The organism is Bradyrhizobium semiaridum (genome assembly GCF_020329505.1).
In the GTDB taxonomy this organism is placed as follows: Bacteria; Pseudomonadota; Alphaproteobacteria; order Rhizobiales; family Xanthobacteraceae; genus Bradyrhizobium; species Bradyrhizobium semiaridum.
Genome location: NZ_JAGKJJ010000002.1, coordinates 452,671 through 507,132, shown reverse-complemented (window position 1 = coordinate 507,132; position 54,462 = coordinate 452,671). Strand labels below are relative to the sequence as shown.

Genomic DNA, 54,462 nt, shown 5'->3' with positions numbered 1-54,462 from the left:
GCTCGCCTCCGGCCTGTCCGCCGACGACCGCATCATCACCGCCCCGCCGGACGGCCGGCCGTCCGGCGGGGCGGTGATGATGCGGTCGTCGGCGGACAGGCCGGAGGCGAGCTCGATGTCCTTGCCGAGATCGCGGCTGATCTTCACCGTCTTGAACAGCACCTTGTCGTCGGGCGTCACGGTGGCGACGCGCAGGCCGTTGCTGTTGAAGATCAGCGCGCTGGCGGGAATGCTGAGCGGCGTCGAGTCGCGCTGCAAATTCAGCTTCACGCTGGCATAGCTGCCCGGCATCAGCTCGCCGGAGGAGTTGTCGAGCCCGAGTTGCATCCGCGTGGTGCCCGAGGAAACGTCGACCGCCTGCGAGGAGGCTTCCACCGTCGCCTCGAACGTGCGGTTCGGGTAGTCCGGCAGCGCCAGCGTGGCCTTGGCCCCGATCTTGATCGCCGGCACGTAGTTCTGCGGCACGTTGACATAGACGCGCAGCTTCTTGATGTCTGAGATCGTGAACATCGCCGGTCCCGCGGTGCCGCCGGCATTGATCAGCGCGCCGACGTCGGTGTCGCGCGAGGTCACCACGCCGTCGAACGGCGCCGTGATCTTCTTGTAGCCGGCGAGCGCTTCGAGACGCTCGACATTGGCCTGGCCGGCCTTGACCGCGCCGTTCTTGTTGGAGAGGTCGGCGGTGCGCTCGTCGATTTCCTGCGCCGAGACGAAGTTCGAGGCCACCAACGTCTTGCGCCGGTTCAGCGTCGCTTCAGAGAGTTTTGCGCTGGCCTGGGCGCTGGCGAGATCGGCGCGTGCCTGCAGCAACTGCTGATCGAGGTCAGGTGCCTCGATCTCGGCGATCACCTGGCCGGCCTTGACCCGGGCGCCGATATCGACGTCCCACGTCTTCAGGTAGCCGGACACCCGGGCGAAGATCGGGGCGCGGGAGTAGGCCTCGAGGCGGCCCGGCAGGTCGATGGTCGGGCTGAGCGCCCGGGCGCTCGGCAGCGCCACGGCGACGCTCGGAATGGCCTGGTCGTCGGTCCATTCCTTCAGCCTGGTGCCTTGCTCTTCGCGGGCGCGGATGCCCGTGCCGACGATCAAGCCTGCGCCGATCAAAGCCACCACGCCGAAGATGCCCAATTTCCGGCGCGAAACCGGGGGGCGCTGCTCAGTGGGCGGCATGCGGAATCTCCGATGAGGCGGCGGCTTTGGCGCCTTGTTTCTTGTGTACCATACTGAATACCACGGGAACAAACATCAGGGTCGCGAAGGTGGCGAAGATCAGGCCGCCGATCACGGCGCGGCCGAGCGGCGCGTTCTGTTCGCCGCCCTCACCCAGCCCCAGCGCCATCGGCGCCATGCCGATGATCATGGCGAGCGCGGTCATCAGCACCGGACGGAACCGGACGAAACCGGCCTCCAACGCCGCCGCGACGGGATCGCCGAGCTCCTCATAGCGCTCGCGGGCGAAGCTGATCACCAGCACGCTGTTGGCGGTCGCGACGCCCATGCACATGATCGCGCCGGTCAACGCCGGCACCGACAGCGTGGTTTCCGTCGTGAACAGCATCCAGACGATGCCGGCGAGCGCGGCCGGCAATGCGGTGATGATCACGAACGGGTCCGACCAGGACTGGAAGTTCACCACGATCAGGAAGTAGATCAGAACGACGGCGCCGAGCAGGCCGAACAGCAGGCCGGTGAAGGCCGAGTTCATGGTCTGCACCTGGCCGAGCAGCACCACCGAAGAACCCTTCGGCACCTCCTTGGCGGTATCCGCGATCAGCTTGCGCACGTCGGTGGCGACGCCGCCGAGGTCGCGGCCTTGGGTCGTGGCGTAGATCTGCACCAGCGACTGGATGTCGTATTGCGACACCACCGCGCTCGAGGTCGAGCGCTTGATGTCGGCGATGCCGCCGAGGATCGGCGCCTGGGTGTTGCCGGTCGCGGTGATCGGCAGGGTCTGCAGCGCGCTCAGCGAGTCGATCTGGTATTGCGGCGTCTGCATCACGATCGAATAGGACACGCCGTTGTCGGGATTGAGATAGTAGGTCGGCGCGACCTGCGAAGAGCCGGCGAGGTTGACCACCAACGAATTGGTGACGTCGCGCTCGGTTAGCCCGACATATTGCGCGCGGGTCCGGTCGACATCGATGTTGAAGGTCGGGTTGTTCGGCGACTGCTGGATGCGCGCGTCGGCGATGCCGGGGATGCGCTTGATCTTGGCCAGCAGCTTGTTGGCATAGGCGAAGTTGGCCTCGAGATTGGCGCCGCGGATCTGCAAATCGATCGGCGCCGGCGCGCCGAAATTGAGGATCTGGCTGACGATGTCGGCCGGCAGGAACGCGAAGCTGACCCCCGGGAACAGCCTCGGCAGCTGCTCACGCAGCGTGCGCACATGCTCTTCGGTCGGCTTGTGGTCTTCCTTCAGGCGGATCTGGATGTCGCCGTCCTGCGGGCCGATCACGCCGGTGTTGTTGTAGGTCATGTTGATGCCGGAGATCGGCATGCCGATGTTGTCGGTCATGGTCTCGATCTCGCCCGGGATCAGCTTGCGGATCGCCTTCTGGACGTCGGCGAGCTGGTTGGCGGTCTCCTCGACGCGGGTGCCGACCTGGGTGCGGACATGGATCAGGATGTTGCCGGCGTCGACCGATGGGAAGAAATTGCGGCCGAGGAACGGCACCAGCAAGAACGAGGCGGCAACGACCGCCAGGAAGCAGCTGACGAACACCGCGCGGTGACCGAGCGCCAGCGCCAGCAGGCCGCGATAGCCGCCGCGGATGCGCTCGAACCGCGCCTCGAAGCCGCGCTGGAACCAGACCAATGGGTTGCGCGACTTCGGCGGTGCGCCCTCGTGGTGCACATGCGGCTGCAACAAGTAATTCGCCATCGTCGGCACGAGGGTGCGCGACAGGATGAACGACCAGATCATCGCGAACATCACCGCTTCGGCCATCGGCACGAACAGGAAGCGCGCGACGCCGGTGAGGAAGAACATCGGCACGAACACGATGCAGATGCAGAGCAGCGAAACGAAGGCCGGCGTCACGATCTGGTTGGCGCCGTCCAGGATCGACTGCTCGACCGGCTTGCCCTGCTCCAGATGGTAGTTGATGTTCTCGATCGTCACCGTGGCGTCGTCGACCAGGATACCGACCGCGAGCGCGAGGCCGCCGAGCGTCATGATGTTCAGCGTCTCGCCGATCAGCGACAGCATGATGATGGCGCCGAGCACCGACAGCGGGATCGACACCGCGATGATCACGGTCGAGCGCCAGCTGCCGAGGAACAGCAGGATCATCACGCTGGTGAGCAGCGCGGCGATCACGCCCTCGAAGGCGACGCCGGTGATCGCGCCGCGGACGAACACCGACTGGTCGCCGATGAAGCCGATCTTCAGCGCGTCCGGCATCTGGTCCTTGACCTCGACCACCTTCTGCTTGATGCCGGAGATGATATCGAGCGTCGAGGTGGCGCCAGCCTTCAGCACCATCATCAGCACCGAGCGGTTGCCGTCGACATGGACGATGTTGGTCTGCGGCGGGTTGCCGTCGCGCACGCTGGCGACGTCGCGCACATAGACCATCGCGCCGTTGACCTGTTTGATCGGCAGGTCGCCGAGTTCCTCGAGCCGCAGCGGCGAGTTGTTGAGGTTGATGGTGTATTCGAAACTGCCGATCTTCTGGGTGCCGACCGGCGTGATCAGGTTCTGCGCGGCGAGCGCATTGGCGACGTCCTGCCCGGACAGGCCGCGCGCCTGCAACGAGGTCGGGTTGAGGTCGATCTGGACCTGGCGCTGCTTGCCGCCGAATGGATAGGGGATCGCGGCGCCGGGCACCGTGACCAGCGGCGTGCGCAGCTGGTTGATGCCGATATCGGCGAGGTTCTGCTCGGTCAGCCCGTCGCCGGACAAAGCGACCTGGATGATCGGCACGGTGGACGCGCTGTAATTCAGGATCAGCGGCGGCGTGGCGCCGGGCGGCATCTGCTTGAGCAGGGTCTGCGAGATCGCGGTGACCTGCGCGTTGGCGGTGCGGATGTCGACGCCGGGCTGGAAGAAGATCTTGATGATGCCGACGCCGTTATAGGAATTGGCGACGATGTGCTCGATGTCGTTGACCGTCGTGGTCAGCGCGCGCTGGAACGGCGTCGTGATACGCCCGCTCATCTGGTCCGGCGGCAGGCCCGTGTACTGCCAGACCACGCCGATCACGGGGATGCGGATATCGGGAAAGATGTCGGTCGGCGTGCGCAGCGCCGCCAAGGGTCCGATAATCAGGAGGAGCAGCGCGAGCACGACGAAAGTATATGGCCGGCTCAGCGCGATACGGACCAATGCGATCATAAAAGCGGCGTTCCCGAAATAAGCCTGCCCAGGCAAAGCAATCGGCGTTCCAAAAGGCCGATCCGCTCAGCGCCGATTTACCTGATGCAGCGCAAAACGCCAACCCACGCAGGCCCAATGGCCTTCACTTCCTTGGCATAGTCCGTGAGGCCGCCGGCATTCGGCCGATTCATGCGGCCCCGGGGAGCCCCGGAGCCGAGACACTCCCTGCTCTCAGAACCCACGGATTCGCGACATTCGTTGCCTGCATCGACTGGCGCAATGCAGGTCTGCGTGGAGAGCCGATGCAGGTTGCCGCGCGAGCGGGCCGGTTGCCCGCGCAACGACCGGCCGGGGTCGCCGGCTCAGGCCGCACGCACCGCGTCGAGGAACTTGCCGACCTCGAGCTTGAGGCGGTTGCTGTCGCCGGAGAGCGACTGCGCCGCCGAGAGCACCTGGCTCGAGGCCGAGCCGGTCTCGGTCGCACCGTGCTGCACGTCGACGATATTGGCCGAGACCTGCTGGGTGCCCTGCGCGGCCTGCTGCACGTTGCGAGAAATCTCCTGCGTCGCCGCGCCCTGCTCTTCGACCGCGGCGGCGATGGTCGAGGAGATCTCCGACAGCCGTTCGATTGTCGAGGAAATCTCCTTGATCGCGCCGACCGATTCCTGCGTCGCGGCCTGGATGCCGGCAATCTGCTGGCCGATCTCGCCGGTCGCCTTCGCGGTCTGCTCGGCGAGCGCCTTCACTTCCGACGCGACCACCGCAAAGCCGCGGCCGGCCTCCCCGGCGCGCGCCGCCTCGATAGTGGCGTTGAGCGCGAGCAGGTTGGTCTGGCCGGCGATGGTATTAATCAACTCGACGACGTCGCCGATGCGCGCGGCAGCCTTCGACAGCTCGCTGACCCGATCGTTGGTGGTGCGAGCCTGGCCGACGGCATCGCTCGCCATCCGCGCCGATTCCTGCACCTGCCGGCTAATCTCGGTCACCGACGACGACAGCTCCTCGGTCGCCGAAGCCACCGACTGGACGTTCGTCGACGCCTCCTCCGAGGCGGCGGAGACCGAGGTGGTCAGCTCCTGCGACCGCCGCGCGGTCGACGACAAAGTGCCGGCCGCGGCCTCGAGCTGCGTCGAGGCCGACGATACGGTCTGCACGATCTCGCCGATCATGTGCTCGAAATTGCGGGTGATGGCGTCGACCCGGCGGCCACGCTCGATCTTGGCCTCGGCATCGGCGGCCGCCGCCTCGTCGGCGGCCTTCTTGGCGATCAGCGCCTCCTTGAACACCTGAAGCGTATCGGCCATGGCGCCGATCTCGGTCTTCTCTCCCTGGTGCGGCACCACCGCCGCGAGATCGCCGCGGCCCAGCGCCTGCATCGGCATCACGATCGAGGCGATGCCGGCGGAGACGTCGCGGACCAGATAGAAGCTGATGCCGGCACCGACGATCACCGCGATACCGAGGATCGCGGTAAGCATCATGACGGCGGAGGAATAATTGTCCGCAGCATCCTGACCGGCCTTGTCGGCGCCGGCCTTGTTGAGCTCGATGTCCTTGCGCAGGATCTCGTCCGCGTCGAGCCCGATCTTGTTCACCGTCTTGGCATTCAGCTCATGGGCTTCATGCGGGATCTTGCCGGCTTCCTTGCGCGACAGCTCCATCACCTGTTCGGTGCCCTTCTTGTAACGGGTCCAGGCATCGACCCATTGATTGTAGAGCGCGCGCTCCTCAGGCGACGTGATCATCGGTTCATAGGCGGCGCGGATCTTGGTGTTGGCTTCGACCACCATCGCAAGGGTCTTCTCCTGCGCCAACTTCTCCTCCAGCGTCTCGACCAGCATGTGTTCGCGGATCACGTTGCGGTAGGTGATGACGCCGGCGCGCAGATCGCCGAGCGCGCGCACGCTCGGCAGCCAGCTGGTCGTGATGTCGACCGTGCTGGCATTGATCGCCCGCATGTTCTTGACGGCAAGCAGGCCCATGCCCGTCATCGCGACAAGCAGCAGCGCAACCACGGCAATGATCTTGGCGCGGATCGAGAATTTGGCGAGCATGTGACTTCCATGATGTCGGGCTGACGAGGCCCACGCGAATCGGATTGGCAGCGCTTCGTGCGCTGCAGCATCAAAGCCAGCGCGCCCCCTTCGGTACGGTTAATTTGTTTCCCCGTTCAACTACGGAGGCGTTCGCCGTCGCTGCGCCCCGCGGCGCAACGAACGCGTCAGCGCATCAAGGCGAGCGCGTCGGAGAAAAATTCCGGGCCGCCGAAATTGCCCGATTTCAGGGCAAGCAGCATCTCGCCGTCCTTGGCGCCGACGGCGCGCAGAACCGGCACGCCGGCCGCGATTTCCGCGCCGACAAGGAAGCCGGGAATGCCGAGCCGATCGACCACGGCGCCTGACGTTTCACCACCGGCGACCACCAGCCTGCGCACGCCTGCCCGCACCAGGCCTTCCGCGATGTCGGCCATCGACTGCTCGATGGCATGTCCGGCTGCATCGCGGCCATGCCGGGATTGCAGAGCTGCGACCTCGTCCGGCGTCGAGCTGCTCGCGATCAGGATTGGACCGTCGCCGATCCGATCCCTGGCCCAGGCGAGCGCGCGCTGCGCCTCGTCCTTGCCGGCCACGACCCGCTCGGGATCGAGGTGCAGGACCGGCATGACCTTCTCGGCATTGGCGATCTGCTGCAGGGTAGCCTGCGAACAGCTGCCGGCGAGGCACGCGGCCGGTCCGCCGACCGCGGCCATTGCATCGAGGGTATCCGGTTTGGTGCTGCCGGCGGCGACCAGCGCGCGCGCGAGGCCGAGCCCGATGCCGGAGGCGCCGACCGACACACGGTGATCCAGCGCGACCTGGCCGATGGTCTCGAGGTCGCGGTCGAACACCGCGTCGACGACAGCCGCGCCGATGCCCTTGGCGGCGAGATCCTTGAGCCTCGCCCGGACCGCATCCGCGCCGCGGCTGAGCGTCGCGAGATCGACCAGCCCCACCTTGGTCTTGCTCTGGCGCGCCAGCACGCGGACCAGATTGGAATCATGCATCGGATTGAGCGGATGGTCCTTCAGCGGGCTCTCGTTCAGCGGCACGGAGCCGACGAACAGATTGCCCTGGTAGACGGTGCGGCCGTTCTCCGGGAACGCCGGTGTCACCAGCACGATGCTGTCGCCGGAATCGGCGCGCAGCGCGTCCATCACCGGGCCGATATTGCCTTTGTCGGTGGAATCGAAGGTCGAGCAGATCTTGAACAGGACATGTCGCGCGCCGCGGCCGCGCAGCCATTTGTCGGCGTCGCGCGAGCGCGTCACTGCGAGCCCTGCCTCGATCGAGCGGCTCTTCAAAGAGACGACGACGGCGTCGACCTCGGGCAGCGCGAGATCGTCGGCGGGCACGCCGATGGTCTGCACGGTGCGCAGGCCGGCGCGGGTCAGCGTATTGGCGAGGTCGGAGGCGCCGGTATAGTCGTCGGCGATGCAGCCCAGGGACAGTTTCGCTGACATCACGGCTTCACTCCGGCATAGCGCTTGAACCAGGCAAGACCGTCCGTGGTCTTGCCGCGCGGATTGTATTCGCAGCCGACGAAGCCGCCATAGCCGAGCCGGTCGAGCTCATCGAACAGGAACGGATAGTTCAGCTCCTCGCCGTCGGGCTCGTTGCGCGAGGGGATCGAGGCGATCTGGATGTGGCCGATGATCGGCATCATCTCGCGCAGCCGCATGGTGACGTCGCCGTGGATGATCTGGCAGTGATAGATGTCGAACTGCAGTTTCAAGTTCGCAATCTTCAGCTCGTCGATCAGGTCGCGGGCGAAGATGAAGTCGTTGAGGAAGTAGCCGGGCACGTTGCGCGGGTTGATCGGCTCGATCACGACGTCGAGGCCGTGCGGCCCGAAGAACTCGGCGGCATATGCGACCGACTTGCGGAACGCCGCGACCGCCCTGGCATCGCTGCGGTCGGCAATCCCGGCCATCAGATGCACCCGCTTGACGCCGGTCGCCTGCGCATAGGGCAGCGCGGTCGTCAGGCTCGCCTGCAGATCGGCGAAGCGATCGGGCAGCGCGGCAAAGCCCTTCTCGCCGGCGTTCCAGTCGCCCGGCGGCAGGTTGAACAGCGCCTGCGTCAGCCCGGCACTTTTCAGCCGCTTGCCGACCTCCTCGGCCGGATGATCGTAGGGGAACAGGAATTCCACCGCGGTGAAGCCGGCCTTGGCGGCGGCCTCGAAGCGGTCGAGGAACGGCACCTCGTTGAACATCATGGTGAGGTTGGCGGCAAAGCGGGGCATATGATCCTCTTATTTCTTCTCGCCGGGAAGCTTGGTGCCGGTGACCTGCGCGTACATCCGGGCCACCGAGGCATCGTCGTCGCGGCCCATGCCGGCGGCGGACGTCATCAAAAACATCTGCAGCGCGGCGGCCGAGACCGGCACCGGGAAGCGGGCGCTACGCGCCATGTCCTGGATGATGCCGAGGTCCTTCACAAAGATCTCGACCGCGCTGCGCGGCGCGTAGTCGCCGTCGAGCACATGCGGGATGCGGTTCTCGAACATCCAGGAATTACCGGCGGAGGCTGTGATCACCTCATAGACCTTCCTGATGTCGAGGCCCTGCTTGGCGGCGAAGGCAATCGCCTCCGAGGCGGCGGCGATATGCACGCCGGCGAGCAGCTGGTTGATCATCTTGAAGGCGGCTCCCTGCCCCGCGGCATCGCCGAGCTCGTAGAGCTTTGCCGCCATCGCATCCAGCGCCGGCCGCGCTCTTGCAAAGGCCGCTGCGCTGCCGGAGGCGAGGATGGTGAGCTCGCCCTGCGCCGCGCGTTGCGCACCGCCGGAAATCGGGGCGTCGAGATAATGCCGGCCGGTCGCCTCGAGCTGTTTTGCCAGACGCCGCGCGATCTCGGGGTCCATGGTCGCGGACGAGATGAACACCGCGTCCGCGGCCAGCGTCTCGGCGACGCCGTCCTTGCCGAACAGGATGGCCTCGGTCTGCGCGGCATTGACGACGACGCTGACGACGATGCCGACATCCTTGGCCGCCTCGGCCGGCGTCTTGGCGCCCTTGCCGCCGTCGGCGACGAAGCGGGCGACCGCATCGGCCGACACGTCGCAGCCGGTGACGTCGAAGCCGGCACGCTTCAGCGAGGTCGCCATGCCGTATCCCATCGAGCCGAGCCCGACGACGGCAACGCGCGGTTTGGCGGAACTGGACATGCGGCGATCCCTCGCTTTTTAGCTGGTTTGATGCTTGCCTATCACGGCTTGGCCGCGCTGCCAAAGCATGAGACAACGCGCAAAACGGATAGCGTCACGAGCGAGACCAGATGAGCGAAACAAAGCTTCGTGAGGACATCTGCCGCTTCGGCCGCTCGCTGTTCGAGCGCGGGCTGACGCCGGGCTCCTCGGGCAATATCAGCGTCCGGCTCGATGACGGCGGCTGGCTGGTGACGCCGACCAATGCCTCGCTCGGTTTCCTCGATCCCGGCAAGCTGTCGCGGCTCGACGCCAGCGGCCGGCTCGTCTCCGGCGATGCCCCGACCAAGGAAGTACCGCTGCACACCGCGCTGTACCAGACACGCAGCGCTGCCCGCGCCGTCGTGCACCTGCACTCGACCCATTCGGTCGCGCTCTCGATGCTGCCCGAGATCGATCCGCGCGCCGCGCTGCCGCCGCTGACGGCCTATTACGTGATGAAATGCGCACCGACCGCGCTGGTGCCCTATTATCGTCCCGGCGATCCTGCGGTGGCGGATGCGATCAAGGGACTGGCCGGGAAATATTCATCGGTGCTGCTCGCCAATCACGGACCCGTGGTCTCCGGCGACACGCTGGAAGCGGCGGTGTTCGCGACCGAGGAACTGGAGGAGACCGCAAAGCTCTATCTGCTGCTGCGCGGCCTCAACCCGCGATACCTGTCGCCCGAACAGGTGGCTGACCTGACCAAGACGTTCGGGCTCGTACTGCCGGATCACACTCGCTAGCTAGAGCAGACAATAGCCATGCGGAGGACAGTCATGATGCGGTTCACGGGATTGGCATTCGTGGTTCTCGTCGGCGGCCTGGCCGGATCGGTCGCACGGGCCGAGCAGTCTTTGCAGGACCTGCTCGCGATCCAGCTTCGTGCCCAGGGCTATGCCTGCGACAAGCCGCTCAAGGCCGAACGGAACGACAAGCTCTCCAAGCCGGACAACGAGGCCTGGACGCTGACCTGCAGCAACGCGACCTACCGCGTCAGCCGCGTGCCGGATCTCGCCGCCAAGGTCGAGGAGATCAAGCCGGAGAGCCAGGAAAAGAAGTGACGAGGTGGCCACACACTTGCGATGACGACGGTGGGTGGGACAAAACCTCGCACCCTCTCAGGATGCCGGAGGAGTGTGTGCAGGCGCTTGCCCGGCTACAGCCCCAGATACGCCTTGCGCACGTCCGGATTGCCGCTGATCTCGGCCGCGGTCCCCTGCATCAGCACGCGGCCGGTCTGCAGGATGTAGGCGCGGTCGGCGATCTCGAGGCACTCGGCCATGCGCTGCTCGACGATCAGCACGGTCATGCCGGCGTCGCGGATGCGCTTCACCGCCTGGAAGATCTCGTCGACCAGTTTCGGCATGATGCCCTGCGACGGCTCGTCTAGCATCAACAGACGCGGCCGGGTCATCAAGGCGCGGCCGATCGCCAGCATCTGCTGCTCGCCGCCCGACAGCGTCTCGGCGCGCTGGTCGAGCCGCTCGTTGAGCCGCGGGAACAGCTGGAAGACGAGGTCGAGCGGCTCGTCGCGGCTGGCCTCGCGGCGGTAGAGATAGCTGCCGAGGCGGAGGTTGTCGCGCACCGAAAGCCGCGGAAACAGCCGGCGGTTCTCCGGCACGTAGGCGATGCCGCCCGCGGTGATGACATGCTGCGGCTGGCCGTCGATGCGCTTGCCGTCGAAGGTGACGGTGCCCGAGCGCGGCCGCTCGGCGCCGGCGATCGATTTGAGCAGCGTCGACTTGCCCGCGCCGTTGGCGCCGGCGACGCAGACGATCTCGCCCTTGCTGACGTCGATCGACACCGAGGAGATCGCAACCAGGCCCTGATAGGCGGTGGTGACTTCACGCACCGACAGCATGACGATCCCCGAGATAGGCGGTGATGACTTCCGGGTTGCGGACGACCTCGGCGGGCTTGCCTTCGACCAGCACCTTGCCGAGATTAAGCACGATGGCGCGATCGACCAGCGGCATCACGATCTCCATGACGTGCTCGACCATCAGCACGGTGACGCCGGTGGCGCGCACCTTGCGCACCAGCTCGACGCCGGTCTGCGCCTCGACCGGCGTCAGGCCGGTGAGGACTTCGTCCAGCAACAACAGTTTCGGTTCGGTGGCGAGCGCGCGGGCGACCTCGAGCCGGCGCTTCTCGGACGGCACGAGGTCGCTGGCAAGCACCTCGGCGCGCGCGGCGAGACCGCAGAACTCCAGCACCTCGTAGGCCTTCTGCCGCGCGATGCGCATCTTGGTGTTGCGGATCAAGGCGCCGACGATGACGTTGTCGATCACGGTCATGGTCTCGAAGCTCTTGACCACCTGGAAGGTGCGTCCGACGCCGCGCTGGCAGCGCTCGGCCGCCGGCAGCCTTGTGACATCCTCGCCGTCGAAGATGATCGACCCTTGAGTCGGCGGCAGCACGCCCGCGATCAGGTTGAACAGCGTCGACTTGCCGGCGCCGTTCGGGCCGATCAGGCCGACGATCTCGCCGCGCCCGACCGAGATCGAGACGTCGCTGTTGGCGACGAGGCCGCCGAAGCGCTGCCAGACGCCGCGGGTTTCCAAAAGAGCCGTCATCGCGCGGCCCCCTTGCGCAGCGAGAACACGCTGACCAGACCGCGCGGCAGCGCCAGCGAGATCGCGACGATCAGCGCGCCGTAGACGATCAGGTCGACGCCGCGGCCGGAGCCGCCGACGAACGAACGCGTCAGCTCGGTGAGCGGGATCAGGATCACGGCGCCGAGCACCGGGCCCCACAGCGTGCCGATGCCGCCCAGCACCGCGGGCAATGCCATCAGCAGCGAGAACTGGAAGCCCATCACGCTTTCGGGGTCGATATAGGAGACGAACTGCGCATAGAAGCTGCCGCCGACCGCAACCAGGAAGGCCGAGACCGCGGCCGCGCCCATCTTGGAATTGAACACGACGACGCCGAGGCTTTCGGCCGCGTCGGGATTGTCCTTCACCGCTCGCCACCAGTAGCCCCATTTGGAATCCTCCAGCCACCAGGTGACGAACCAGGCGATGCAGGCCAGCGCCAGCGCGAAATAGAAATACGGCAGCTTGGAGCGCGTGAACTGGAATTTCAGCCAGCTGTCGCCGCGCATGGGGATGTCGATGCCGAGCGCGGCGCCGGCCCAGTCCCAGTTCTGGATCAGCAGCAACGCGATCTCGGCGATCACGATGGTCGCGATCACGAAGTAATGGCCGCGCAGGCGGAAGCAGGGATAGCCGAGCGCCATCGCGATCAGCGCGGAGATCGCCCCGCCCGCCAGCATGCCGAACCACGGCAGCACGCCGAATTTGGTGAACAGCAGCGCCGTCGTGTAGGCGCCGAGCCCGAAGTAGAGCGCGTGGCCGAGCGAGATCTGGCCGCAATAGCCTGATAGTATGTTCCAGCTCTGCGACAGCGCCGCGTACATCAGGGTCAGCACCATGATGTTCTGGACGTAGACGTCCTTGACGAACAGCGGCGCCAGCGCGGCGAGCGCGGCAAGGCAAAGAGCGACGATCAGGTCACGCCTGCGGCGTTGGGCGAAGTGGGTATCCATCACATCGATCCGAACAGGCCGCGGGGGCGGATGAAGACGACCAGCAAATAGACGGCGTAGATGCCGACCGATTTCAGCGACGGCGGCAGGATCAGCGCGGTGGTCGCCTCGACGAGGCCGACGATGATGCCGCCGGCAAAGGCCCCGAACACGCTACCGAAGCCGCCGAGCGCCACGGTGACGTAGGCGATCAGCGCAAACGACGCGCCGACATCGGGATAGATGTAGAAGAAGATCGCCATGATGGCGCCGGCGAGCCCGACCAGCGCCGCACCAAGGCCCCAGCCGAGCGCGAACACCCGGTTCTTGTCGATGCCGACCAGCGCCACCGCGCCGGCGTCCTCGCGCGTCGCCTCCAGCGCACGGCCGAAATCGGTGCGGTTGATGAAGAAGTAGAGCGCGACGAAGGCCGCGATCGACAGCATGGCGCCGATCAGCTGCGGCTCCGGCAGATAGATGCCGGCGATCGACACCGTCTTCCCGCCGAGCCAGGACTGCGGGATGCTGCGGTAGTCGGGCGTGAAGAAGTACTGCGCGAGGCCGCGCATCACGATGGCGAGGCCGAAGGTCGAGAAGATCTGCACCATGCCGGCATTGGCCTTGGCGCGCATGGCGAAGCGGACGATCAATAGGTAAACGACCGCCCCGAACACGAACAGTGCCGCGGCGACCAAGGGCGCCGACAGCAAGGGGTCGATCGCGAAGAACGCGAACAGGAAGAAGGTCACATACATCGCGATCATCAGGAACTCGCCGTGGGCGAAGTTCACGACGTCCATCAGGCCGAAGATCAAGGCGAGCCCGGCAGCGATCAGTCCGTAGAGCAGCCCCATCAAGAGGCCACTCGCCAGACTTTGAATAATGGTCTCGGCTGTCACCGTTGACGCTCCATGTCTCGACCGTTGTCGCTATCCCCCGGCATTGCGAGGAGCGAAGCGACGAAGCAATCCATTCTTCCTTTGCATGGAAAGGTGGATTGCTTCGCTTCGCTCGCAATGACGGAACATGCGAGACTCTGAATGATGTCTTCGGCTGTCACCGCCGTATGCCCCTCTGAGCGTCCGACCGATTACTTGTTCATCGGCCAGATCGCCTCGGAGACGGCGGCCTGTTCCGGGAAAATCGTCACGAAGTTCTTCGCGGCGTATTGCAGCAGCACCGGATCGGCGAAGTTGTTCTGCCCCATCTCGTCGAATTTGACGCGCTTCCAGGGCATGATGGTCGCATCGCCCGGCATGTCGGTCGCGACCAGCGCCTCGCGGATCTTGTCGCCCTCGGTCGACTTGGCGCGGTTGATGGCGTCGGCCATCACGATCAGGCCCATGAACTGGCGCGACGAATAGTCGTTGAAGTCCTTGCCGGACTTGGCGCGGTACATTTCGTTGATCAGACCGACCATCGGACGCTTCTGCGCGAGGTCGAGCGAGAAACTGCCGCGCGAGATCACGCCCTCGAGCTTGTCGCCGACCGCATCATAAGTCGCCTTCTCCGAGAAGCCGGCATCCTGCGCCATGATGTTCTTCGGCTTGTAGCCGAGCTCGGCCATGGTCTTGACCAAGAGGATCGCGTCGGTGGTGTAGCTCGACGGCATCAAGACGTCGGCATTGGCGGCCTTGAGCTGCTGCACCTCGGCGGTGAGCGACGGCGAGTTGGCGCGATACTTGATGTCGGCCACGATCTTGTAGCCGCGCTCGCCAGCGAGCTTGGTCTGCGCATTCGCCGAATCGGTGCCGAAGATGGTGTCCTCGTGGAACAGCGCCAGCGTCTCGATCTTCTGACCCTTCTTCTTCATCGCATCGAAGAAGTCGAACATCGCGGTCGAGAACATCTCGTCATGCGGCGAGGCGCGGAAATAGAATTTCAGGCCGCGGCGATGCAGGCTCGGCGAGGAATTGTCGGCCGAGAGGAACGGCACGCCGTAGCGCTCGCAGATCTGGCTGACGGTGACGGCGACCGCGCTCTGATAGGTGCCGATCACGGCGCAGACCTTGTCCTGGGTGATCAGGCGCTCGGCTTCGGCGCGGCCCTTCTGCGGATCGGCCTGGTGGTCGGCGAACACCAGCTTGATCTTGGCGCCGCCGAGGCCGGGCAGGCCCTCGCCCTTGGCGAGCGGCAATGCGAAATCGTAGTTCTTGTTGATGATGTCGGCCGCGGTCTCGAACGCACGCTGCGCGTCGACGCCGATCTGGGCGCTGGCGCCGGACAGTGGATAGATCACGCCGATGGCCACTTCACTGGTCTGCGCGCGTGCGGCCATCGGACCGAGCGCGGCGGCGGCCGTGGCACCCAGCAACACGTTGCGGCGAGAGATCGTCATGCGAAATTCCCCTTGGTCAGTTTGTTTTTATCGATGAAACGCTTGTAGCGCGCAGTAAAGCCCGAATGAATTGCACGAATTGCCTATTCAGAGCACAGCGAGCGCCTTGTTCTTGAGATCGGTGACGAGCATCAGGCCCGGCGAATGCGTGATCGCGAACGGCAGCTTCGCGCTTGCGATCACCGATTGCGGCGTCACCCCGCAGGCCCAGAACACCGGGATCTCGTCATCGGCGACCGGCACCGGATCGCCATAGTCCGGCTTGGCGATGTCCTTGATCCCGATCGAATGCGGATGGCCGAGATGCACCGGCGCGCCGTGCACCGACGGGAAGCGCGAGGTGATCTGCACCGCACGGATCGCATCCGCCGGCTTGAAGGGACGCATCGACACCACCATGGGACCGGCGAACGGCCCGGATGGGCTGCACGCGATGTTGGTGCGGTACATTGGCACACGCAGATTGCGTTCGATGTGACGGATCGGCAGCCCGTCGTCGAGCAGCGCCTCTTCGAACGAGTAGGAGCAGCCGAGCACGAAGGTGACGAGATCGTCGCGCCAGTACTTCATGATGTCGGTCGGCTCGTCCGCCACCTCGCCGTCGCGCCACACGCGGTAGCGCGGCACGTCGGTGCGGATGTCGAGATCGAGGCCGAGCGACGGGATGCTGGGATCACCGACATCGGACATGCCGATGATCGGGCACGGTTTCGGATTGAGCTGGCAGAAGCGGTGGAAAGCGCCGGCGAGCTTTTCCGGCAGGATCGCGAGATTGCCCTGCACGAAGCCGTTGGCGACGCCGGCGGTGGTCGAGGCCACGCCGTTACGGAAGGCGCGGCGCGCTTCGGCACTCGCCGGCACCGGGTCCCCTTGCTGCATTGCCGCAAAAACAGTCATGGGTGGCTCCTGCCCATAATCTCGACAAGGACAAACCAACACCACGCGTGATATAATGTCTAATCGTCCTTTCTAATCAAAATCGATAAATCAGATTTATCGATCGGAAAATGCTTCCAATGACGGACTTCCGTTCGATTGAAACGTTCCTGTGGGTCGTCAAGCTCGGCAGCTTCCGCGGCGCCGCGGCGCGGCTCAACACCACCCAGCCGGCGATCTCGCAGCGCATCGCCCAGCTCGAGCGCGAGATGGGTGTCAAGCTGCTCAACCGCGACCATCGCGTGGCGTCGCCCACGCCGAGCGGCCGGCTGATGATGACCTATGCCGAAAAACTGATCGGATTGCGCTCGGAGATGATGGCCGAGGTCGGCGACCGCTCGGCGATGCGCGGCGCGCTGCGGCTCGGCGTCGCGGAGACGATCGTGCACACCTGGCTGCCGCGTCTCGTGAAAAGCGTCAACGAAGTCTATCCGAATCTGTCGCTGGAGATCGAGGTCGACATCACGCCGAACCTGACCGCGCGGCTGCTGGCGCAGGAGATCGAGCTTGCCTTCGTGCTCGGCCCGGTCTCGGTTTCCGGTGCGCACAACCGCGTGCTCTGCGATTATCCGATCGGCTTTCTGGCCAGCCCCGCGCTCGGGCTTGGCGACGGCCCGGTGGCGCGGCAGGATCTGGCGCGGTTTCCGATCATCACCTTCCCGCGCAAGACCCAGCCTTACGAGACCGTGCGCGCGCTGTTCAATCAGCCTGACCTGCCGCCGATCCGGCTGCATGCCTCGACCTCGCTGGCGACCGTGATCCACATGGCCAATGAAGGGCTCGGCATCGCCGTGATCCCGTCGGCGATCGTCGAGAACGAGCTCGCCGACGGACGCCTGCAACTGCTCGACACCGACCTCAAGCTGCCGCCCCTCACCTTCACCGCAAGCTGGCTCGCCTCCCCCGACGCGGTCGCGATCGAGCGCGTCGCCAATCTCGCGCGCCAGATCGCGCAGGAGAGCGTGACGGTTGACGGCGCGACAGCGGCGCGTCATGAAAATGTGGTCGCGTAACGGGAAGAGCCGCAATGAGCCGAGCCGCCACCAACCTGCAGATCGATTCCGCCCGCCTCTGGGGCACCATCCACGAAACCGCGCAGTTCGGCGCGACACCCAAGGGCGGCGTGCGGCGGCTGACGCTGAGCGCCGAGGACAAGCAGGTGCGCGACTGGTTCCGCAAGGCTTGCGAAGAGGCCGGTCTCGAGGTGCAGGTCGATGCGCTCGGGTCGATGTTCGGCTTGCGCAAAGGGCGCGACATGTCGAAGCCGCCGATCGGCGTCGGCTCGCATCTCGACACCCAGCCGACCGGCGGCAAGTATGACGGCGTGCTCGGCACGCTTGCCGCGCTGGAGATGGTGCGGACCCTGAACGATGCCGGCATCGAGACCGAGCTGCCGATCTGCATCTGCAACTGGACCAACGAGGAAGGCTCGCGCTTCGCGCCGGCGATGATGGCCTCCGCCGCCTATGTCGGCGACTTCACCACCGACGACATCTTGTCGCGCAAGGACGCCGAGGGCGTCACGGTGGCGCAGGCGCTTGATACGATCGGCTATCGCGGCGACGCGCCGGTCGGCCGCCAGAAGTTCACCAGCTTCGTCGAGCTGCATATCGAGCAGGGGCCGATCCTGGAGGCCGAAGGCAAGACCATCGGCGTGGTCGACTCCGGCCAGGGCGTCTTGTGGTACGACGGCAAGATCATCGGCTTCGAGAGCCATGCCGGCTCGACCCCGATGCCGCTGCGGCGCGACGCGCTGGCCACGCTGTCGGAAATCGTGCTGGCGATGGAGAGCATCGCCAGGAAGCACGGCCCGAATGCGGTCGGCACCATCGGCGAGGCCGTGATCGCGGCGCCGTCGCGCAACGTGATTCCCGGCGAGATCGCCTTCACGGTGGATTGCCGCAGCGCCGACGCCGCCATCATGGATGCGCTCGACCGCGACCTGCGCGCGGCGTGCGCCGAGATCGCGGCGCGGCGCAAGGTCGAGGTTCAGCTCGAGCTGGTGTGGCGCAAGGCGCCAACGCATTTCGATCCAAAACTGGTCGATGCGGTCGAGAACGCGGCGACACAGCTCGGCTATTCGCACCGCCGCATCACCTCCGGCGCCGGCCATGACGCCTGCAATCTCAACACCGTGATGCCGGCGGCAATGGTGTTCGTGCCCTGCAAGGACGGCATCAGCCACAACGAGCTGGAGGATGCCACGCAGGCGGACTGCGCCGCCGGCGCCAACGTCCTGATGCACACGGTGCTGGCGCTCGCCGGCGTCGCATCCTGATCGTCTCCGCTCTTCGGATCATGCTCTCCCTTTAATGGAGGTTCTCGTGCGCGCTGTGTTCGTCGACGCCAATGAATCGCTTGCGGTCATCGCGGAGCGCCTGGAGAAGCCCGGCGATCCCACGATGCGGATCAACCGCAATCCGGACATCAAGCCCGAGGACTATCCGGCGGTGCTCGACGGCGCCGAGATCGCGGTGGTCGACCACACCGCCCTGCCGACCGCAATTGCAAAACAGTGCTCCGGACTGAAGCACGTCGTGTTTCTCGGCACCGGCGCGCGCAGCTACATGAACCCCGAGGAGCTCGCCGAGCTCGGCATCTCCGTGCACCTGATCAAGGGCTATGGCGACACCGCCGTGGCGGAATCCGCGATCGCGCTGATGTGGTCGTCGGCGCGGGTGATCGCGCAGATGGACCGCGAGATGCGCGCCGGCAACTGGCTGCGCGAGGACGGCATGCAGCTCACCGGCAAGACGCTCGGCCTGGTCGGCTTCGGCGGCATCGCTGCCGAGGTCGCGCGCATCGCGCTCGGCAGCGGCATGAAGGTGATCGCCTGGAACCGCTCGCCGAAGAGTTTTGCGGGCGTCGAGTTCGTCGACCTCGACGCCGTGCTGGGCAGGAGCGACGTGGTCTCGATCCATCTGCTGCTCAACGACGAGACCCGCGGCATGATCACGCGCGAGAAGATCGCGCAGATGAAGCCGGGCGTGATCCTCGTCAACACCGCGCGCGCGGCGATCGTCGACGAGCAGGCCATGATCGACGCGCTCAACTCCGGCCATATCCGCCACGCCGGCCTCGACGTCTTCAACGTCGAGCCGCTGCCGAAGGATCATCCGCTGACCAGGATCCCGAACGTGACGCTGTCGGCGCATTCCGCCTTCCGCACCCCCGAGGCGAGCGAAAATTTGATTCATGCCGCCTGGGAGCACTGCCGGCGGATCGTGAAGGGATAAGCTTCGCCTCCTCTCACCTCTGCGAAAGGTTCCAGGCATGGTGCGGCAACAGCGCGCGCCAAAGCCATTTACGCGCGCGCTCGTCTGTACTATCATTGATTGTGCGATGTCACATTAGTTTACTTTAAGTTTGATACCTTCATTTCGATAGCTGCGCTCATTTCGGGAGGCCTCCGATGGCTCGCGTGCGCAAGGACGTCTGGCAATTGCCGGCAGGTGACAAGACGCTGTTCTGGTACGGCGAAGCCATCAGGGAATTGCAGACCAGATCGATCACCGACATCACGAGCTGGTGGTCGCTTGCGGCGATGCATGGCATCGACCGGCAGCTCTGGATCGATCTCGGCTATCTCGACGCCAGCGTGACGCTGCCGTTCGATCCCGACGCCCTGGGGTTCTGGAATCAGTGCCAGCACGGCTCCTGGTATTTCCTGCCGTGGCACCGCGCCTATCTCGCGGCATTCGAAGCCATTTTGCTTGATGTGATCGTGAAGAAGGGCGGCCCGGCCGACTGGGCGCTGCCCTACTGGAACTACGATCCGACGAAGCCCGATACGCTGAAATTCCCCACCGCCTTCGCGCCGGAACTGCTCGACGACGGCAGCAAGAATCCGCTCTGGGTCAAGGAGCGCTACGGCCGCCGCGGCAACGGCGTGATCAGCATCCGCGCGTCCGACATTCCGGTCTCCCCGCTCTGGCAGGAGCCGGAATTCTTCAACGAGCCGCAGGACCTGCCGACCTCGTTCGGCGGCACCCGCACGGCCTTCAGTCACGGCGGCAGCGGCGCCGGGCTTCTGGAGCAGCGGCCACATGGTCCCGTCCACGTCCTGGTCGGCGGCACCAAGGAAGGCACCGACCCAGACATCGCCAAGAACAACGGGCTGATGGCGATGTTCGAAACCGCCGGCATCGATCCGATCTTCTGGCTGCATCATTCCAACATCGATCGGCTCTGGGAATCCTGGCTGACAGTGCGCCGGCATCCCTCCGACCCGGCGGATGCCTACAAGAATCCGACCGACACCGACTGGCTGAACGAGCCGGCAGGCCAGTTCGTGATGCCGCGCCCGGACGGCACGACGTTCACGACAACGGCCGCGAAAGTCTTGAATACCAAAGCACCCGAGCTCAATTATGAGTACCAGGACATTTCGGTCCCCGGTCAGCAGCAGGTTCTTGCGGCGCGCCTCGGCAGACTGGGCGTCGCACCGACGGACGCGAACAATCTCGCGGGAGCGATGACCATGGCCGCGCAGAAGAGCACTGAACTCGTCGGCGAAAGCAGCGCCGCGATCCGGCTGGCCGCCACGCCCACCGACGCACGCGTCCAGCTCGACAGCGCCGCCACTGGCAAGCTTTCGGCAAAGCTGTCCTCCATAAGGTCATTGGCTCCGGCCAGCGCGGCGCCGGCACCGGATCGCGTCTATTTGGTGCTGGAGAACGTCACCAGCACCACCGACGCCGGAATGTTCGACGTCTATGTGAACCTTCCGAAGGACGCCAACCCGGCGCAGCATCCGGAAAACCATGCCGGCGTGCTGTCGCTGTTCGGCGCGCGGGCGGCAAGCCAGGCCGGCGGCCCGCATGCCGGCGCCGGGCTGACGCAGACGCTCGACATCACCGATATCGTCGATGCCATGCATCTCAGCGGCCAACTGAATGCGCAGGCGGTCGACGTCAAGTTCGTTCCGCAGACGCCGATCTCGGCGGGCAGCAAGATCGACGTCGGCCGCCTGAGAGTCTACCGCCAGAGCCGGTGACGCCATGTCGCCGCATGTGCCGTTGCCCACGCCGCTCCGACAGGCGTCACCGGTGCTGCTATTTGCCAGCCTGTGCTGCTGGCTGCTGCTCGCCGCCGGCAGCGAAGGATTGCCGTCAGTTGCACTCTGCTCGCCGTCGCCGACCCTCGTGACCGCCGGCGCCGCGTTCTCGACGATCTATGGCCTCAGTGCGACCGCGATGCTGGCAGCCCTGTTCTGGATCCTGATGGTCGCAGCGATGACTGCGCCGCAGCTGGCGCAGCCGATCTCGCAATTGCGGCTGCGCAGTCTGGTGCAGCGGCGTGGCCGTTCGGCCGGCCTGTTCGCGGCGGCCTATCTCCTGGTCTGGATCGCGGTCGGCCCGATCCTGCTGGCCGTGCCGAACGCCATGACGGTGCTGGCCCAAGCCACGGCGCTGCCGGCATTCGTGATCGCGGTCGCGATCGCGGTGCTGTGGCAGGCGGCGCCGCTGCGCCAGGGCATGCTCAACCGCTGCCATCGCGTGCCGAACCTCTCCGCCTTCGGAGCTGCCGCCGATCGCGACTGCATCCGGTTCGGGCTGACGCACGGCCTGTTGTGCACGGCGATCTGCGCGCCGGCGATGCTGCTGCCGCTGACGGCGCCGGCATTCCATCTCCCCCTGATGTTCGCGCTGTCCGTTGCCTTGCAGCTTGAGCGCCTCGCGCCGCCGCGGCCACCGCGGTGGACGTGGCGCATCCTGCCCGGCCAGGCGGTCGTGCCGGTGCTGTTCAGGTGGATCAGATGACGCCGGCAACGCAATGCCCGCTCAGGTAGTGAATTCGCAACGACCGTGAACAGAGGAGATCGCGATGACCGATATCAGCGGCAAGTGGACCTATCGCAGCTTTCACAACGATCCCGCCCCGGTCGGCGACGACGCCGAGAAGGCGCTGCGGCTGATCTTCGCCGAGGCCGAGTTCACATTCGAGATATCGGGGACGGAGCTCAGCGGCATGATCGATTGGGGCAGCGGCGGGCTCGCATTGAAGGGCACCATCCAGCTCGCCACCGCAACGACGCCGCTCGCGGTCCAGATCGTCGGCACCGGCCGGACCAATCTCGGAACCGAAGGCTGGGAATACGACTACAACGCCCAGCTCGCGCATCAGTGGCCCAACGGCATCAACCAGGTGCCGGCGCTGGTCGGATCGGTCATCCGCGCCAAGCCGCACGGCTCCGCACCCGCAGGCTATGTCGCCTCGTTCATCGCGGTGAAGCAGCCGTGATGCGTTGGGATGGCCTCTTCCCTTCTCCCCTTGTGGAGAAGGTGGCTCGGATCGATGCGAGCCGGATGAGGGGTCTGCATCCGCGGAGAGAAACCCCTCACCCGGCTTCGATGCTTCCCGCATCGAAGCCACCCTCTCCCACAAGTGGAGAGGGTAAGACGGATCAATCCACCATTTCCGCGACGGCCTTGCCGCACGCCGTCGTGTCGGCGTTGCCGCCGAGGTCGCGGGTGCGCAGCGTGCGTTCGCCGAGCGTACGCTCGATCGCGCCGACGATGGCGTCCGCAGCCTGCTTCTCGCCGAGATGCTCGAGCATCATCGCGCCGGACCAGATCATGCCGATCGGATTGGCGATGCCCTGGCCGGCGATATCGGGCGCCGAGCCGTGCACCGGCTCGAACACGCTCGGGAAGTTGCCTTCCGGATTGATGTTGCCCGATGGCGCGATGCCGATCGTGCCGGTGCAGGCCGGGCCGAGATCGGAGAGGATGTCGCCGAACAGGTTGGAGCCGACCACGACGTCGAACCAGTCCGGATGCAGCACGAAATTCGCAGTCAGGATGTCGATGTGGTACTTGTCCCACTTCACGCCGGGATACTTCTTCGCCATCGCCTCGACGCGCTCGTCCCAATAGGGCATGGTGATGGAGATGCCGTTCGACTTGGTCGCCGAGGTCAGATGCTTCTTCGGCCGCGACTGCGCGAGGTCGAAGGCGAATTTCAGGATGCGGTCGACGCCGATGCGCGTCATCACCGTCTGCTGCGTCACGAACTCGCGGTCGGTGTCCGGGAACATGCGGCCGCCGACCGAGGAATACTCGCCCTCGGTGTTCTCGCGCACCACCCAGAAATCGATGTCGCCGGGCTTGCGGTTCGCCAGCGGCGACGGCACGCCGGGCATCAGCCGCACCGGCCGCAGATTGACGTACTGGTCGAACTCGCGACGGAACTTGATCAGCGAGCCCCACAGCGAGATGTGATCCGGAATCTTCGCCGGCCAGCCGACCGCGCCGAAATAGATCGCGTCGTGCTTGCCGATCTGTGCCTTCCAGTCCTCCGGCATCATCTCGCCGTGCTTCTCGTAGTAGTCGTAGGAGGCGAAGTCGAAATGATCGAACTGCACGGACACGCCGTGCTTCCTGGCCGCCGCCTCGATCACCCGCAGCCCTTCCGGCATCACTTCCTTGCCGATGCCGTCGCCGGGAATGACCGCAATCCGATACTGCTTCTTCGCGCTAACCATCGAGAACACCCTTGTGATTTGCCCGGCCGGCCAAGCCGCCTATCCTGATCGCCCTGCAATGGACCAAACTTCGCGCCGGCGCAACGCTGCAGTGCAGTGTTGACCGCAGCGCGACCCTGCCCCACCAAATTCGCCGATATCCGCTCCTCATACCAAGCGAGACATCCCATGGATCTGCATCTGCGCGGCAAGCGTGTCCTGATTACCGGCGCCTCCAAGGGCATTGGCGCGGCCGCCGCCGAGGCCTTTGCCGAGGAAGGCGCCCACCTGCTGCTCGCCGCGCGCAACGGCGAACAGCTCAAGGCGCTCGCCGAACGGCTGCGTTCCGCACACCAGGTCGATGCCGCGACCAGCGTGGTCGATCTGCGCAAATCCGACGATCTCGCCCGGCTGGCGAAGGAGGCCGCCGACATCGACATCCTCGTCAACAACGCCGGCGACATCCCCGGCGGCTCGATCGACAAGATCGACGAGGCGACCTGGCGCCATGCCTGGGAGCTGAAGGTGTTCGGCTATATCAACCTGACCCGGCAGATCTACGCCCAGATGAAGGCGCGCGGCGGCGGCGTGATCGTCAACGACATCGGCGCGGCCGGCGAGAAGTTCGACGCCAATTACATCTGCGGCAGCGCCGGCAATGCGGCGCTGATGGCCTTCACCCGCGCGCTCGGCGGCAAGAGCCTCGCCGACAACATCCGCGTCGTCGGCATCAATCCCGGCCCGGTCGGCACCGACCGCCACGTCACGCTGCTGAAGACCCGCGCCAAGCATCAGTTCGGCGACGAGAACCGCTACAAGGAATTCCAGAAGAGCCTGCCGCTCGGCCGCCCCGCCCATGCACGCGAGATCGGCGACCTGATGGCATTCCTGGCGTCGGACCGCGCCGGGTATACGTCGGGCGTGATCTACACGGTGGACGGCGGCATCAGCGCGGGGTGGGGTTAGGTCCCCACTCTCTCCCCGGCATTGCGAGCCGAGCGCAGCAATCCATCCCACCGCGCATGCGGGAAGATGGATTGCTTCCCTTCGCTCGCAATGACGGACGGGATGTATTTTCGCCTGAGCTTCGTAGCCCGGATGAAGCGCAGCGAAATCCGGGGTTCGCCTCACCACGTGCAAGAATCCCGGATTGCGCTTCGCTTCATCCGGGCTACGATTCGCAGCTTCAGACGCTCGTCCTTTCAAACGACTGCCTGATCAGCGTCTCTCTCGGTTTTCGTCGCATTGCCACGACGGCGGAAAATGTTCTACAGCACTTGCAAGCAAAACCAACAGGAGCAACGGCGCATGGCTGATCAAGGCTTGGTACGGGAAACGGCATGCGCCGTCGTCGACAAATTGAAGGCCGGCGACGTCACGCCGCTTGACCTGCTCGATGTGCTGGAAAAGCGCATTGCGGAAGTCGACGGCAAGGTCAATGCCCTGCCCACGCTTTGCTTCGACCGCGCCCGCAGCCATGCCAAGGCCCTGATGCAAAAGCCGGCTGCCGAGCGCGGCCTGCTCGCCGGCCTGCCGGTGCCGATCAAGGATCTCACCAATGTCGCCGGCGTGCTGACGACGCAAGGCTCGCCGATCTACAAGGACAACGTCCCCGCGAAGTCAGACATCCTGGTCGAGCGCCTCGAAGAAAATGGCGGCGTGATCTACGCCAAGTCGAACACGCCGGAATTCGGCGCCGGCGCCAACACCTTCAACGAGGTGTTCGGCTTCACCCGCAATCCCTGGGATACGTCGCGCTCGGCTGCCGGCTCCTCCGGCGGCGCGGCAGTGGCGCTGGCGACCGGCACGGCCTGGCTGGCGCATGGTTCCGACATGGGCGGCAGTTTGCGCAATCCGGCGAGCTTCTGCGGCATCGTCGGCCTGCGGCCCAGCATCGGCCGCGTTGCGCATACGGTCTCCGCCGCGGTCGATCGCAATCTCGGCGTCCAGGGCCCGATGGCGCGCAATGTCGAGGATCTCGCGCTGCTGCTCGACGCGATGAGCGGCGAGCATCCCGGCGATCCGCTGTCGCTGCCTTCGCCCGCGACGTCGTTCCTGTCGGCCGCGCGCTCGGGCAGCAAGCCGAAGCGGATCGCCTATTCGCCCGATCTCGGCATCACGCCTGTCGATCCCGAGGTCAAGGTGGTGACCCGCAAGGCGGCCGAGCGCTTTGCCGAGCTAGGCGCGATCGTCCAGGAAGCGCATCCTGACCTGCGCGAGGCCCATGAATGCTTCCATGTGCTGCGCGCCTTCGATTTCGCGATCAGCAAGGCCCAGCTGCTGCGCACCAAGCGCAACTTGCTGAAGCCCGAGGTGATCTGGAATATCGAGGAAGGCCTCAAGCTCACGGTCGAGCAGCTCGAGCGCGCCGAGGCACAGCGCGTAGCGCTGGCCGCGCGCACGCTCGAATTCTTCGACACATACGATCTGCTGCTGGCGCCGGCGACGATCGTGCCGCCGTTCCCGGTCGAGAACCGCTACGTCGCCGAATGCGACGGCAAAAAGTTCGACTCGATCCGAGGCCGCCGAGATAGAGCCTCACTCTCCACCGCGTCATTGCGGTCAGTCGCGAGACGAGCGACTTACGCCTGCTCTCCCGCCGCCTTCAGCGCGATGGTGAGTGCCTGCTTGGTCTGCTCGACGATCTCGTCCAGCAGCTCCTCGCGGCTGATCTTGGCGCTCTCGCCGGTGAGCAGGCCCTGCTCGGCGAGCATCACGATGCCATGCAGCCCGGCCCAGATCTTCAGCGCCTGACGCTCGCGCAACAGCCCGACCGCCGGCGCCTCGAACGATTCGATCAGCAGCGCCAGCGTGTCCATCGCCGCGGTGTGCAATTCGCTCCCCTCCGGCGCGCAGGCCATGGTTCGCGAGGCGAACATCAGCCGGTAGATGCCGTGGCGCTGCAGGCCGAACGCCAGCGCGGCCTGGGCGAAGCGCGACAGCTTCGAACCCTCCTCCGACGCCTCGATCGCCTCGCGCATGATGACGTTGAACTGCCGGAACGCCTCCGCCGTCACCGCCTGCAGCAGCGCGTCGCGGTCGGCGAAATGCCGGTATGGCGCTGGTTGCGAGACGCCGAGCTGCTTGGCCAGCGCCTTGATGCTGATCGCTTCGGGCCCGCCGAGCTCGACCTCGCGCAGGGCAGCCTGGATCAGCGCCTCGCGCAGGTCGCCATGGTGGTAGGTCTTGAACGGCTTACGAACGATTTGTCCCATTGCAGTTTGACATCACTGAATTTTCGCTTGACGCGCAAGCCCGACGATAATGTAATATACTATAACTTGGCGATCCGGTTAAGGAGCCGCCCGTCCAAGCAAGGTAAACTTGCAAAGGGAAAAAAAGAGGAAACCCGGCGCGCCCCGTTGCGCGCGAGCCCTGAGGGAGAGTGCTTGCATGTCCAAGCTCAGAATCCGCGTCGACCAGGACAAATGCCAGGGTCACGCCCGCTGCAAATCACTCGCCCCCGAACTGTTCGAGCTCGACGAGTACGGCAACGCCCATGAAGCCGGCGACGGCGTGGTGCCTGAGGGCCTCGAGGACAAGGCGTGGCTCGCGCAGACCAACTGCCCGGAAATCGCGATCGAGGTCACCGAGGAGTAGCGCCAGCCGTGCCGCCGGCCCGCATTTGATCGAACGAGAAGGAAACGCGCTGATGTCCGATTCCCCGTCCGCAAGCTATCTGCCCGAACATCCCCCGGTCACCGACTGGGTCAACGATTTCGACCACACCGATCCGGCCTGGACCGAAGATCCGTTCCCGATCTGGGAGATGCTGCGTACGGCCTCGCCGGTGGTGCACACCGAGCGCTTTCTCGGCTGCTACATGCCGACCACCTACCAGGCGGTGAAGGAGATCGCTTACGACACCGAGCACTTCTCCTCGCGCAGGGTGATCGTGCGCGACGTCCGTCCCGAGATCACCGCGCGTGCGCCGCCGATCACGTCGGATCCGCCGGAGCACAAGCCCGCCAAGCAGGTGCTGCTGCCGCCGTTCACGCCGGACGCGATGAAGCGGCTGGAGCCGCGGGTGCGCGCGATCTGCAACGAGCTGATCGACGCGTTCATCAAGGATGGCGGCTGCGACGCCGCCGCGCGCTACACCAAGCACGTCCCGGTGCGCGCGATCGCGCACATGCTCGGGATTCCTGAGAAGGACGGCGACCTCTTCATCAAGTGGATCCACCAGATCCTCGAGCTCGGCATCAAGGACGACAACGAGCTAATGAGCGGCGTGCGCGAGATGACCGGCTACTTCATGGCCCATCTCGAGCAGCGCAAGCTCGAGCCGGGCGACGATCTGATCTCGCAGCTGATGCGCGCGAAGGGGCCGGACGGCCAGCCGCTCTCCGACGAGCACGTGCTCGGCTCGCTGCGGCTGCTCCTGATCGCCGGCATCGACACCACCTGGAGCGCGATCGGCTCCTCGCTCTGGCACCTCGCAAAGACACCCGCCGACCGCGAGCGGCTGGTCGCCGAGCCCGAACTGATGCCGACCGCGATCGAGGAGTTCCTGCGCGCCTATTCGCCGGTGACGATGGCGCGCGAGGTGATGAAGGACACCACGATCTCCGGCTGCCCGGTGAAGTCGGGCAACATGGTGCTGCTGTCGTTTCCGGCGGCGAACCGCGACCCCGCGATGTTCCCCGATGCCGACAAGGTGGTGATCGACCGCAAGGAGAACCGCCACGCCGCCTTCGGCCTCGGCATCCACCGTTGCGTCGGTTCCAATCTGGCGCGGATGGAGATGACGGTGGCGATCGAGGAATGGCTGAAGCGGATCCCGGATTTCCGCCTCGATCCGGCCGGCAAGGTGACCTGGTCCGAAGGCACGGTGCGCGGTCCGCGTCAACTGCCGGTTCTGTTTGGCAAGGGTTCCTGAGCCGGGCGGAAGAGCAGTTACATCGCACCACACAAATGAGGTAGCTTGCCCCGGAATCGAACCGACGAGTCCGGGAGCAAAGGCTATATGACCGATCAAACCGCTCAGCCCGCGAGCGATCATCTCGACATCCACGACGTCGAGCGGCGCGTGAAGGCGATCTTCATCGGGTCGGTCGGCAATCTCGTCGAGTGGTATGATTTCTACGCCTATACGGCGTTTGCGCTGTATTTCGCGCCGGCATTCTTTCCGCACAGCGACCCGGTGGTGCAGCAGCTCAACGCCGCAGTGCTGTTCGCGGCGACGTTCCTGATGCGCCCGCTCGGCGGCTGGCTGTTCGGCTTCATCGCCGACCGCTACGGCCGCCGGCTGTCGCTGACGCTGTCGGTGGTCTGCATGTGCTTCGGCTCGCTGATCATCGCGGTGACGCCGACCTACGAGACCATCGGCATTGCCGCTCCGGCGATCCTGGCGCTGGCCCGCATCATCGAGGGCCTCAGCTTAGGGGGCGAATATGGCGCCAGCGCCACCTATCTCAGCGAGGTCGCCGATCCCAAGCATCGCGGCTTTTACTCCAGCTTCCAATACGTCACCCTGATCGGCGGCCAACTCACCGCGATCATCGTGCTGCTGTTGCTGCAGAAGGTGTTCTTGACGCCCGAGGAGCTGAAAGCCTGGGGCTGGCGAATTCCGTTCGTGATCGGCGCGCTGCTCGCGATCGTCGCGGCGGTCATGCGGCGCGGCCTGCACGAGACCGAGGCCTTTGTCGAAGCCAAGAAGGTGTCAAAACCGACCGGCTCGATCATCGGCCTGTTGAACTATCCGCGCGAACTGCTGCTGGTGGTCGGCCTCACCGCCGGCGGCACCGCGGCGTTCTACACCTTCACCACCTACATGCAGACCTTCGTGAAGCTGTCGGTCGGCCTGACCGAGGACCAGACCACCTTCGTGATCTTCGGCTCGCTGATCTTCGCGACCATCCTGCAGCCGATCTATGGCGGACTGTCCGACCGGATCGGCCGCAAGCCGCTGCTGATCTTCTTCGGCATCGTCGGCACGCTCGCGACGGTCCCGATCCTGACCGCCCTGAAGGAGACCAAGTCGCCGTTCACGGCGTTCCTCCTGATCTGCGGCGCCTGGATCTTCGTTGCCGGCTACACCTCGATCAACGCGATCGTGAAGGCCGAGCTGTTTCCGACCAATGTCCGCGCGCTCGGCGTCGGCCTACCCTATGCGATCACGGTGTCGATCTTCGGCGGCACCGCGCCCGCGGTCGCGCTCGCCTTCAAGAGCGCCGGCAACGAGCAATACTTCTACTACTATCTCAGCGGCATGATCTTTCTGTCGCTGCTGATCTATGCGACCATGCGCGACACCAAGCATGAATCCGCGATGCATCGCCACGAGTGACGGCCGATGACCGACGACAGTATGCCGCCCGACGACAGCAAGCTGACGCGCAGCAAGCAACGCTGGGCGCGCGAGGGCAAGTTCCTCACCGGCAAGATCACCCGGCCCGAAGAACAGCGCTTGCCGCCGGGCCAGCACCTGACGCGGGACTGGCCGGTGCTCGACCTCGGGATGCTGCCCAATGTCTCCGAGCAGCGCTGGCGGCTCGATGTCCATGGCGCGGTCGAGCATCCGATCTTCTGGACCTTTGCCGAGTTCAAGGCGCAGCCGCAGACCCAGTTCGTCTCCGACATTCACTGCGTCACCACCTGGTCGCGTTACGACAACCAGTGGGAGGGGCTCGCGACGCGCGACCTGCTCGCCGCCTGCCAGCCGCGCGACGAGGCGCGCTTCGTCGTGCTGCATTCCTATGACGGCTATACGACAAACCTGCCGCTCGAGGATTTCGCCGCCGAGGACGCGCTGCTCGCCCACAGCTGGTCGTGCAAGCCGCTCGAGCACGAGCATGGCGGCCCGGTGCGGCTGGTGGTGCCGCATCTGTATTTCTGGAAGAGCGCCAAATGGCTGCAGCGCATCGAATTCGTGAGTGAGGATGTGCCGGGGTTCTGGGAGGTGCGCGGCTATCACAATCGCGGTGATCCCTGGGCCGAACAGCGCTATTCTGGCGACTGACCTTGTTCACCTCTGCCTATGAGTGCAGACCTCCGGAGCCAGACGATGCCGCACGAGCGCTTTCAATTCACCGGTGTGGGCGGCCATCAGCTCGCCGCCGCGCTCGATACGCCCGACGGGCCGATCAAGGCCTACGCGCTGTTCGCGCACTGCTTCACCTGCGGCAAGGACGTGCTGGCGGCAAAGCGCATCGCGGTCGCGCTGGCGGCCAAGGGCATCGCCACCTTGCGATTCGACTTCACCGGCCTCGGCTCCAGCGAGGGCGATTTCGCCAATTCGACCTTCTCCTCGAACGTCGCCGATCTCGTCCGGGCCGCCGATCATCTGCGTGAGACCCGGCAGGCGCCGACGATCCTGATCGGCCACAGCCTCGGCGGCGCCGCGATCCTCGCGGCCGCCGGGCAGATTCCCGAGGCGAAAGCGGTCGCGACCATCGCGGCGCCCTCCGACCCCGGCCATGTCACGCATTTCTTCAAGGACCAGATCGAGGACATCCGCGCGCAGGGTGAAGGCGCGGTGTCGCTTGCCGGCCGTCCCTTCCGCATCAAGCGCGAATTCCTCGACGACGTCGCCGAGCAGAACCTGATGGCGAAGGTGAAGAGCCTGCGCAAGGCGCTGCTGATCATGCACTCGCCGACCGACGACACCGTCGGCATCGACAATGCCACCAACATCTTCATCGCGGCCAGGCATCCCAAGAGCTTCGTCTCGCTGGCGGGCGCCGACCATCTCCTGAGCGGCAAGCAGGACGCCGCCTATGTCGCCGGCGTGATCGGCGCCTGGGCCGAACGCTACATCGCGCTTGCACCGCAGCCGGCGCCCGACACCGGCAGTGCGCCGCGCAGCGTCGTGGTGCAGGAGACCCGCGCCAGCAAGTTCCAGCAGACGGTCACGACCGGCCCGCACCGGCTGCTGGCCGACGAGCCCGCCGCTGTCGGCGGCCAGGATAGCGGCCCCGGGCCCTACGACTTCGTCCTTGCCGGGCTCGGCGCCTGCACCTCGATGACGATGCGCATGTATGCCGACCGCAAGTCGCTGCCGCTCGATCGCGTCACCGTCACGCTGACGCACAGTAAGATCTACGCCAGGGATTGCGAGGAGTGCGAGACGCGCGAGGGCATGCTCGACCAGATCGACCGCGTCATCCGGATCGATGGCGAGCTCGACGCCGACCAGCGCAAGCGGCTGATGGAGATCGCCGACAAGTGCCCGGTGCACAAGACACTGACGTCCGAGATCCGGATCGTCACCAAGGCCGCGGAGTAATGCAGGCGAAGGTGGAAGCAGTCCATGGAGCCGCATAGGCGGAGCGATGGATTGTTTCGTCGCTTTCGCTCTTCGCAATGACGGCAGCGCAAAGCATGATGAGATTAGGTTGCGTTGGAGCGGCAGCGGAGGGTTCACCTCTCCCTTGGGAGAGGTCGGCGCGCAGCGCCGGGTGAGGGGTTACGGTCTCACGTTGGAGCTGCAGCCCCTCACCCGATTTGCTGGCGCAAATCGATCTCTCCCCGTCGGGGAGAGGTGGAGCGAACCCGCGGTCCAACCGATTCAACACAATTTCATCCTGCTCTAGGCGAGCCTCTCGGACTGAGGGACAAGTCAAGGTATCACCCTCGCGCCGCGCGCTTCCCCGTCAGGCAGTTCGCCATGGTGCGCACTGCGGCGCCGATCTCGTTCTCGCGCCAGGCGGCAAAACCGAGCAGCAGGCCGAAGTCGCGCGGACGGTCCAGCGCGAGGCTCGACAGCGCGCGCACCGCGACGCCGGCAGCGGCGAGCCGCGCCGCGATATCCTTGTCGGCGCCGCCGCCATTCTTCAAACGCGCTACCAGTTGCATCCCGCCGGGCGGCACCTCGGCCGTCAGCACCTCGCCGAGCTGCCGCGCCAGCACCGCGGCGAGATGGTCGCGGCGCCACCGGTAGATCCGCCGCATGCGCCGGACATGCGCCAGGAAATGCCCGTCGGCCATGAAATCAGCCAGCGCCTCCTGGACATGGACCGATGCGATCAGCCCGAGATGCCGCTGCGCGATTTCCATCGTCGGCGCCAGCTGCGGCGGCACCACCAGATAGCCGATGCGGATGTCCGCGGTCGTGGCCTTTGCAAACGTGCCGATATAGAGCACGCGTCCCTCGCGATCGAGCCCCTGCAGCGCCGGCATCGGCCGGCTGTCATAGTGAAACTCGCCGTCGTAATCGTCCTCGACGATCCAGGTCTTGCCCGGCTCGGCGGCCGCCAACAGCTCGGTGCGGCGCGCGACCGGCATCAGCCGGCCGGTCGGATGCTGGTGCGACGGCGTCGCGAAGATCAGTTTTGGCGTCCGGTTCCCGGCCGTATGCGTCATGCCCCATCGGTCCAGCCTGATGCCGACGATTTCGGCCCCGGCTGCGCGGAACGCCGCGGCCGCGCCGGGATATCCGGGATCCTCGGTCCAGACTGCATCACCCGGCACCACGGCCGTGGCGGCGATCAGGGTCAGCGCCGCCTGCGCGGTCGGCACGATCAGGATCTGATCGGCCTCCGCGTGCACGCCCCTGTTGACCTTGAGATAATCGCGCAATGCCGCGCGCAGGCTCGGCCGGTTGATCACGGTCTGTTCGTTGAAGCGACGGCGCAGCGCAGCGCGGCGCAGGCAGCGCGCCCAGATCTGGTGTGGAAACTCACGCACGTCGGCAAGTCCCGGACGAAGCGGCCGGAAGTCGGCCTGATATGACAGCGGCCAGTCGGAGCCGGCGAGCCCCAGGGCCCAGGGCGACAACAGCGGCTTGCGCCCGCCGTCGCGTCTCGGCGCCGGCGCAGGCCTGACGAACCGCTCCTCGATATTGTCGGTCACCACCGGCCGCCGCCGCGCGGCGACGCGCAGATAACCTTCCGCCGCGAGCTGCTCATAGGCATGCGTGACCGTGTTGCGCGCCACACCAAGCTCGGCGGCGAGCTGGCGGCTCGATGGCAGCACGGCGCCGCTCCTGATCCGGCCGTCCGCGATCAGCGCGCGGAGCTGTTGGGTCATTTGCGCGACCAGGCCCGCGGAATTCGAGCGCTTCAGCACGAGCAGTTCGGCGAGGATCAATCTGGCTCACTTGTTCTGTAATATCTGGCCCTTTGGAGAGAGCCAGCGCGATCCTATTCATAAGCGATGCCGCCCGCAAGGAAGCTGCCGTGAATCACTCATTGTCGCCGGCCAGGGCCGCCGCCCTCTTCATCGTCGTGGTGCTGGCCTGGGGCATCAACTGGTCGGTGACGAAGTCACTGGTGCAGGCGGTGCCGCCGCTGTGGACGGCGTCGATCCGCAGCTGGGTTGCGCTGGTTGCCCTGCTGGTGATCCTGCGCGTCAGCGGCAATTTGATTATTCCGCGCCTAGCCGATGTCCCCGTCGTGCTCAGCGTGGCGCTGCTGCATATGACGTTCTTCTCGACGCTGGTCGCCGCCGGCCTGCGCTATCTGCCGGCCAGCAAGGGCATCGTGCTCGGCTACACCACGCCGCTATGGGTCGCGCTCGCCGCCGGCGCGGCGCGGACCGAACGGCTCGGCACGCTGAAGCTGGTCGGCGTGGCGTCAGGGATCGCCGGCCTCTGCGTGATCCTCAACCCGGCGTCGCTGGACTGGAGCAATCTGCACGTCATCGCCGGCGCCGGCATGATCATCCTCGCGGCGATCTGCTGGGCCGCCAACATCATCTATATCCGCTCGCACCGCTGGATCGCGACACCGCTGCAACTCTTGCTGTGGCAGGTGCTGGTCGCAACCCTGGTGCTGACGACGATGGCACTGGCCACCGAAGGCGTGCCCGACGTGACGTGGTCGCCGCACCTCGCGCTGCTGTTCCTCTATTCCGGCTTCATCGGCACCGCGCTGGCCTATTGGGCGATGTCGATGGTCAACAAGAGCCTGCCGGCGCTGACGACCTCGCTCGGCACGACGGGGACTCCGATCGTCGGCATTCTCTGCGCGGCGCTGCTGCTCGGGGAGCCGATCGACCTCTCGCTGGCAATTGCCGCGGCGCTGATCGTCGGCGGGATCGCGCTGAGTTCGCTCGCGGATGCACCGTCGGGGGCGTGATTTCAGGCCGACGCCAGCGGCCTGACGCGCAAGGCGCCGCGCAGGCCGGCGCCGGTGCCGAGCACGATGCCGGCGATTGCGATAAAGGACGACAGCGACAGCGTCGACAATCCCGTCAGCCCCTGCCCGACCGAGCAGCCGAACGCCATTACGCCGCCCGCGCCCATCAGCGCAGCGCCGCCGGCCGAGCGCAGCATGTGCTGCGGCGACCTGTAGCCTTCGAGCTGGAAACGTCCGGTGGCCAGCGCCGTGACCAGGCTGCCGGCGAACACGCCGAACACGGTGACGATGCCGAAATTGAGCGTCGAGCCGGTCGACAGCATCACATATTGCAGCGCGTCGGCGATCGGCGCGATGAAGGTCAGCGAGGTCACCGGCACCGGATTGAAATCATCGGCGCCGAGATAGCCGGTCGCGTACCAGCCCGCCGCCACCAGCAGGCCGACGATCAGGCCGGCCGCGACCTGTCCAGGCGATTTCCGAAATGGCGCGTGGGCGAACGCGAAGATAATCAGGACCGCCGCGAGCAGCGACGCCGCAATCATCCGTGCGGGCACCGCACCGAGGCCGGCATTCGCCAGCAGGGCCGGCAGCGAATTGGCGCCGAGCGTCGCCTGCGAGGCCTGCGCCATCGCGATCCGCCCCGGCGCGATCAGGCCCTTCAGCGTCATCTCGGCAAAGATGCCGAGCACGATCACGACCACGAAGGAGCGCAGATTGCCGCGGCCGAGCAGCACCAGCGCCCGCGAGCCGCAGCCGTTCGACAGCACCATGCCGTAGCCGAACAGCAGTCCGCCGAGGAACATCACCGGCGCGGAGAATGACGGCTGCAGATAGATCGACTTGGAGAGATCAACGAGGCCAGCAGCCGCGAGCAGCTGCGAGGCCGCGATCGCAACGCCCATCGCGAGCGCATAGGTGCGCACAAGCCGACGGTCGCCCTCGGCCCACCAGCCGCGCAGACTGCTCATCATGCAGAAGCCGCTGAGCAGGCCGATCGCGCCGTAGATCAGGCCGATGATCAGGGCTGCGAGGGTGACAATAGTAAGGGAGTCCATAGCTATCTATCTATCCCGTCATTGCGAGGAGCAACGCGACGAAGCAATCCATTGCCTCCGCATGCGGGCAACGTGCTGTCCCCGATAGAACTCGAAGATGTTGAACTGCACGATGCGGTCGACCGCCGCGATCAGGATCTGGCGGCCGCGCAGCGCCAGCGATTTGTGCGCGGCGTCGAAATAGGGATCGCCGACCGTGTTGTAGACGATGTCGGCGCCCTTGCCGCCGGTCAGCTCGCGCACCCGCGCCGCGACATCGGTGGCAGAGGCATCGATCATCTCGACCGGCGAATTGCTGTGGCCCTCGTACGGCTCGCGCTTGCGCGCGACGCCAATCACGCGCGCCCCGTGCCAGCTCGCGATCTGCGCCGTGGCCTGGCCCACCTTGCCGTTGACGCCCGTCACCAGCACGGTCTCGCTGGGCTTCGGCAGCCCGGCCCGGCGCAGGCCTTCCATCGCGGTGACGAAGGGCACGCCGATCCCGGCGGCTTCCTCCCAGGAGATGCTGGCCGGCTTCTCCACCACGGCCTCGCGCTCGACCACGAGGTGCGAGGCATGGGTGCCGTCGCGCCGGATGCCGAGATCACCGGACGAACCGAACACCTCGCGTCCAACCCAGCCCGCAGGGCCGTCGATCACGACCCCTGCGTAGTCACGGCCGGAGGTGCGCGGGAACACGGCATAGGGCATCAAGCCGGTCGCCGCCTTCACGTCCGACGGATTGACGGCGGCGGCCTTGACCTCGATCAACAGGTCGCTCGCGCCGCGCGCCAGCACATGCGTCTCGATCACGGGCGCGACCGCCGCGACATTCTCGGCCTTCGCCAACAGGCGCACGCAACGCGCTTCGGCTTGATGGCGATCTGTTGGCTGAGCCGGCGGCATGAGCATTCCAGTGTTGGTGGTTTCGTCGCGACGCGAAGCCGCCGCGGATCGTGCCGCAAGCGGGCCGAGGCCATGACTAATCGACTGACCGCTCAATTCAAGGGGCTTGTTGCGGCGCTTGTCGATGGAACGCCGACCGCCGGATGGACTCAGAGCTTCGGCGGCGGCGCCGTGCCCAGCATCGCCTCGATCGACAGGCCGAGCCCGAGCAGCCTGGCGTCGCTGCCGACGGGACCGTCGATCTCGAGCCCGACCGGCAGGCCAGCAGGCGTCATGCCGGCATAGAGTGACAGGCCGGGAAGCCCGGCATTGCTGCCGGGATCGGTGTTGCGGATCATGGTGCCGAAGGTCGGCACCGGCTCGCCACCATTGACCGACATCTCGCCGGAGCCGTTGATCTCGTCGATCGCGGGTGCCGGCGCGATCGTGGTCGGAAACAGGATCGCATCCAGCTTGTTGTCCCTGAGATAGGCGGCATAGATCGCCTGCAGGGCCGGCCGCTGCACCCGGATCGCATCGTCATAGGCACCGCCGAATGCATCCGCGGTGATGGCGCCGAACGCGCCGACGACATCGGGGCTGGCGACGCCGGCCGCGATATCGGCGAGCGTGATCCCTTCGATCCCGGACGCCGCAAGATAGGCCGGAATATCGGCGATCGGCTCATGCAGCGCGACCACGAACGACACCTTGCCGTTCTGCTCGAACAGGTCGGGCATATCGACATCGACCAGCACCGCCCCTGCCGCGGCAAGCTTCGCGCATGCCGCGCGGGCCACCGCCTCGACATCGCGGTCGAGCCCGCTCCACAAGCTGGCGGGAATACCGAGGCGCACGCCGCGCAACGGAATGGCTGTGGCGAGCGGCGTGCCGGTGATCACGGCATCGAGCAGCGCGACATCCGCGACCGTGCGGCCCATCGGGCCGATGGTGTCGCGGGTATGACTGATCGGAACCACCTGATTATCGTCGTGATAGCGCCGCTCGGCGCCGCCATTGCCGACGGATGGCCGCAGGCCAACGGTGCCGGTCAGCGCCGCCGGCACGCGGGTCGAACCACCGGTGTCGGATCCGAGCCCACAGGTGACGATGCGCGCCGCGACCGCGGCCGAAGTCCCGCCGGACGAGCCGCCGGGAATCCGGCTGGTGTTGTAGGGATTGCGCACCGGCCCGGCGAACGGCGCGAGGTTGGTGCTGGTGATGCCAAAGGCGAGCTCGTGCAGATTGGTCTTGCCGATGACAACGGCGCCGGCATCGAGCAGCTTTTGCAGCGACGGCGCATTGCGCGCGGGCCGCGCATGTTGCAGCGCCGGCGTGCCGCCCGATGTCGGGAGCTCTGACGTGTTGATGTTGTCCTTGACGACGATCGGCAGGCCGGCGAGTGCGCCGGTCCGCGTGCCGGCATCGACCGCGCGCGCCGCTGCCAGCGCGCCGTCGCGATCGATGAGGATGAATGCGTTGAGGTGCTTCAGCCGTTCGGCGCGATCGAGCGCGGCCTCGACGACGCTGACCGCCGTCACCTTCCTGTCGCGGATCGCGGCGACGATCTCCGCGGCGGTCGTCTCACTGCTGTCAGCCATTGAAGCCTGCGCCCTCTTGATGCGGGCGAAAGGCTATTCTTTCGGCCGCTTGTCGTAAACCCGTTTCGCCTTGCCGAGAGAGCGTTCCAGCGTCTCCGGCGCGACGACGCGGATGCGGGTCGAGACACCAATGGTGTTCTTGATGAAGGTGGCGACCTTCTCGGCGTGCGCGACCAGCCCGCTGCCGTCCCAGCTCTCGGGACGGGCTTCGGCGAGCACGGTCATCTCGTCCATGCGGCCCTCACGCGTGAGTTCGATGATGAAATGGCCGCCGCACCAGTCGGTCGCCAGCAAGGCTTCCTCGATCTGGGTCGGGAACACGTTGACGCCGCGCAGGATGATCATGTCGTCGGAGCGGCCGGTGACCTTCTCCATCCGCCGCATGCCGGGCCGGGCCGTGCCCGGCAGCAGCCGCGTCAGATCGCGGGTGCGATAGCGGATGATCGGAAAGCCTTCCTTGGTCAGCGAGGTGAACACCAGCTCGCCCTTCTCGCCATCCGGCAGCCCTTGTCCGGTCTGCGGATCGATCACCTCGGGATAGAAGTGGTCCTCCCAGATGTGCAGGCCGTCCTTGGTCTCCACGCACTCTTGGGCGACGCCGGGGCCGATCACCTCCGAGAGGCCGTAGATGTCGGTGGCGTCCATGTCGAATGCCTGCTCGATCTCGGCGCGCATCGCGTTGGTCCAGGGCTCGGCGCCGAAGATGCCGAACTTCAGCGACGATTTGCGGGGATCGAGCCCCTGCCGCTTGAACTCGTCGAGGATTGCCAGCATGTAGCTCGGCGTCACCGTGATGATGTCGGGCTTGAAGTCGTTGATCAGCTGCACCTGCCGCTCGGTCATGCCGCCGGAGATCGGGATGACCGTGCAGCCGAGCCGCTCAGCGCCGTAATGCGCGCCGAGACCGCCGGTGAACAGGCCGTAGCCATAGGCGTTATGCATCAGCATGCCGGTGCGGCCGCCGGCGGCGCGGATCGAGCGCGCCATCACGTCCGCCCAGGTGTCGATATCGGCCTTGGTGTAGCCGACGACGATCGGCTTGCCGGTCGTACCCGATGAAGCGTGGACCCGCACCAGTTGTTCGCGCGGCACGGCGAACATGTTGAAGGGATAGTTGTCGCGCAGGTCGGTCTTCACCGTGAAGGGGAATTTGGAGAGGTCGGAGAGCTGCTTGAAATCGGATGGGTGCACGCCGGCAGCGTCAAACCTCTTCTTGTAATGTGCGACATTGTCGTAGGCGTGCTTGAGCGACCAGGCGAGCCGCTTCGTCTGCAACGCCATGATCTCGTCGCGCGAGGCGCGCTCGGCGGCGTCGAGATCGGCGCGATAGCCACTGTCCTTGACCTTCAGCTTTGCCGTTGCCATCACATTCCCCTCGAAATCGCTCATGCCTTGATATCGATGTCGGGCAGCCAGCTGCCTGCAATCACGCGCGAATGGCCGCGGAATTCGGCGATCACGGCCTCGCCGGCGGTGACGCGCACGTCGTAGATCCCCGAGCGGCCGCTGCGCGAGATCTCGCGCGCGCTCGCGACCAGCCGATCGCCGAGCTTGCCCGGCCGGATGAAGGTGATGTTGCCCTGCGCCGCCACCGCGCGCTCATTGTGGCTGTTGCAGGCAAAGGCGAACGCGGAATCCGCCAGCGTGAAGATATAGCCGCCATGGCAGATGCGCTGGCCGTTGACCATGTGCGGCTGCACGATCATCGCCATCACCGCTTGCCCCGGCCTGATCTCGACCAGCTCCATGCCGAGGCCCTTGCTGGCGTCGTCCTCTTTCCACATCGCATCCGCGCAGGCGCGGGCGACGTCCTCGGGCGATAACGTGGCCTTCACGTTCACATCGAACTCCCTGTCAGTGGGCCCGTTGCGACGGGCCTCGTTCTAAGCATCTTGAGCGCCACACCAAAGGTGTCAACGCTCCCTTCGTCATTCCGGGAATTCATACTCACGCTGATGGTTATGGATTCCGGGCTCATCGCTTCGCGATGCTCCGGAATGACAACTAGACATGATCGTAATCGACCACGACCTTCTCGGAGCACGGCTTGGCCTGACAGGTGAGGATGAACCCCGCCTTCAGCTCCCACGGCTCCAGCGAATAGTTCAGGTCCATCGGCGCCTTTCCCTCGACCAGCTTGGCGCGGCAAGTCGAGCACATGCCGCCCTTGCAGGCGAATGGCAGATCCATGCCGGCACGCAGCGCGGCGTCGAGGATCGACTCGCCGTCGGCAACCGGCACCTCGCGGCGCTTGCCGTCGATGATCAGGCCTGCCACCGCCTTCGGCGGCGCGCCGGCGGGAATGACGACCTTCGGCCGCGGCTTGCCGCCGAATTCCGAGACGAAGCGCTCGACATGGATCCGCTCGTCGGCGATGCCGATCTCGCGGCAGGTCGCCTCGATGGTCTCGCTCATCCCGGCCGGGCCGCAGACGAAGACATGGTCGACGGTCTCGGCCGGCACCAGCGAGCGCAGCAGCACTCGCACCTTGTCGCCGTCGAGCCGGCCGTGCAGGATCGGGATGTCCTGCTCCTCGCCCGAGATCACATGGAAGATCGAGAGCCGCTGCATGAAGCGGTCCTTCAGTTCTTCCAGCGCCTCACGGAACATCATGCCTTCAGTCGAGCGGTTGCCGTAGAACAGGAAGAAGCGGCTGTCCGGCTCGCGCGCCAGCACGCCCTTGATGATCGAGAGGATCGGCGTGATGCCGCTGCCGGCCGCGAAGCCGACATAGGTCCGCGCCTCGCCCGGCGCATGCGCGACGCCGAAGCGGCCGGTCGGCGTCATCACGTCGAGCTCGTCGCCAGCCTTCAAGTCCTCCGCGGCCCAGCTCGAGAAGGCGCCGCCGTCGACCTTCTTCACCGCGATGCGCAGCTCGCCGTCGTCGGGGCCGGAGCAGATCGAATAGGAACGGCGGACCTCCTCGCCGTTCAAGGTGGTACGCAGCGTCAGGTACTGGCCTGGCGTGAAGCTGTAGTCGGCTTGCAGATCGGCGGGGATCGCGAAGGTCATGGAGATCGCGTCCGACGCCTCGCGGCGCAGATCGTTGACGGCCAGACGGTGAAAGCGCGGGGTCGACATGGTCAATGACACTTGAAGTAATCGAAAGGTTCACGGCAGCTCTTGCAGCGCCACAGCGCCTTGCAGGAGGTCGAGCCGAATTCGGACAGCAGCTCGGTCTCGAAGGAGCCGCATTGCGGACACGCGACCTGCTGCTCACCGAACAGCGCGCGGCGCGAGGAGCCCGGCAGCGGCGGCGCGATGCCGTATTCCCGGAGCTTGCGGCGGCCGTCCTCGCTCATCCAGTCGGTGGTCCAGGCCGGCGACAGCACGGTGCGGACTGTTGGACCGTGAATGCCCTCCCGCTCCAGCGCCAGTTCGATCTCGAGCGCGATCATGTTCATCGCCGGACAGCCGGAATAGGTCGGCGTGATCGCGACCTCGACATGGCCGTCGCGGACTTCGACATCCCGGAGCACGCCGAGATCGGCGATGGTCAGCACCGGAATCTCGGGATCGACAACCTGTGCGGCCGCGCTCCAGGCGCGCCTGCGAAGATCGGCGTCGCTGAGCACGGCGATCACCACGTCGCCCCCGGGAAAGTGCGTTGCAGCGACTGCAATTCGCTGAGGAGATGGCCGAGATGCTCGCTGTGGCTGCCGCTGCGGCCGCCCTTTTGCATCCAGTTGTTGGACGGCAGCGACAGCGTCGCCTCGTTGATCACGCCTGAAACCGTCTTCAGCCAGCGCGGCTGCAATGCCGCGGGGTCGATCGCAATGCTGGCATCGATCAGGCCGCGCTCGCTGTCGTCGACCGCGAACATCTCGCCGGTATAGGCCCAGAGATGGTCGACCGCGTCCTGCGCGCGGCGGTGGCTCTCCTCGGTACCGTCGCCGAGGCGGACGATCCATTCCGAGGAATGCCGCAAATGATAGGCGCTCTCCTTCTCCGACTTCGCCGCGATCGCGGCCAGCGTCGGATCCGTTGAGGCCATCATCGCGCGCCAGTACAGATCGGCGAACGCCGCGTAGAAGAATTGCCGCACCATGGTGCGGGCGAAATCGCCGTTCGGCTGCTCGACCAGCAGCAGATTGCGATACTGGCGGACGTCGCGCAGATAGGCGAACTTGTCCTCGTCGTTGTCCTTGCCCTCGACCTTGGCCGCGTAGCTGTAGAGCTCGCGCGCCTGCCCGAGCAGATCAAGGCCCATATTGGCGAGCGCCATGTCTTCCTCCAGCGCGGGCGCATGGCCGCACCATTCGGACAAGCGATGGCCGAGGATCAGCGCATCGTCGGCGCGGCGCAGCGCGTACAGCACCAGCGGCGTTTCGGAGACTTCGATGTTGGCGGCTGCCATTTGATCAACTCGCTGTTGTCGTCATTGCGAGCGCTTCGCTCGCAATGACGCGGCGAAAAGCGGTGTCACATATGCCCGACTTCGTCGGGCACGTCGTAGAACGTCGGGTGCCGGTAGATCTTGGATTCCGCCGGCTCGAACATCATGCCCTTCTCGGACGGATCGGACGCGGTGATCGCGTTCGACGGCACCACCCAGATCGAGAGGCCCTCGCCGCGGCGGGTATAGATGTCGCGTGCGGCCTGCAAGGCCAGCGTGGCGTCGGCCGCGTGCAGCGAGCCGACATGCTTGTGCGCAAGCCCGTTGCGGCTGCGGATGAAGACTTCCCAGAGCGGTGTGTTCGGCGTGGCCATGGCGGCGTCCTCTATTCGGCGGCTTGCGCGAGCCGGCGGCCCTTGCGCTTCTCGGCATAGGCCGCGGCGGCCTCGCGCACCCAGGCACCCTCCTCATGCGCCTTGCGGCGCGCGGCGATGCGATCGCGGTTGCAGGGGCCGTTGCCGGCGAGCACCTGCTTGAACTCGTTCCAGTCGATCGCGCTGTATTCCCAGTTGCCGTTCGCGTTCTGCTTCATGCCGGGATCGGGAATGGTCAGCCCGAGGAATTCGGCCTGCGGCACCGTGGCGTCGACGAATTTCTGGCGCAGCTCGTCATTGGAGAAGCGCTTGATCTTCCATTTGGTCGAGGTGTCGCTGTGCTGGCTCGCCTGGTCCGGCGGGCCGAACATCATCAGCACCGGCCACCACCAGCGATCGAGCGCGTTCTGCGCCATCGCCTTCTGCTCGGCGGTGCCGCGGCACAGCGTCACCATGATCTCGAAACCCTGGCGCTGATGGAATGACTCCTCCTTGCAGACGCGGATCATCGCGCGCGCATAGGGGCCGTAGGAGCAGCGGCACAGCGGGATCTGGTTCATGATCGCGGCGCCGTCGACCAGCCAGCCGATGGTGCCGATGTCGGCCCAGGTCAGCGTCGGATAGTTGAAGATCGAGGAATACTTCGCCTTGCCGGCAAGCATCGCGTCGACGAGCTCTTCACGCGAGGTGCCGAGCGTCTCGGCGGCGGCGTAGAGATAGAGCCCGTGGCCGCATTCATCCTGCACCTTGGCGAGCAGCGCGGCCTTGCGGCGCAGCGACGGAGCGCGGGTGATCCAGTTGCCCTCGGGCAGCATGCCGACGATTTCGGAATGGGCGTGCTGGGAGATCTGCCGGGTCAGCGTCTTGCGGTAGGCCGCGGGCATCCAGTCGTTCGGCTCGATTCGCTCGTCGGCATCGATGCGGGCCTGGAACTGCGCAGCAAGGGCGGCGTCCTCGATGCCGCGATCGTCACCGTCGGAACTGTTGAGCGCCTGGGTGTACATGGCCGACCTCCCGCCTGTGTTGTTAGGTAGCAATATATAACATAATTTGCGTATCGCAAGCTACTTTTGTAACATATTCAAACGCCTTCGAAACGGTGCGCCACCGCCCCATTGGGCTTCGGCAGCGGGCCGTCCTCGTTGGTTGCGTGTTCGTCAAGCCATTGTTCCGACGGCGAAAGCAGCCCGCGATAGATCTCGCCGCAGAGCTGTCGCGCGGCCCTGCCCGGCCAGTCCTTCGGCAGCAGGGGCGCCGGCAGCAGCGGATCGCGCAGCACGACGCGGCGGTAGTGATGGATCAGCAGCACTCGTGCGGTGAAGGCGTCGGCATCGGTCAGCATCTCCCCTCTGACGATCCAGCCGTGCAGCGGCTCGAACGTCTTCATGAATTTCAGATAGGCATCCGCGGTGCGATCGAGCGGCCAGCTCTCGCTCAGCAGCCGGCGCCCGCTGTCGTCCTCCGCGGAGACTTCGAGGCGGATCGCTCGCGACGCCTCGTCGGGGATCGGCGCGCCCGATGGCGCGATCCAGACCCCGGGCAGCGGACTGCCGAAGCCGGCATTCTTGAGCGCCTCGCGCGCAGCATCGCGGTCCTCGGCATTGCCGATCAACAGCAGCTCGAAGCGGCCGGTCCAGTCCGACGGCGGCGGATCGTAGATGTGCCTGGTCGCGGTATCGAAGGTCTGCCGGCCTTTCTTGTTCAGCCGATAGAAGCTGTTGCGGCCGACCTTGCTGCGCTCGAGCCAGCCGTCGGCGGCAAGCCGCGACATCGCGGTGCGCACCACATTGCCGTCGATGTCGAGCGATTTGAAGAACTCCAATAGCGTGCCGAGCCACACCGAGCCGCCGCGCGGCACGATGGCGTCGCCGAATACGGTGATGATGATCGAGCCGGTGCGCGACGGCTCGCGCTTGAGCTGGTCGACGATGCGGGCAAGCGGCTGCGGCATGCTCAACGCATAGCGCGTTTTGCCAGGGAACGACAATGCGGAGGCGGTGCCTCTTCTCCTTCTCCCCGCTTGCGGGAGAAGGTCCGGGATGAGGGGGAGTCTCCGCAAGGACGGTAAGAGACGGTCTCGTGGAGACTCCCCCTCACCCGGATCGCATCTGCGATGCGATCCGACCTCTCCCCGCAAGCGGTCGAGGTGAAAAGCGCGCCTTACCTGTTCGGATCCGGATAAACCATGCTGCGCCAGCCGCCGCGATCGAACGGCGACCATTGGCCTTCCTTCTGCGCGAGGCGGTCGGCGATGGCGTAGACCACCGCGGGATGGTGGCCCATGCCGCAATGGCTGCTCTCGACCTCGATGCTTTCCGCCATCGACGAGGCCTGCTCGCGGCAGCCCTGCCAGGCGCAGATGCCGTCGGTGCGGCTGAAGATCGCGGTGGTCGGTACCGGCGGCGCACTCGCGAGCGAGCCGCCGAACCGGGCATCCTCTTCATCGGCGCGGCGACCGCTGGCCATCTCGTAGACGCGCCAGGCATTGGTCGCCTTCGGACCGGCGGCGAACGGGCTGCCGAGCGTGATCACCTGGCGCACGCGCTCCGGCATCATCTTGGCGAGCTGGCGCGCGTAGAGACCGCCAAGGCTCCAGCCGACCAGCGAAACCTTGCGGCCGCTGGCCCCATTCATCTCGCACAGCAGCTCGACCATGCCGTCCTGCACGCCGGCACGCAGCCCGAGATTGCGACCCTGGCGCCAGCCGCTGACCGCATAACCCTTGCTCCTGAGGAAGTCGCGCAGCGGCCGGGTCGACATGTCGGAGGCGATCAGCCCGGGCAGCACCAGCACCGGATGGCCGTCGCCGCGCGGCGCGAGGCTGAGCAGCGGCAAGGCACCGAGGAAGGCCCCGAGCTCATGAATGGCGCGGCCTTCCAGGAGCATCAGCGTCCTCGACGGCGGGCGTAGCGTCTGCGCGGCAACCGACATTTCAGCTCCTCTTCCAGCGCGTCCCGGCGCCGGCAAATGGATTGACAGGATGGTCAACAGGATTGACGCAAACCCGGCGGAATCGTTCCGCAACGCAACAATGTGCCTTGAAAAGCTAGGGAACCGATTTCTTTCGTGCAAGCGGCCCGCGTCACACTTGCCACAACTTAAGTGAGATCCGTGCCCAATCGGTCACAGCAGCCGGAGCGCATATTCCAGCGTGTAAAGCGCCAACCCCGCAAGCCCGCCGATCAGCGAGCCGTTGAAGCGAATGTATTGCAGGTCCTTGCCGACATTGACCTCGATCAGCTGCAGCAGCTGCTCCATGTCCCAGCTCTTCATCTGGTCGGCGATGAAGCTGGAGACGCCGCTCTTCTGCTCCGCCACCACCGTGCGCAGGATCGCGACCAGTCCCTGGTTGATCTCGCTGCGCAGATCGGCATCGCCGTCGAGCGCGTCGCCGGCTTCGGCGAACATCCGTGCCAGCTGATGCTGCAACACCTGCGACTCGCCGGAGGCGCTGCGCTCCAAGAAGTCCTTGACGTTGGCCCAGATGGTGCGCCCGAGATTGGCAAGCTCCGGCCGCGCCAGCAGGTCGCGCTTGAGGCCGTCGATCCGATCGGCAAACGCCTTGTCGCTGCCGAGCCGGTCGACGAACGACAGCAGCATGCGATCGAATTCGCCGCGGAACGGATGCTGCGGATCGTCACGCACCTCCTCAAAGAATTTCGTCGCGGAAGCGATGATGCGGTTCACCACGAACTTGTCGGCGCGATAGAGCCGCAGCAGCGTCGGCATCTCGGCGCGGACCTTCTCGCGGATCACGGCCATGGTTTCCTGCTGCGTCAGCGTCTGGTGCAGCACGCGCAGGATATCGTCGAGCAGGCCGGCATGCTTGCCCTCCTGCACGAAGCCGCGCAGCGCACCGGCGACGAGCGGCGCGAGATCGATCGAGAGAATCTGCGTCGTGACGCGGCGGCTGATGAACTGCATCAGTCCGGAGCTCTCGGTCGCCGACAGCGCCTCGGGCAGCATCCGCAGCACGAAGCGGGCGAGATCCTCGCTGCGCTTGCGGTCACGCAGCCAGTCGGCGATGAAGCTGCCGAAATCGATCTCGCGCAGCTTGGCCTCGACCGGCCCGGATTCCAGAAAATTGTTCTCGATGAACTCGCCGAGCTTCTCGGCGATGCGCTGCTGATTGCCCTGGATGATCGCGGTGTGTGGGATCGGCAGCCCCAGCGGCCGCCGGAACAGGGCGACCACCGCATACCAGTCGGCGAGCCCGCCGATCGTCGCGGCCTCGGCAAAGGCCGCGACGAAGCCGAAGGCCGGATGCACCGGCAGCAGCGCCTTCGAGGTGATGAAAACGACGAAGGTCGCCGCCAGCACGCCGGTCGCCAGCCACTTGACCCGCCGCAGTTCGGCCGCGCGTTCGGCGTCGACGGGCGTTGCGATGAGGGCGGCGGGCAGGGTCATGATGCTGGACGTGGTTCGCGCTGGCCCAATGCTAGCCGTCATTGCGAGCGAAACGAAGCAATCCATTTCACCGCTTGCGGAGACATGGATTGCTTCGTCGTTTCGCTCCTCGCAATGACGCGAGGCAGGCATGAGCGATGTATAAGGAGCACCGGACAAAAAGAAGGCCCGCCTAAGCGGGCCTTCAAAAGGGGCAGTGGTGCAGCTCGATCAGGCGGTCTTGCCGTAGACCTTGGCAAAGTTGTCCTGCGCGGTCTTGGCGCCGTCGGTGACGAGCTTGCCGAGATACTCGGTCGTGGCCTTCGCCCGCGAGACGAACAGTTCGCCACGCGCACGGACCAGGTCCGACTGGATCTGGGCGGCTTCGCTCAGCGACTTTGCCGATGCGAGCTTGTCGATGCCGGCAAAGAACGCCTCGGCGTCCTGGTACATCGCCTGCTGGATATTGCGGCTGATCTTGGCGGCCTCGGTCACCGAACCGGCAACGGCGGACTCGATCACGTTGGTCACCTTCTCGGAGCCGGCATAGGCATCGGCAGCGCGGGTCTTGGCGACCTCGGCCTGCTTCTTCACGAACTCGCGGGCGGCTTCCGGAACTTCCAGGTTCTGGAGCTTGGTGAACGCCTCGGTGACGGGCGCGAAGGCTTCCTTGACGCTGTTCAGCACGGAGTTGGTTTCGATGGTCATTGCGGGTCTCTCCATCCTCAGGTTTGAGCTATGGCTCACCCCGTCCGGATTGGCCCGGGGCAGGAGTGTTGTGTCACAATTCATGGTGCATTGCAACATATATGTTGCATCGCAATCTGCCCGCGACTTCAGCAATATACGGTATTATTTTACTTCTGTACGGCTCCCGGCACCCCGTAGGCCTCCATCTGGGACCGGACCTGCGCCACATTATGCCCGAGCACGACGATGTCATGGGTCTTGCCCTCGACGTCGCGGACGTGATCGCGCAGCAGGGCCTCGGCCTTGAAGCCGAGGCTTTCGAACAGCGCGATCGCCGCACGCTGGTCGACGGTCATCTGCACCGAGAACTTCTCCAGTCCGGCCGCGAGCGCGATCGCAAAGGTCTCCTGCGACAGCGCCCGGCCGACGCCCTGCCCGCGCATGTCGAGCGACACCACCATCCGGATTTCGCCGACATGCGGCGACCACGAATGCGGGTCGCGTACCAAGGTGCCGCAGCCGACCACCTTGCCGTCCTTGACCGCGAGCAGGCTCGTGATGTCACCGCGCTCGATCTCGTTGACCCAGGCCGACAGCACCTTTGGCTGGCTGATGTTGCGCGGCAGGAACAGCAAATCATGCGTCGGCAGGTGCTGCGCGAAGGCCAGCACGGCGGCCTCGTCGGCCCGCGTCATCAGGCGAAACTCGATGTCGCCCGCCTCGGTCTTGACGCGGCGCGGATAGGAACGTTGTTCGGTCATGTCGATCTCTCTCAGGTCGATCTTTTGCCCAGCCAGGAGTCCAGTTTCGGCCATAGCCGCTTGATTGCGTTGGCGCCGGCGACCAGCGAGACGTGACCGCCTTTCAGCATCACCTCCTCCTTGTCGGTGGAGCCGATCTTGGTGACCAGGTGCTTTGCCGCGTCATAGGGCACGATGTGATCGTGCTCGGCGACGGCGTGCAGCAGCGGCACCTTGATGTCGGCAAGCTTGGCCGCGCGGCCGCCGACCGTCATGGTGTCGTTGTAGAGCTTGTTGTCCCACATCAGATCCTTGGTGATGGCGCGGAAATACTCGCCGGTCAGCGGCAGCGTGTCGGTCGCCCAACGGTCGAACATCCGGTAGGATTTCACGAACTCGTCGTTCCAGATGTTCTCCCAGAGCTGGATCTGGCCGGTGATGCGCGAGGCCGGCCGCAGCATGTCGAACGATTGCAGGATCAGTTCGGGCGGCATGTTGCCGGTGCTGTCGATCAGGCGGTCGACATCGAAATAGCGGCGGTCCGCGAAATTCGAGAACAGCTTCATCTCGCGAAAGTCGATCGGCGTGGTGAAGCAGATCAAATTCTTCATCGGTCCGTCGCTGTGGATCGAGCCGTACAGCAGCGACAGCACGCCGCCGAAGCAGTAGCCGATCACCGAGACGTCCGTCTCGCCGGAATCCTGCTGCACACGGCGGACCGCGTCGGGGATGAAGTCGAGGACGTAGTCCTCCATGCGCAGCGACTTCTCCTCCGGCTTCGGCGCGGTCCAGTCCAGCATATAGACGTCGTAGCCGCGCTTGAGCAGGAATTCGACGAAGCTCTGCCCCGGCACCAGGTCGAGGATGTAGCCGCGGTTGGTGGTCGCCATCACGATCAGCACCGGCACGCGATAGACCTCGCTGGCCTGCGCCCGGTAGTGATAGAGGTTCATGGTGCCGCGCGAATGCAGCACGTCCTTCGGCGTCGAGCCGAGCGAGGGACCCGAGGTCGAGAAATACTCGACGCCCTTGATGCTGCGCTGGATCGCGCGCTGCACCTCGGACTGCACCCGTTCGGAGATCGAGGCGAGGTCAAATCCGGTGGAAGCGTTCATTTGCGCTCTCCCTCGGGCGGCGGCTGCCTGGTGCGCGGCGGCCGCGGCGTCGCGCCGTAGCCGTCCGAGGGCGCCAGCGAGTTATGGTGCACCTGCTGCAGCAGCGTCTTGATCTCGTTGAGCTGATTCTCCATCGACTGCAGGCGCTCGGCCATGCCGACCAGCTGGGCGCGGCTCGGCAGGTTCATGGCAAGCAGATACTTCTCCATCAGCTCGCCGAGCTGCTTCTGCGCGCCGGCCGCGACGCCGCCAGCCTGGTTCATCACCTTGGAAAATTCCGGCGAGCTCATCAACTGGTTGCCGAAGGAGTTGAACCCCTTCTCCATCTCGCCAATCATCGTCTGCCAGATCACGGCAGGGTCGTTGCCCTTGTCGGCCATGCGGCGCTCCTCCACACCAATTTCGAGCGCTTGCCGCGCTTTCGCTTGTTGCACCATACGACACCGTTGCCGCGGATCGGTCAACTGCGGCACGAACGACGGCGGCGGAAGCCCTTCTGCGCTGCGTCAAACCGTGGCATAGAGGTTGCTGACCGCGCCACCGACAGGGGATGCCCGTGACCACGCTCGCCCATCAGCCGCCGCAGATCGTCAAGGCCAACGGCATCGACATCTGCTACGAGATCTTCGGCGATGCGAATGCCGAGCCGCTGCTGCTGATCATGGGCCTCGGCGCGCAGATGGTGCTGTGGGACGACGAGTTCTGCGAGCAGCTCGCCGCGCGCGGCTTTCGCGTGATCCGGTTCGACAACCGCGACATCGGCAAGTCGGGCCGGCTGAGCGGCGGCGGCCCGCTGCGGCCGCTCGAACTGCTCAAGCTGCGCTTCCTCAGGATTCCGCTCGCCGCGCCCTACAAGCTGTCGGACATGGCGCAGGACACGATCGGCCTGATGAAGGCGCTCGGCATCCAGTCGGCGCACGTGGTCGGCGCCTCCATGGGCGGCATGATCGCGCAGGAGATCGCGATCTCGTATCCGCAGGCGGTGCGCTCGCTGACCTCGATCATGTCGACCACCGGCAATCCCAAACTGCCGGGGCCATCCCGCGCCGCCATGGCGCTATTGATGGCGCCGCCGCCGAAGAGCAAGGAAGAATACATCCAGCGCTTCGCGCAGACCTGGAAATTCCTGCGCGCCGGCTCATTCCCCGAGGACGAGGCCCGCGACCGCGCGCTCGCGGTGCGCACCTTCGAGCGCGGGCTCAATCCAGCCGGCGTCGGCCGCCAGATGCGCGCCATCCTCGCCTCCGGCAGCCGCAAGGAGCGGCTGCGCAGCGTCAAGGCGCCGACCCTGGTGATTCACGGCACCGTCGATCCGCTGGTGCATCCCGAAGGCGGCCGCGACACCGCGGCCTCGATCCCGGGCGCCAGGCTCATGATGATCGAACGGATGGGCCACGCGCTGCCGATCCCGATGTGGCCGCAGATCATCGACGCGATCGACGCGCACGCGCATCAGGCGGCGGCGAAGGCGGCATAGGCTCGTTGGTCGCGATCCAGATCACGTGGCGTGCGCCGCCGCCGCGCCCCGTGGCGCGGACGGCGACCTCGTTGACGGCAAAGCCGGCCTGACGCAGCGATTTCGTGAACTTCGGATTCGGTCCCGACGACCACACCGCAAGCACGCCGCCGGGTCGCAGCGCGGCTTGCGCCGTCCGCAGCCCGGAGACGTCGTAGAGGGCGTCGTTGGCTTTACGGGTCAGACCTTCCGGCCCGTTGTCGACATCGAGCAGGATCGCATCGAAGCCGAGCTTGTGCCGCTCGATCAGCCGCGCCACGTCGACCTCGCGGATCTCGACGCGCGGATCGTCGAGGCTGTCACCGAAGATCTCCGCCATCGGGCCGCGCGCCCAGGCGATCACCTGCGGCACCAGTTCGGCCACCACGATGGTTGCCTTGCGGCCGAGCACCGCGAGCGCGGCACGCAAGGTGAAGCCCATGCCGAGGCCGCCGATCAGCACATGGGGCCTCGCGACCTTCTCGATCCGCTTGGCGGCGAGCGTCGCCAGCGCGGCCTCCGATCCGGAGAGGCGGCTGTTCATCAGCTCGTTGGTCCCGAGCTTGATGGAGAATTCGTGGCCGCGCCGCATCAGGCGCAGCTCGTCCGCGCTGCCGGGGATGCGTGCGGTGTCGATTTTTTCCCAGGGAATCATGCTTTGGCTTGTAGCACGGTGGTTCGAGGCAAGCCGCGATGTTCTGAGGCGGGTGGCCCCCCGGTCGTCCCGGCGAAGGCCGGGACGACGCGTGGAGAGAGATCGGCCGCACAAGATCGATCCCGTAGCCCGGATGGAGCGCAGCGCAATCCGGGCTACGAGGTCCGCTTAACCACCGGCCCAGACGTCGAGCACGTAGCGGTTCGTCGCGCCCATCTCATCGATCCAGCGCGATGCGGCGCCGGCATCCGTGCCGGTGCGCTCGCGATAGAGCGAGACCAGCGTCGCCTTGACGTCGGGCTCCATCCTGCTGCCGTCGCCGCAGACATAGATGATCGCGCCGCGCTGGATCAGGTCCCACACCCGGTCCTTCTGCGCGGCGACGAGGTGCTGCACATAGGTCTTCGGCCCGTCGGCGCGCGAGAAGGCGGTGTAGAGCTCGCAGATGCCGTCGGCCGCGAACGCCTTCAGCTCGTCGGCGTAGATGAAATCCTGCTCCGGGTGGCGGCAGCCGAAGAACAGCATCGCGGGCCCGAGCGTTGCGCCCTTTGCCTTGCGGGCGGCGCGTTCCTGCAGGAAGCCGCGGAACGGCGCGAGGCCGGTGCCCGGCCCGATCATGATGACAGGCACGGCGTTGTCATCGGGCAGGCGAAAGCCCGCCTTGGTCTCCTTCACCGTGGCATGGATGGTGTCGCTGGCGCGGCGGCGCGCCAGGTAGTTCGAGCAGACCCCCTTGTAGATGCCGCGGCCAGAACTTGCCGGCGCCTCCACCACGCCGACGGTGATGCTGCAGCGCTGCGCCTCGCCCGCGGGCGAGGACGAGATCGAGTAGTAGCGCGGCGCCAGCAGCGACAGCATTTCGAGGTAGATGTGGAACGGTAGCTCGCAGGCCGGGTACTCCTCGAGCAGATCGAACACCGATTTGCGCTTGGCCAGCACCTCGGCGCGGTAGCGCTCGGCCGATGCGTCGTCCTCGCCGACATAGGCCATCAGCTTCGGCTTGGTCACCGGGCAGCGGGTGTGCTCGGCCATGATCTGGATCTGCTTGCGGGTCGCGATCTGCTGCAGTTCGACGAATTCGGTGAGCAGCCGGCCGACCGACACCGCATTGCCGACCGGCAATTGTGCGCGGCGGCCTTCCGAGACTTGCAGGCGGATTTGATCCGCCGGCAGGAAGCCGAAGCGGCGCGCGACCGAATCGACCAATGTCGGGTCGTTGCGCGGCACCACGCTGAGATGGTCGCCGACGCGGTATGTCAGGCTGGCCGGCAGCTCGACCACGATGTGCCGGGTCGAGCGATCCGACGGATGGGCGCCGTCCCTGGTCTGCAGCTCGCTGTTGACCAGCACCTTCATCGGCACCGCGCCGCCCTGCGTGACGATGGTGTTGACCGCGCCCTGCGCCACCGGCTCGATCGCATAGAGCGGCTCGTCCTCGGCGGTGCGGGTGAAATTCCAGTCGATGCCGAATTCCTTGGTCGCGACCTTGGCGGCCTCCGGAAACCATTTCTGGAACTGGCCGTCGAGGTCGCTGCGCGCATCGCCTTCGCCGCGCGGATACACCGCGCGGGCGCCGTGCTTCGTCAGTTGCTCGTCGATGAAGCGCGGCACCGATTGATAGGTCGCCGCCCAATCGCTGTTGCCGCAGCCGAACACCGCGTAGCGCACCTTGGAAAACGCATCCTTCGGCAGATCGCTGCCGAGCCATTTGACGAATTGCGTGGCGTTATCGGGCGCCGCGCCATTGTAGGAGGCGCAGATAATGAGGACGCCGCCCTCCTCCGGCAGCTTGCCGACATAGTCATCGAGCGGGCCGAGGCGGGTGGCAAAACCGTTGATCTCGGAGAGATCGGCCATGCGGGTGGCGAGCTCCTCGGCGGAGCCGAGGTTGGAGCCGTACAGCACCAACATCGGCGTGTTGTGGCCGGGGCGCGTGGTCGGCGCACGCGGCGCCTTCGGCGCGGCCGCAGCCGCGCCTGCCGTGCCGGCGAACGCGCCGCGGTCGCGGTCTTCGCGCGGCCGCACCTTGATCTTGAAGCCGTCGGGCTTGATCGTCAGCGTCTCCTTCAGATGCATCTGGTAGCGATGCACATCGATCAGCTTGAAGCGCTGCAGGATCATGCCGATCGCCAGCGCCGCCTCATGCATCGCAAAGCCGCGGCCGATGCAGGCGCGCTGGCCGTTGCCGAACGGCTTCCAGGCGTTGATCGGGCGCTTCGCCTCGGCCTCGCGGCTGAAATTCTCCGGATCGAACACGTCGGGGTTCGGACCCCAGACGCTGGGATCACGGTGCAGCGCCATCACCAGGATGGTGA

The 54,462-nt window shown here is 65.9% G+C and carries 50 protein-coding genes and 1 pseudogene (1 of these 51 only partly in view); 17 read left to right on the top strand and 34 right to left on the bottom strand.

Annotation, left to right across the window (positions count from 1 at the left end; genetic code table 11):
* From J6500_RS04675 to ltnD, 6 genes are all read right to left on the bottom strand, one after another.
* A partial coding sequence (locus J6500_RS04675; RefSeq protein WP_225711490.1) for an efflux RND transporter periplasmic adaptor subunit occupies window positions 1–1,170 on the bottom strand: 1,170 nt, incomplete at its 3' end.
* Complete coding sequence (locus J6500_RS04670; RefSeq protein WP_225711489.1) at window positions 1,157–4,336, bottom strand: efflux RND transporter permease subunit; 3,180 nt, start codon at window positions 4,334–4,336, stop codon at window positions 1,157–1,159. The genes J6500_RS04675 and J6500_RS04670, both read right to left, overlap by 14 nt.
* A 344-nt stretch (window positions 4,337–4,680) precedes the next feature.
* Window positions 4,681–6,372: a methyl-accepting chemotaxis protein gene (locus tag J6500_RS04665; protein WP_225711488.1), complete on the bottom strand. Its 1,692-nt coding sequence runs from the start codon at window positions 6,370–6,372 to the stop codon at window positions 4,681–4,683.
* 167 nt (window positions 6,373–6,539) lie between these two features.
* Window positions 6,540–7,817, bottom strand: a complete 1,278-nt coding sequence (otnK, locus tag J6500_RS04660; RefSeq protein ID WP_225711512.1) for a 3-oxo-tetronate kinase — start codon at window positions 7,815–7,817, stop codon at window positions 6,540–6,542.
* Entirely contained in the window at window positions 7,817–8,599 is a 783-nt protein-coding gene (gene otnI, locus J6500_RS04655) for a 2-oxo-tetronate isomerase (RefSeq protein WP_225711487.1), read from the bottom strand. The genes otnK and otnI overlap by 1 nt, the downstream gene beginning before the upstream one ends.
* A 9-nt stretch (window positions 8,600–8,608) precedes the next feature.
* Window positions 8,609–9,523, bottom strand: a complete 915-nt coding sequence (gene ltnD, locus J6500_RS04650; protein WP_225711486.1) for an L-threonate dehydrogenase — start codon at window positions 9,521–9,523, stop codon at window positions 8,609–8,611.
* Between the two features lie 110 nt (window positions 9,524–9,633).
* Here ltnD and otnC point away from each other — a divergent pair, with 110 nt between their 5' ends.
* Window positions 9,634–10,290, top strand: coding sequence for a 3-oxo-tetronate 4-phosphate decarboxylase (gene otnC, locus J6500_RS04645; protein ID WP_225711485.1), 657 nt, complete (start codon window positions 9,634–9,636; stop codon window positions 10,288–10,290).
* Window positions 10,291–10,323: 33 nt separating this feature from the next.
* Window positions 10,324–10,608, top strand: coding sequence for a hypothetical protein (locus J6500_RS04640; protein ID WP_225711484.1), 285 nt, complete (start codon window positions 10,324–10,326; stop codon window positions 10,606–10,608).
* A 95-nt stretch (window positions 10,609–10,703) separates the two neighbouring features.
* On the opposite strand, the gene J6500_RS04635 is transcribed toward J6500_RS04640, so the two are convergent.
* From J6500_RS04635 to J6500_RS04610, 6 genes are all read right to left on the bottom strand, one after another.
* Window positions 10,704–11,408, bottom strand: coding sequence for an ABC transporter ATP-binding protein (locus tag J6500_RS04635; RefSeq protein ID WP_225711483.1), 705 nt, complete (start codon window positions 11,406–11,408; stop codon window positions 10,704–10,706).
* Complete coding sequence (locus J6500_RS04630) at window positions 11,392–12,123, bottom strand: ABC transporter ATP-binding protein (RefSeq protein ID WP_225711482.1); 732 nt, start codon at window positions 12,121–12,123, stop codon at window positions 11,392–11,394. The genes J6500_RS04635 and J6500_RS04630 overlap by 17 nt, the downstream gene beginning before the upstream one ends.
* On the bottom strand, window positions 12,120–13,097 hold the full coding sequence (locus J6500_RS04625; RefSeq protein WP_225711481.1) for a branched-chain amino acid ABC transporter permease: 978 nt from the start codon (window positions 13,095–13,097) through the stop codon (window positions 12,120–12,122). Before J6500_RS04625 ends, J6500_RS04630 begins: the two co-directional genes overlap by 4 nt.
* Window positions 13,097–13,975 carry a branched-chain amino acid ABC transporter permease gene (locus tag J6500_RS04620; RefSeq protein WP_139482034.1) on the bottom strand — a complete coding sequence of 293 codons (879 nt, stop codon included), beginning with the start codon at window positions 13,973–13,975 and terminating at the stop codon, window positions 13,097–13,099. The genes J6500_RS04625 and J6500_RS04620 overlap by 1 nt, the downstream gene beginning before the upstream one ends.
* A 191-nt stretch (window positions 13,976–14,166) precedes the next feature.
* Window positions 14,167–15,414: an ABC transporter substrate-binding protein gene (locus J6500_RS04615; RefSeq protein WP_225711480.1), complete on the bottom strand. Its 1,248-nt coding sequence runs from the start codon at window positions 15,412–15,414 to the stop codon at window positions 14,167–14,169.
* A gap of 87 nt (window positions 15,415–15,501) precedes the next feature.
* Window positions 15,502–16,311, bottom strand: a complete 810-nt coding sequence (locus tag J6500_RS04610) for a putative hydro-lyase (protein WP_225711479.1) — start codon at window positions 16,309–16,311, stop codon at window positions 15,502–15,504.
* A gap of 119 nt (window positions 16,312–16,430) precedes the next feature.
* Between J6500_RS04610 and J6500_RS04605 the strand changes: the two genes are divergently transcribed.
* The 6 genes from J6500_RS04605 (at window position 16,431) to J6500_RS04580 (ending at window position 22,593) form a co-directional block, all read left to right on the top strand.
* Window positions 16,431–17,363 carry a LysR family transcriptional regulator gene (locus J6500_RS04605; RefSeq protein ID WP_225711478.1) on the top strand — a complete coding sequence of 311 codons (933 nt, stop codon included), beginning with the start codon at window positions 16,431–16,433 and terminating at the stop codon, window positions 17,361–17,363.
* Window positions 17,364–17,377: 14 nt separating this feature from the next.
* The gene (locus J6500_RS04600; protein ID WP_225711477.1) at window positions 17,378–18,628 is read left to right on the top strand and encodes a Zn-dependent hydrolase; all 1,251 of its coding nucleotides are present in this window, start codon (window positions 17,378–17,380) and stop codon (window positions 18,626–18,628) included.
* A gap of 46 nt (window positions 18,629–18,674) precedes the next feature.
* On the top strand, window positions 18,675–19,586 hold the full coding sequence (locus tag J6500_RS04595) for an NAD(P)-dependent oxidoreductase (RefSeq protein WP_225711476.1): 912 nt from the start codon (window positions 18,675–18,677) through the stop codon (window positions 19,584–19,586).
* Between the two features lie 176 nt (window positions 19,587–19,762).
* Window positions 19,763–21,346 carry a tyrosinase family protein gene (locus tag J6500_RS04590; protein WP_225711475.1) on the top strand — a complete coding sequence of 528 codons (1,584 nt, stop codon included), beginning with the start codon at window positions 19,763–19,765 and terminating at the stop codon, window positions 21,344–21,346.
* Window positions 21,347–21,398: 52 nt separating this feature from the next.
* Window positions 21,399–22,112 carry a copper chaperone gene (locus tag J6500_RS04585; protein WP_225711474.1) on the top strand — a complete coding sequence of 238 codons (714 nt, stop codon included), beginning with the start codon at window positions 21,399–21,401 and terminating at the stop codon, window positions 22,110–22,112.
* Window positions 22,113–22,176: 64 nt separating this feature from the next.
* A complete protein-coding gene (locus J6500_RS04580) occupies window positions 22,177–22,593 on the top strand; it encodes a hypothetical protein (RefSeq protein WP_225711473.1) in 417 nt (138 codons plus the stop codon).
* A gap of 163 nt (window positions 22,594–22,756) precedes the next feature.
* Here J6500_RS04580 and J6500_RS04575 read toward each other — a convergent pair whose 3' ends face one another.
* Complete coding sequence (locus J6500_RS04575) at window positions 22,757–23,836, bottom strand: tartrate dehydrogenase (protein ID WP_225711472.1); 1,080 nt, start codon at window positions 23,834–23,836, stop codon at window positions 22,757–22,759.
* A gap of 168 nt (window positions 23,837–24,004) precedes the next feature.
* Here J6500_RS04575 and J6500_RS04570 point away from each other — a divergent pair, with 168 nt between their 5' ends.
* Window positions 24,005–24,781: an SDR family oxidoreductase gene (locus J6500_RS04570; protein WP_225711471.1), complete on the top strand. Its 777-nt coding sequence runs from the start codon at window positions 24,005–24,007 to the stop codon at window positions 24,779–24,781.
* A gap of 342 nt (window positions 24,782–25,123) precedes the next feature.
* Window positions 25,124–26,569 (top strand): amidase, encoded by a 1,446-nt coding sequence (locus tag J6500_RS04565; RefSeq protein ID WP_225711470.1) that lies wholly within the window; start codon window positions 25,124–25,126, stop codon window positions 26,567–26,569.
* Here the strand turns inward: J6500_RS04565 and J6500_RS04560 are convergent.
* Window positions 26,512–27,030: pseudogene (locus J6500_RS04560) on the bottom strand (TetR/AcrR family transcriptional regulator); the annotation flags it as partial. The gene J6500_RS04565 and the pseudogene J6500_RS04560 sit on opposite strands and share 58 nt — an antisense overlap.
* A 178-nt stretch (window positions 27,031–27,208) precedes the next feature.
* Between J6500_RS04560 and J6500_RS04555 the strand changes: the two are divergent.
* The 5 genes from J6500_RS04555 to J6500_RS04535 all read left to right on the top strand — a co-directional run bounded on the left by J6500_RS04555 (window position 27,209) and on the right by J6500_RS04535 (window position 32,042).
* Complete coding sequence (locus J6500_RS04555) at window positions 27,209–27,415, top strand: ferredoxin (protein ID WP_225711469.1); 207 nt, start codon at window positions 27,209–27,211, stop codon at window positions 27,413–27,415.
* Between the two features lie 52 nt (window positions 27,416–27,467).
* On the top strand, window positions 27,468–28,694 hold the full coding sequence (locus J6500_RS04550; protein ID WP_225711468.1) for a cytochrome P450: 1,227 nt from the start codon (window positions 27,468–27,470) through the stop codon (window positions 28,692–28,694).
* 87 nt (window positions 28,695–28,781) lie between these two features.
* Entirely contained in the window at window positions 28,782–30,104 is a 1,323-nt protein-coding gene (locus J6500_RS04545) for an MFS transporter (protein ID WP_225711467.1), read from the top strand.
* Window positions 30,105–30,110: 6 nt separating this feature from the next.
* Window positions 30,111–30,776: a sulfite oxidase-like oxidoreductase gene (locus J6500_RS04540; RefSeq protein ID WP_225711466.1), complete on the top strand. Its 666-nt coding sequence runs from the start codon at window positions 30,111–30,113 to the stop codon at window positions 30,774–30,776.
* A 45-nt stretch (window positions 30,777–30,821) separates the two neighbouring features.
* The gene (locus tag J6500_RS04535) at window positions 30,822–32,042 is read left to right on the top strand and encodes a bifunctional alpha/beta hydrolase/OsmC family protein (RefSeq protein ID WP_225711465.1); all 1,221 of its coding nucleotides are present in this window, start codon (window positions 30,822–30,824) and stop codon (window positions 32,040–32,042) included.
* Window positions 32,043–32,383: 341 nt separating this feature from the next.
* On the opposite strand, the gene pdxR is transcribed toward J6500_RS04535, so the two are convergent.
* Window positions 32,384–33,841 carry a MocR-like pyridoxine biosynthesis transcription factor PdxR gene (gene pdxR / locus J6500_RS04530; protein ID WP_446479906.1) on the bottom strand — a complete coding sequence of 486 codons (1,458 nt, stop codon included), beginning with the start codon at window positions 33,839–33,841 and terminating at the stop codon, window positions 32,384–32,386.
* Between the two features lie 92 nt (window positions 33,842–33,933).
* Between pdxR and J6500_RS04525 the strand changes: the two genes are divergently transcribed.
* Window positions 33,934–34,833, top strand: coding sequence for a DMT family transporter (locus tag J6500_RS04525; RefSeq protein ID WP_225711464.1), 900 nt, complete (start codon window positions 33,934–33,936; stop codon window positions 34,831–34,833).
* Window positions 34,834–34,835: 2 nt separating this feature from the next.
* Here J6500_RS04525 and J6500_RS04520 read toward each other — a convergent pair whose 3' ends face one another.
* The 17 genes from J6500_RS04520 to J6500_RS04440 all read right to left on the bottom strand — a co-directional run bounded on the left by J6500_RS04520 (window position 34,836) and on the right by J6500_RS04440 (window position 50,377).
* On the bottom strand, window positions 34,836–35,891 hold the full coding sequence (locus J6500_RS04520; protein ID WP_225711463.1) for a YeeE/YedE family protein: 1,056 nt from the start codon (window positions 35,889–35,891) through the stop codon (window positions 34,836–34,838).
* An 18-nt stretch (window positions 35,892–35,909) separates the two neighbouring features.
* The gene (locus tag J6500_RS04515; RefSeq protein WP_225711462.1) at window positions 35,910–36,776 is read right to left on the bottom strand and encodes a quinone oxidoreductase family protein; all 867 of its coding nucleotides are present in this window, start codon (window positions 36,774–36,776) and stop codon (window positions 35,910–35,912) included.
* A 149-nt stretch (window positions 36,777–36,925) separates the two neighbouring features.
* On the bottom strand, window positions 36,926–38,356 hold the full coding sequence (gene iaaH, locus J6500_RS04510) for an indoleacetamide hydrolase (protein ID WP_225711461.1): 1,431 nt from the start codon (window positions 38,354–38,356) through the stop codon (window positions 36,926–36,928).
* Window positions 38,357–38,389: 33 nt separating this feature from the next.
* On the bottom strand, window positions 38,390–39,721 hold the full coding sequence (paaK, locus tag J6500_RS04505; protein WP_225711510.1) for a phenylacetate--CoA ligase PaaK: 1,332 nt from the start codon (window positions 39,719–39,721) through the stop codon (window positions 38,390–38,392).
* Window positions 39,722–39,741: 20 nt separating this feature from the next.
* A complete protein-coding gene (gene paaI / locus J6500_RS04500) occupies window positions 39,742–40,197 on the bottom strand; it encodes a hydroxyphenylacetyl-CoA thioesterase PaaI (RefSeq protein WP_225711460.1) in 456 nt (151 codons plus the stop codon).
* Window positions 40,198–40,360: 163 nt separating this feature from the next.
* Window positions 40,361–41,437 (bottom strand): 1,2-phenylacetyl-CoA epoxidase subunit PaaE, encoded by a 1,077-nt coding sequence (paaE, locus tag J6500_RS04495; RefSeq protein WP_225711509.1) that lies wholly within the window; start codon window positions 41,435–41,437, stop codon window positions 40,361–40,363.
* Window positions 41,438–41,439: 2 nt separating this feature from the next.
* A complete protein-coding gene (paaD, locus tag J6500_RS04490) occupies window positions 41,440–41,943 on the bottom strand; it encodes a 1,2-phenylacetyl-CoA epoxidase subunit PaaD (protein ID WP_225711459.1) in 504 nt (167 codons plus the stop codon).
* Window positions 41,937–42,713: a 1,2-phenylacetyl-CoA epoxidase subunit PaaC gene (gene paaC, locus J6500_RS04485; protein ID WP_225711458.1), complete on the bottom strand. Its 777-nt coding sequence runs from the start codon at window positions 42,711–42,713 to the stop codon at window positions 41,937–41,939. Before paaC ends, paaD begins: the two co-directional genes overlap by 7 nt.
* Window positions 42,714–42,778: 65 nt before the next feature.
* The gene (paaB, locus tag J6500_RS04480; RefSeq protein ID WP_225711457.1) at window positions 42,779–43,066 is read right to left on the bottom strand and encodes a 1,2-phenylacetyl-CoA epoxidase subunit PaaB; all 288 of its coding nucleotides are present in this window, start codon (window positions 43,064–43,066) and stop codon (window positions 42,779–42,781) included.
* 11 nt (window positions 43,067–43,077) lie between these two features.
* Window positions 43,078–44,070 carry a 1,2-phenylacetyl-CoA epoxidase subunit PaaA gene (gene paaA / locus J6500_RS04475; protein WP_225711456.1) on the bottom strand — a complete coding sequence of 331 codons (993 nt, stop codon included), beginning with the start codon at window positions 44,068–44,070 and terminating at the stop codon, window positions 43,078–43,080.
* A gap of 77 nt (window positions 44,071–44,147) precedes the next feature.
* Window positions 44,148–45,017 (bottom strand): phenylacetic acid degradation operon negative regulatory protein PaaX, encoded by an 870-nt coding sequence (gene paaX, locus J6500_RS04470; protein ID WP_225711455.1) that lies wholly within the window; start codon window positions 45,015–45,017, stop codon window positions 44,148–44,150.
* 209 nt (window positions 45,018–45,226) lie between these two features.
* Window positions 45,227–45,997 (bottom strand): esterase/lipase family protein, encoded by a 771-nt coding sequence (locus tag J6500_RS04465; protein ID WP_225711454.1) that lies wholly within the window; start codon window positions 45,995–45,997, stop codon window positions 45,227–45,229.
* Between the two features lie 192 nt (window positions 45,998–46,189).
* Window positions 46,190–47,473 (bottom strand): DUF445 domain-containing protein, encoded by a 1,284-nt coding sequence (locus J6500_RS04460; RefSeq protein WP_225711453.1) that lies wholly within the window; start codon window positions 47,471–47,473, stop codon window positions 46,190–46,192.
* Between the two features lie 210 nt (window positions 47,474–47,683).
* The gene (locus tag J6500_RS04455; protein WP_225711452.1) at window positions 47,684–48,160 is read right to left on the bottom strand and encodes a phasin; all 477 of its coding nucleotides are present in this window, start codon (window positions 48,158–48,160) and stop codon (window positions 47,684–47,686) included.
* 149 nt (window positions 48,161–48,309) lie between these two features.
* Complete coding sequence (locus J6500_RS04450) at window positions 48,310–48,903, bottom strand: GNAT family N-acetyltransferase (protein ID WP_225711451.1); 594 nt, start codon at window positions 48,901–48,903, stop codon at window positions 48,310–48,312.
* A gap of 11 nt (window positions 48,904–48,914) precedes the next feature.
* Window positions 48,915–49,997: a PHA/PHB synthase family protein gene (locus J6500_RS04445; protein WP_225711450.1), complete on the bottom strand. Its 1,083-nt coding sequence runs from the start codon at window positions 49,995–49,997 to the stop codon at window positions 48,915–48,917.
* Window positions 49,994–50,377, bottom strand: coding sequence for a hypothetical protein (locus J6500_RS04440; protein ID WP_225711449.1), 384 nt, complete (start codon window positions 50,375–50,377; stop codon window positions 49,994–49,996). Before J6500_RS04440 ends, J6500_RS04445 begins: the two co-directional genes overlap by 4 nt.
* Before the next feature lie 170 nt (window positions 50,378–50,547).
* On the opposite strand from J6500_RS04440, the gene J6500_RS04435 reads away from it, so the two are divergent.
* Window positions 50,548–51,474 carry an alpha/beta fold hydrolase gene (locus J6500_RS04435; protein WP_225711448.1) on the top strand — a complete coding sequence of 309 codons (927 nt, stop codon included), beginning with the start codon at window positions 50,548–50,550 and terminating at the stop codon, window positions 51,472–51,474.
* On the opposite strand, the gene J6500_RS04430 is transcribed toward J6500_RS04435, so the two are convergent.
* Both J6500_RS04430 and J6500_RS04425 read right to left on the bottom strand, forming a co-directional pair.
* Entirely contained in the window at window positions 51,422–52,147 is a 726-nt protein-coding gene (locus J6500_RS04430; protein ID WP_225711447.1) for a spermidine synthase, read from the bottom strand. The genes J6500_RS04435 and J6500_RS04430 overlap by 53 nt on opposite strands.
* Window positions 52,148–52,315: 168 nt before the next feature.
* On the bottom strand, window positions 52,316–54,462 hold the 3' portion of the coding sequence (locus tag J6500_RS04425) for a bifunctional cytochrome P450/NADPH--P450 reductase (RefSeq protein WP_225711446.1). The gene runs 1,090 nt beyond the window's last position; 2,147 of the gene's 3,237 nt are visible here — the last part of the coding sequence; its start codon lies off the right edge, out of view — the gene reads right to left on this strand; its stop codon occupies window positions 52,316–52,318.

Bases quoted from the DNA above. Each gene is read 5' to 3' on its own strand.
- J6500_RS04515 (WP_225711462.1), bottom strand. From the start codon at position 36,776: ATGCCGCCGGCTCAGCCAACAGATCGCCATCAAGCCGAAGCGCGTTGC.
- otnC (WP_225711485.1), top strand. From the start codon at position 9,634: ATGAGCGAAACAAAGCTTCGTGAGGACATCTGCCGCTTCGGCCGCTCG.
- J6500_RS04465 (WP_225711454.1), bottom strand. From the start codon at position 45,997: ATGTCGGTTGCCGCGCAGACGCTACGCCCGCCGTCGAGGACGCTGATG.
- J6500_RS04605 (WP_225711478.1), top strand. From the start codon at position 16,431: ATGACGGACTTCCGTTCGATTGAAACGTTCCTGTGGGTCGTCAAGCTC.
- ltnD (WP_225711486.1), bottom strand. From the start codon at position 9,523: ATGTCCAGTTCCGCCAAACCGCGCGTTGCCGTCGTCGGGCTCGGCTCG.
- J6500_RS04555 (WP_225711469.1), top strand. From the start codon at position 27,209: ATGTCCAAGCTCAGAATCCGCGTCGACCAGGACAAATGCCAGGGTCAC.
- J6500_RS04445 (WP_225711450.1), bottom strand. From the start codon at position 49,997: ATGAACGCTTCCACCGGATTTGACCTCGCCTCGATCTCCGAACGGGTG.
- J6500_RS04635 (WP_225711483.1), bottom strand. From the start codon at position 11,408: ATGCTGTCGGTGCGTGAAGTCACCACCGCCTATCAGGGCCTGGTTGCG.
- J6500_RS04565 (WP_225711470.1), top strand. From the start codon at position 25,124: ATGGCTGATCAAGGCTTGGTACGGGAAACGGCATGCGCCGTCGTCGAC.
- J6500_RS04665 (WP_225711488.1), bottom strand. From the start codon at position 6,372: ATGCTCGCCAAATTCTCGATCCGCGCCAAGATCATTGCCGTGGTTGCG.
- otnK (WP_225711512.1), bottom strand. From the start codon at position 7,817: ATGTCAGCGAAACTGTCCCTGGGCTGCATCGCCGACGACTATACCGGC.
- J6500_RS04435 (WP_225711448.1), top strand. From the start codon at position 50,548: ATGCCCGTGACCACGCTCGCCCATCAGCCGCCGCAGATCGTCAAGGCC.
- J6500_RS04455 (WP_225711452.1), bottom strand. From the start codon at position 48,160: ATGACCATCGAAACCAACTCCGTGCTGAACAGCGTCAAGGAAGCCTTC.
- J6500_RS04625 (WP_225711481.1), bottom strand. From the start codon at position 13,097: ATGGATACCCACTTCGCCCAACGCCGCAGGCGTGACCTGATCGTCGCT.
- J6500_RS04535 (WP_225711465.1), top strand. From the start codon at position 30,822: ATGCCGCACGAGCGCTTTCAATTCACCGGTGTGGGCGGCCATCAGCTC.
- J6500_RS04670 (WP_225711489.1), bottom strand. From the start codon at position 4,336: ATGATCGCATTGGTCCGTATCGCGCTGAGCCGGCCATATACTTTCGTC.
- J6500_RS04440 (WP_225711449.1), bottom strand. From the start codon at position 50,377: ATGGCCGACAAGGGCAACGACCCTGCCGTGATCTGGCAGACGATGATT.
- paaK (WP_225711510.1), bottom strand. From the start codon at position 39,721: ATGGCAACGGCAAAGCTGAAGGTCAAGGACAGTGGCTATCGCGCCGAT.
- paaE (WP_225711509.1), bottom strand. From the start codon at position 41,437: ATGTCGACCCCGCGCTTTCACCGTCTGGCCGTCAACGATCTGCGCCGC.
- paaX (WP_225711455.1), bottom strand. From the start codon at position 45,017: ATGCCGCAGCCGCTTGCCCGCATCGTCGACCAGCTCAAGCGCGAGCCG.
- iaaH (WP_225711461.1), bottom strand. From the start codon at position 38,356: ATGGCTGACAGCAGTGAGACGACCGCCGCGGAGATCGTCGCCGCGATC.
- J6500_RS04450 (WP_225711451.1), bottom strand. From the start codon at position 48,903: ATGACCGAACAACGTTCCTATCCGCGCCGCGTCAAGACCGAGGCGGGC.
- paaB (WP_225711457.1), bottom strand. From the start codon at position 43,066: ATGGCCACGCCGAACACACCGCTCTGGGAAGTCTTCATCCGCAGCCGC.
- paaC (WP_225711458.1), bottom strand. From the start codon at position 42,713: ATGGCAGCCGCCAACATCGAAGTCTCCGAAACGCCGCTGGTGCTGTAC.
- J6500_RS04550 (WP_225711468.1), top strand. From the start codon at position 27,468: ATGTCCGATTCCCCGTCCGCAAGCTATCTGCCCGAACATCCCCCGGTC.
- J6500_RS04580 (WP_225711473.1), top strand. From the start codon at position 22,177: ATGACCGATATCAGCGGCAAGTGGACCTATCGCAGCTTTCACAACGAT.
- paaA (WP_225711456.1), bottom strand. From the start codon at position 44,070: ATGTACACCCAGGCGCTCAACAGTTCCGACGGTGACGATCGCGGCATC.
- J6500_RS04430 (WP_225711447.1), bottom strand. From the start codon at position 52,147: ATGATTCCCTGGGAAAAAATCGACACCGCACGCATCCCCGGCAGCGCG.
- J6500_RS04520 (WP_225711463.1), bottom strand. From the start codon at position 35,891: ATGGACTCCCTTACTATTGTCACCCTCGCAGCCCTGATCATCGGCCTG.
- J6500_RS04615 (WP_225711480.1), bottom strand. From the start codon at position 15,414: ATGACGATCTCTCGCCGCAACGTGTTGCTGGGTGCCACGGCCGCCGCC.
- otnI (WP_225711487.1), bottom strand. From the start codon at position 8,599: ATGCCCCGCTTTGCCGCCAACCTCACCATGATGTTCAACGAGGTGCCG.
- J6500_RS04460 (WP_225711453.1), bottom strand. From the start codon at position 47,473: ATGACCCTGCCCGCCGCCCTCATCGCAACGCCCGTCGACGCCGAACGC.
- J6500_RS04575 (WP_225711472.1), bottom strand. From the start codon at position 23,836: ATGGTTAGCGCGAAGAAGCAGTATCGGATTGCGGTCATTCCCGGCGAC.
- J6500_RS04600 (WP_225711477.1), top strand. From the start codon at position 17,378: ATGAGCCGAGCCGCCACCAACCTGCAGATCGATTCCGCCCGCCTCTGG.
- J6500_RS04570 (WP_225711471.1), top strand. From the start codon at position 24,005: ATGGATCTGCATCTGCGCGGCAAGCGTGTCCTGATTACCGGCGCCTCC.
- J6500_RS04540 (WP_225711466.1), top strand. From the start codon at position 30,111: ATGACCGACGACAGTATGCCGCCCGACGACAGCAAGCTGACGCGCAGC.
- J6500_RS04640 (WP_225711484.1), top strand. From the start codon at position 10,324: ATGATGCGGTTCACGGGATTGGCATTCGTGGTTCTCGTCGGCGGCCTG.
- J6500_RS04610 (WP_225711479.1), bottom strand. From the start codon at position 16,311: ATGACTGTTTTTGCGGCAATGCAGCAAGGGGACCCGGTGCCGGCGAGT.
- J6500_RS04545 (WP_225711467.1), top strand. From the start codon at position 28,782: ATGACCGATCAAACCGCTCAGCCCGCGAGCGATCATCTCGACATCCAC.
- J6500_RS04590 (WP_225711475.1), top strand. From the start codon at position 19,763: ATGGCTCGCGTGCGCAAGGACGTCTGGCAATTGCCGGCAGGTGACAAG.
- J6500_RS04630 (WP_225711482.1), bottom strand. From the start codon at position 12,123: ATGACGGCTCTTTTGGAAACCCGCGGCGTCTGGCAGCGCTTCGGCGGC.